Consider the following 56,291-nt stretch of genomic DNA (forward strand, 5'->3'; position numbering starts at 1 on the left):
CTGGTTCGGCGTCCAGGAGATCCCCGCGATCCTCGGCTGACCGACGCCCACGCCGGGCCCGACACCGGGCCCGTACCCTCGTCGGCGGTCGGTCGCCACCCCGGCGGCCCGCTCCGGGTCGGCGTCCGCGAGGACCAGCGCCCCGACCCGAGGATGCCGCGCCAGCGCCGCGGCGTGGAAGGCGCCGATCCGTCCCGTTCCGATCAGTCCGATCCGCATGGCCCCAAGGTGGTGTGGATCACCCCGGGTGTCAAGGAAATGCCCGGGCATATGACAGGACAGCGGGTCGAAGGGGGTGAATCGCTCCTCCGGTCGCCCGCTCCCGGCCCGCTCCCGGCCGTCCCGTGCGCCCCCATACCGCCCGTCATGTCCGACACCCGTCCGGTCCGGGACCGGGGTCCGCGGGGCCCGCGTCTTCCCGTACTCCGCCCCCGGGGCTAACCTTCCCGACCGTGTCCCCGCCAGGCCCGTATCCGCCGCCCGGGCCGCCCGGTCCGTCCGAGGACCCCGGCGGCCCGCTCTCGTGGCGACTCCCGGGGACCGCCGGGTTCGCCGTTCGCCGTGGCGCGTGTCACACCGGGCCCGGTGTCCCCGTCCGTCGTATCCGGGCGGCCGGCGTGTCACCCGTACGTGCTGTGCCCGCCGTCCCCTGGGGTACGTCCCCGGTTTTCCCCCGGCATTCCCGGCGGCGTCCCCGCGAACGGCTCGCCATGGGCGACCCTGGATGAGCGCCGCCCCGGCACGGCCGAAGGGGGTCGCCCGGGACACCCGCAGGGCCCCGCTGAAGATCAGCGCGACCCCCATGACCGATACTTCAATGCACGCAGAAGGACACAAAGGAGGGCACGGCTTCGTGACCAGGGTTCGTACAGGAGGGGTACGCGCGGCCGTCGGCGCCGTGCTCGCGGTGGCGCTGACCGCCGCGCTCGCAGGCTGCAGCAGCACCGGCGGCAAGCGAGCGGAGGACGCCCGCAAGGCGGCCGCGGCCCAGGGGCGGGCGGCCGTGAACACCCCCCGGTGGACCTTCGCCATGGTCACCCACTCGGGCGATGGCGACACCTTCTGGGACATCGTCCAGAACGGCTCCAAGCAGGCCGCCGTCAAGGACAACATCAACTTCCTCTACGCGCATAGCGACGAGGCCCAGCAGCAGGCCCAGCTCATCGACTCGTATGTGGCCAAGAAGGTCGACGGCCTCATCGTCACCCTCGCCAAGCCCGACGCGATGAAGACCGCCGTGGAGAAGGCCGTCAAGGCCGGCATCCCGGTGATCACGGTGAACTCCGGAGCCGAGGCGTCCAAGGCGTTCGGCGCGCTCACCCACATCGGCCAGGACGAGACCGTGGCCGGCGAGGCCGTCGGCGAGGAGCTGGACAAGCGGGGCCGCAAGAAGGCCCTGTGCGTCCTGCACGAGCAGGGCAACGTCGGCCACGAGCAGCGCTGCGCCGGTGCCGCGAAGACCTTCGACGGCCGGATGCAGAACCTGTACGTCGACGGCACCAACATGCCCGACGTCCAGGCGTCCATCCTCGCCAAGCTCCAGTCCGACCCGTCCATCGACGCCGTCGTGACGCTCGGCGCGCCGTTCGCCGACGCCGCCGTCCAGGCGAAGAGGACCGCCGGCAGCAAGGCCGAGATCGACACCTTCGACCTCAACGCCAAGGTCGCCGCCGCCCTCGAAGCCGGCACCCTCGGCTTCGCCGTCGACCAGCAGCCCTACCTCCAGGGCTACGAGGCCGTCGACCTGCTGTGGCTGTACAAGTACAACGCCAACGTTCTCGGCGGCGGCAAGCCGGTCCTCACCGGCCCGCAGATCATCACCAAGGAGCAGGCCCCGGCGCTCATGGACTACACCCAGCGGGGTACCCGATGAACGCCGCCGCGCCACCCGAGCCCGCCGGAGCCGACCACGTCGACGAGCGGCTGCTGCGCACCTCGCCCCTGAAGAAGCTGCTGGCCCGCCCCGAGCTGGGCTCCGTCGTCGGCGCGATCGCCGTCTTCGTCTTCTTCTCGGTGGTCGCCGACAGCTTCCTGCGCGCCACCAGCCTCGGCACCGTGCTGTACGCGGCGTCCACCATCGGCATCATGGCCGTCCCGGTGGCGCTGCTGATGATCGGCGGCGAGTTCGACCTGTCGGCCGGTGTCCTCGTGACCACCTCGGCGCTGGTCTCCTCGATGTTCAGCTACCAGATGACCGCGAACGTCTGGGTGGGCATCGGCGTCTCGCTGCTCGTCACCCTCGCCATCGGCGCGTTCAACGGCTTCATGCTGACCCGTACGAAGCTGCCGAGCTTCATCATCACGCTCGGCACCTTCCTCATGCTGACCGGACTGAACCTCGGTCTCACCAAGCTGATCAGCGGCACCGTCTCCACCAAGTCGATCTCCGACATGGAGGGCTTCTCCTCCGCGAGCAAGGTCTTCGCCTCCCACATCACGGTCGGCGGCGTCGAGCTGCGCGTCACCATCCTGTGGTGGTTCGTCCTGGTCGCGCTCGCCACCTGGATCCTGCTGCGCACCCGCTTCGGCAACTGGATCTTCGCGGTCGGCGGCGGCGCCGACGCCGCCCGCGCGGTCGGCGTCCCGGTCTTCAAGACCAAGATCGGCCTCTACATGGGCGTGGCCTTCTGCGCCTGGATCTCCGGCCAGCACCTGCTGATGTCGTTCGACGTCGTCCAGTCCGGCGAGGGCGTCGGAAACGAGCTGATCTACATCATCGCGGCCGTCATCGGCGGCTGTCTGATCACCGGCGGCTACGGCTCCGCGATCGGCTCCGCCGTCGGCGCGTTCATCTTCGGCATGACCAGCAAGGGCATCGTGTACGCGGAGTGGAACCCGGACTGGTTCAAGTTCTTCCTCGGCGCCATGCTGCTGCTCGCGACCCTGCTCAATGCCTGGATCCGCAAGCGCGTGGAGGCCACCAAGTGACGACGACCCCGACTCCCGAGGCACCCGGCGGAGCCGGGGCCACCGGCGCCCCGCTCGTCGAGCTCGACTCGGTCAGCAAGTACTACGGCAACATCCGCGCCCTCGAAGGGGTGTCCCTGGAGGTGAACGCGGGGGAGATCTCCTGCGTGCTCGGCGACAACGGCGCCGGCAAGTCCACCCTCATCAAGATCGTCGCCGGGCTGCACCGGCACGACGCCGGGACCTTCCGCATCGAGGGCGAGGAGGTCACCCTCGTCAACCCGCGCGACGCCCTCGACCGGGGGATCGCCACGGTCTACCAGGACCTCGCCGTCGTCCCGCTGATGCCGGTCTGGCGCAACTTCTTCCTCGGCTCCGAGCCCACCCGGGGCACGGGCCCCTTCAAGCGCCTCGACGTGGCGCTGATGCGCGAGACCACCCGTACCGCCCTGCTGCGCATGGGCATCGACCTGCGGGACGTCGACCAGCCCATCGGCACCCTCTCCGGCGGCGAACGCCAGTGCGTGGCCATCGCCCGGGCCGTCCACTTCGGCGCCAAGGTCCTCGTCCTCGACGAGCCGACCGCCGCGCTCGGTGTGAAGCAGTCCGGCGTGGTCCTGAAGTATGTGGCCGCCGCACGTGACCAGGGTCTCGGCGTGGTCCTGATCACCCACAACCCGCACCACGCCTACCTCGTCGGCGACCGGTTCGTGCTGCTCAAGCGCGGCGCCATGGCGGGCAGCCACACCAAGGGCTCCATCACCCTGGACGAGTTGACCCGCCAGATGGCGGGCGGCACCGAGCTGGAGGACCTGCGGCACGAACTGGAACGGCCGTCCGGCCCTTCCGGATCCTGACGCGACCCCTCCACCCCACCTGGCAGAATCGACCCGATGAGTACCTACCGCGACCTCACCCACCGGGGCACCGCCCGCGGCACCGTCCTGCGGACCGTGGGCACCCGGGAACGGCGCTCTCATCTGACGGCGCCCCGGGTGCCGACCGTCGGCATCGACATCGGCGGTACGAAGGTGATGGCCGGCGTCGTCGACGCGGACGGCAACATCCTGGAGAAGCTCCGCACCGAGACGCCGGACAAGTCCAAGAGCCCCAAGGTCGTCGAGGACACCATCGTCGAGCTGGTCCTGGACCTCTCCGACCGGCACGACGTGCACGCCGTCGGCATCGGCGCGGCCGGCTGGGTCGACGCCGAGCGCTCCACGGTGCTGTTCGCCCCGCACCTCGCCTGGCGCAACGAGCCGCTGCGCGACGCCCTCCAGGACCGGCTCGCCGTCCCCGTCATGGTGGACAACGACGCCAACACCGCCGCCTGGGCCGAGTGGCGCTTCGGCGCCGGGCGCGGCGAGGACCACCTCGTCATGATCACGCTCGGCACCGGCATCGGCGGCGCGATCCTGGAGGACGGCCAGGTCAAGCGCGGCAAGTACGGGGTCGCCGGCGAATTCGGGCATATGCAGGTCGTCCCCGGCGGCCACCGCTGCCCCTGCGGCAACCGGGGCTGCTGGGAGCAGTACAGCTCCGGCAACGCCCTGGTCCGCGAGGCCCGCGAGCTCGCCGCCGCCGACTCCCCGGTCGCGCACGAGATCATCGAACGGGTCAAGGGCCACGTCCCCGACATCACCGGCCCGCTCATCACCGAGCTGGCCCGCGAGGGCGACGCCATGTGCGTCGAACTGCTCCAGGACATCGGCCAGTGGCTCGGCGTCGGCCTCGCCAACCTTGCCGCCGCCCTCGACCCGTCCTGCTTCGTGATCGGCGGCGGTGTCTCGGCCGCCGACGACCTGCTCATCGTCCCGGCCCGGGACGCCTTCCGCCGCCATCTCACCGGCCGCGGCTACCGCCCCGAGGCCCGGATCGCCCGCGCCCAGCTCGGCCCCGAGGCGGGCATGGTCGGCGCCGCCGACCTCGCCCGGCTGGTCGCCCGCCGCTTCCGCCGCGCCAACCGGCGCCGGGTGGAGCGCTACGAGCGGTACGGGCGCTACACCCAGGCCCTGCGCGGCGGCCCGGCCGCCGACCGCGCCACCACCGAGGACCCGCGTTCATGACCGCCCCCGGGCAGTCCCCGGGGTCCCGGCAGCGGACCACCGTGCCCCACCAGGCGTCGTCCTCGTCGCCGCCCCGGACCCCGGCCACCGCGTCGGCGGTCCAGCCCCCGGCGGACGGACGCCTTCCGGTCGAGGGGCGGCTTCCGGAGGAGCGGCGGCATATGCTCCGCCGCCGCTTCCTCACCCTGCTCACGATCGTCCTGCTCATCGGCATCCCGGCCGGTTATCTGGTGATCTCGGCGAACCAGAGCCGTGACAGCGGCATCGACAAGGAGCGCGAGTCCTCGCCGGTCGGCCTCCAGGACAACTGGCCCTCCCAGATGAAGCGCCGTGTCTTCGAGGTCCCGATCCCGGCGGAGGCATGGAGCGTCGCCTACTACGAGACCAGCAACTGGAAGACCAGCCGGCTGTACGTCGAGTTCACGACCACGGCGGGCGGTCTGGACACCTATCTGGCCGACAGCGGCGGCAGCCGTGCGGGGCTCAAGCCCGGCCGGGTCAGCGTGAGCGGACGGGACTCGGACATCGTCGGCTGGAACTTCGTGCCGACCCAGCGCTGGGCCGGTGCCTCGGTCGCCAACGAGGAGCCCCGCCCCACCCGCGACATCACGGTGGACCTCACGGACCCGGCGTTCCCGCGCGTCTACGTGGTCTCGACGACTTCGCCCTGACCGGCGGGGCGGCGCTCGCGGGGCGAGCGTCGGCGGATCAGCCGGACTCCGAAGTCTCCGAAGTGCCCGAAGCCTTCGGAGCCTCCTGAGGGGTGGACGCCGGTGCGGCGGGCGCCCGCGGGGCGTCGACGGGGTCCGGGGAGCCGAGGAGCAGCGCCGCCACCTGGTCGAAGTAGGGCGTGATGTCCTCGACGCAGGACCGGGACAGCGCCGGGGTGTGGGCGATGGACCGGCTCACGTTGATCCCCACCAGCAGTGCGGTCAGCAGCTCGGCGCGCAGTTCGCGGTCGGGCGCGTCGACCAGCTGTTCCAGATGGCGCGCGTACGTCTCGCTCAGCTGCTCGTTGAGCCGCTCCCGGCACTCCGGGCGGCCCGAGGAGACCAGCAGGGTGGTGAGTGGGTGACCGGCGCCCGCGCCCGGCTCGGCCTGCCGCATGGCGGCGTGCAACAGCCGGGTCGGTACGTCCTTCGGGGCGGGCCCGGCCCCGGCGTCGGGCGTCCCGGTCTCCAGGCGCGAGGCTTCCTCGAAGAGCCGTTCCTTGGAGCCGAAGTAGCGGAAGATCAGCGTCGCGTCGACGCCCGCGTCGCGCGCGATGTCCCGCACGCTCGTGGCGTCGTAACCCGCGAGGGCGAACCTGGCACGGGCGGCCGCGAGCAGGGCGGCGCGCGTGGCGGCCCGGTCGCGCTTGCGCGGCTGGACGGGCTGAGTCACCGTCACCTCCGAGTTGTCATCGATCGTTGACATCCTAGCCCGGGGACTCCTAGCGTGAGGCATGTCATCAACCGATGACTTGCCGTGGGCGCGGTGGACGCGATGGACGCACGCGTGCGCCCCTGGCTTTCCCGGCTTCCCCTGCTCGCAAGGGAAGCCGGACGAGGACGAGAGCGAGGAGCAGGGCCATGACCAAGATCGTGGTGATCACGGGCGGCACCGACGGAATCGGACGAGGGCTCGCCCTCGACCGGCTGGAGCGCGGAGACCGGGTGGTCGTGCTCGGCCGCGGCGAGGAGAAGGGGCGCGCGTTACTCCGGGAGGCCGCCGACCGCGGCGCCGGCGACCGGGCCCGCTTCCTCCGCGCCGATCTCGGCCTGGTCTCCGAGAACCGCAGGGTGATCGAGGAGATCACCGCCGCGCACCCCGCCGTCGACGCGCTCGTGCTGTGCGCCCGCTACTTCCGCTCGGAGCGCCACGAGACGGCCGAGGGGTACGAGAACACCTTCGCGCTCGAATATCTGAGCCGCTATCTGCTCGGCCACGGGCTGAGCGACGCCCTGGAGAAGGCCGAGGCGCCCGTCATCGTCAACGTGGCCGGGCCCGGCGTCCAGAAGCCCGGCATCGCCTGGCACGACCTGCACGCCCGCCGGGACTACAGCGGGATCACCGTCCAGATGCGGGCCGGGACCGCCAACGACCTGCTCGCCGTCGACTACGCCGCCCGCCGCGGCGCCACCGGCCGGACCCGCTACGTCCTGGTCAATCCCGGTCTCACCGCCACCGGCTTCGCCGGCGCCTACGACCCGGCCACCCGGCGGCAGGTCGAGGCCATGAAGCGGGCGGCCAAGCCGGTCGCCCGGGCCGTCGCCCCGATCAGTGCCCTGCTCGACGCGCCGCCCGCCGAGGCACTCAGCGCCTTCGTCGAGGGTGGCCGTATCCCGGTCGATCATCCCGTCCTCTTCAACAGGGCGGACGCGACCCGGCTCGCGCGGGTCACCGAGGAACTGCTCGGCGCCTGAGCCGCCCGGCGACGGGCGACGGGCGGACGGTCTCGCCTCGCCGGTCCGGACGGCAGCCGGACCGCCCGCCCCGTCGGTCACCCGGCGGCAGGACCGCCCGCCCCGTCGGTCACCCGGCGGCAGGACCGCCCGGCACCACGCCGACGGCGACGGTGTTGCCCTCGCTGACGTATCCGCGCGGATCGAGCAGCGGATGCCCCGGGGCCTCCGGGTCGAGCAGCGGGGACCAGTCGCCGTCCATGCCGAGTTCGACCGCCTGCCCGGCGAGCCGGGCGCAGGCATCCCCGTAGAAGCGGCGGACCGCGGGTGACATCGGCGCGCGGTGCTCGATCAGGATCGTCCGGTCGCGTACGTCGGTCAGACCGGCGTCGGCCAGCCGGCCGGGGAGGTCGCGGGCGCGCAGCAACTGGCGGGCGTACCCGGGGGAGAGCGCCGCCCGCCGGAAGAAGTCCGTGAGCAGGAACGGATCGCCGGGGCGTACGGAGGTCAGGGAGGCGTCCAGATCCTTGACCGCCACCAGGCCGCCCGGCCGGACCACCCGCCGCAACTCCGCGAGAGCCGCGTCCAGTTGCCCGTCGTCCAGGTACTGGGTGGTGTTGGAACACCAGACGGCGTCGAACGAGTCGTCAGGATAGGGGAGTTCGAGAAGGTCGCCCTGGCGTACGTCGACCAGGGCGGCCGTCTCCGACTCCGCCACGCGCCGCCGCGACACCTCTACGTTCTCCGCCGCCAGATCGATCGCCGAGACCCGCCCCCGGTCGCCGACGAGTTCGGCGAGCCAGGGCAAAAACGCGCCGGTGCCGCACCCCGCGTCCAGCACCCGCCACCCCGGCCGCACACCGACTTCCTCCAGGGCCCGGCGGTAATGCGGGGCGCAGGCGGCGAAGTGGGCGTCGACGATCTCCTCGTGGGTGAAGCCGAGTCCCGTGGACGTGGTGTACCCCCACGCCTGGTGCTGCTCCTTCAGCATGCCCGCGCCCTTTCCTCGGACCGGCCCCGCGAGGCGGTCCGGTCGGATTCCGTGATGTCCTCGTGCGTCTGGTGCGCCCCGGCCGTGCCCGGTCCGGGGGTCGGCGCCGTCCCGTCGACGCGGTCGATCAGTGCGGCGATCAACTCCGCTGCCGCCTCCGGTCGTTCCATTGGCAGCAGATGTCCCGCGTCCGCCACCACCACCGGATCCCCGGCGCCGAGGGCCGCCGCGGTCTCCCGCGATTCCGCGAGGCCGACCAGACCGTCCTCCGCGCCCGCGACGACCACCGCCGGCACTCCGACCGGGGTCGCCGGCCGCTCGTCGGGCCGCGCCGCGATCGCGCGCTGCGCCCACGCCACGGCGGCCGGGTCCGCCCCTCGGACCGTGTCGAGGAGCGAGGCCACGAGCCCGGGGCGGGAGGCTCGCGTGGTCGTGCCCACCAACAGGGGGGTGGTGGCGGCGATCAGGCTCTCGCGCAGGTCCGCACGGACGATCCGCTCGGCGAACGCGAGCCGGCCCGCGGCGGTCTCCGGTGTGTCGGCGGCCGCGCGCGTGTTGAACAGGGCCAGGGCGCTCACCCGGTGCGGGTGACGGCGCAGCACCGCCAGTGCCACATACCCGCCCATCGAGCAACCGGCCAGCACGGCCCGGTCGATGCCCTCGCGGTCCAGGGTGCGCACGACGTCGTCCGCCACGGTGTCGAGGGAGGGCGGGTCCTCGCCCAAGGGGGTTCCGCCGAAGCCGCGCTGGTCGAACGGGAGGACCCGTCGGCCGCGCGCGGTGAGCGCGGCGGCGGTCTCCCGCCACATGCCGGAGTCGAGCGCCAGCGCGTGCAGCAGGACCACGGCCGTGCCGTCGGGGCGGCTCATACGGCGACCTCCCGCTCCACCCGGTCGAGGAACTTCCGCAGAGCAGGGGCCTGTTCCGCCCGGCGCAGCCAGGCGAGGCGGACCGGGGCGGGTGCCAGGTCGTGCACCGGGACGACCTCGATCCCGGGCAGCCCGGCCGCCGCGAGGGATCGGAACGAGAGATGGACGGCGTCGCCGCCGCGCAGGATCCCGGCCATCTCCTCCGGCGTCGTCATCGGGTGCACCCGCCGGATCGGCCGTCCGGCGGGAGTCGTCCGGGGCACGACCTCGTCCCATACGGAGGCGGGGAACGCGCCGGGGCGTGCGAAGCCGTCGTACGCGGCGACCTCCTCGACCGACACCGATTCCCGTCCTGCGAGCGGATGGCCCGAGCGGACGATCACCGCGCGCCCGTCCTCGGCCACCGGAGCGCTGAACACCAGGTCGTCGGGCTCGCTGGGGACGTACTTCACCAGCATCACGTCGATCTCGCCGGCGCGCAGTCCGGTGAACGGCTCGCGCACGTCGTACGGGACGAAGACGGTGGCGGCGGGATCCAGCCGGGCGGCGGCGAGCAGTTCCGCGGCGAGCTGGTAGGAGCCGTGCACGCCGAAGCGCAGCGGCGCCGCCACGGGAGCGGAAGCAGAAGGGGGAGCGGGAGCGGGGGAAGGGGGCATGGAGGTCAGCACTCCTCGGTGAGTCCGGCGAACGCCTGAAGCTCGTCCGGCCGGTGGACATCGGTGTCGACGCGCAACGCCGCGAAGCGCTCGCGCAGCCCCGACAGGCGGGGCACAGGACGCAGGGTGAGCCGGTCGCCGGGCCCGATCAGCCCGTCGAGGACGGCCTCGGCGACCAGGTGGTGGAGCTGGACGACGGCGGCCTGGAGGGTGACGCCGGCGGTCGCGAGGTACAGGTCCCGGTGGACCGGGCGGCGCGCCGCGTGCCCGTCGCCCGGGACCGTGACGCTCGCCCCGCAGGCGGCGGCGGGCGGGCGGGAGCCCTCGAAGCCGCGCAACAGCAGCCGCAGACCCGTGAGTTCGGACGTGGGCGCGGGACCGAGCCACGCGGTGGACCCGTCGGCCGCCGCGTGGTCGAAGCGGAACCGCCCGGCCAGGTTGGCCGGACTGCCGGCCAGATGGAGGGTGCGGGTGAACGTCCGGCGCCAGGCGTCCCGGCGTTCGTCGTCCACCGTCAGCGCGAAGGCACATGTCTCCCGCAGCCAGTCGGGAAGGGAGAAGCGGTGGATCACGCAGACGGCGACCACCGGGTCCGGGTCCTCGTGGGCGGTCAGCAGCTTCCGGGCCCGGACCAGTCCGGCGGGCGAGGTCAGATCGGCGCGCGCGGCGAGGTCCGGCCGGAACGCCGCGAACCGGTGGGCCGCCGACTCCAGCAGCAGCTCCGGCGACAGCACGTCCGCCGGCCGCCGGCCGGTCACAGGTACACCGCCGTGAGCAGTTCCGGATCGGGAGCCGGCCGGCCGCGCCCCAGCAGCGAGGAGGTCAGCCGGTACGGATCCACGTAGAGGTGGTCGCGCCGGTGCCGGCGGACGGCCTCCGCCAGCGGCCCGGCGGAGCCGCCGTCCCGCGCCGCCGCCCCGTCCAGGAGACGCTCGGCGCGCCCCATGGCGTGGTGCAACAGGTCCTTGCGGAAGGACTGTTTCTCGCCGGGGCCGAGACCGGCGATGAAGTAGAGCCGCATCCCGAGCCGCAGCGCGGACGGCGAGTGACCGGGCTCGGCGGCGTCGAGCAGCGCGCCGGCGGTGTGTCCCTGCCAGCCGCCGTGGCGCGCGGAGAGGATCCGGCCGTCCACCGGCACACGGCCGATCGGGACCCGTCGCACCGCCGTCCCGCAGGCCGTGAACACCCGTTCCAGGAGTTGGTAGTCGGGATCCAGCTCACGGTCGTACAACAACACCACCTCATCGAAGTCCGGTGCCAGCGGCAGCAGTTCACGCAGCGCGCAGGCCAGGTAGTTGGGCCGTCCGTCGGAGGTGACGATCCGGCGCAGCGGCAGCCCGTACCGGGTCGCGTCCAGATAGACCGGACCTCCGGCGCTCCGCTGGTCGATGCCGAGTCCGGCGGCGCACAGCCGTTCCACCATCTCGTCGAGTCCGAACCGGGGAGGCTGATGGCGCTCCAGCCCCGGATCGCGCAGACCCAGCCGCGCGTACTCCTCGGCCCACAGGGCGAGCACCCGGGCGGAGGAGGGATGGACCCAGCCCTGCTCGACCGCGTCCGCGTACGGACGCAGGGCCTCGGCCGAGGGCCGCTCGCCGGCCGCGCGGTAGCGGACGTACAGCTCCCCGACCTGTTCGGCCGACAACTCGGCGTAGTCCGTGTCGCCTTGGGTGCGGTCCACGAACTCCCAGAAGCCGAGTGTCTGTTCCGTGCGGTGGTAGGACGTCGGGCTGTAGCGGAAGGTGACGTCGGCCACCGCGGCGGTGGCCCGGGACATCGCGTCCGCCCACAGCAGGCCCTTGAGATGACTGGGGGTCAGCGGCTTGGACGGAGTGACGGTGACGGGTGCCACCAGGACCCGCCGGCGTCCCGTCGCGCTCTGCTCCGGATCGAGTGCCACGGCCTAGACCACCTTCGTCTCGGACACGGCCGCCAGCAGCCGGGCGCGGCTCGGCGGGGCCGGCGCCACCGGCGGAGCGGACGGCGGGGGAGCGGTACGGACCCGGTCGCGGAGGTCCGGGGTGTCGAACAGGACGTCGGGAGTGTCCAGGCCCATCAGCATCCGCTGGAGCCCGCGCCACACCTCCCCGTCCACCAGCGCGGCGGCCGCCACCTGTTCGATCGAGGGCCGGCCCGCGGGCGTGGCCCGGACCGCAGCGGTGCCGGTGGGCGCGGTGCGGGCAGACGTGGCCCGGACGGGCGCGGACCGCTGCCCGCCGGAGGTGTCCGACACGGCGGCCCGCCAGTGGGCGATCCGGGCCGGCGCGTCGGCGGCGGCGTACTCGTACCAGGGCCGCAGCAGCCGGTCCGCCAGGGCCCGGGCCGCGCCGCTCCCCGCCTCGCCCGGCCGGGGCCCGGCGTCGAGGAGGTCGGCGAGGGCGAAGGCGTGGGCGAGCGCCAGCGACAGCCCCCGGCCGAAGATCGGGTCCGTGACACAGGCCGCGTCGCCCACCGGGAACAGGCCGGCCGGGCCGGAGCCCGGGGTGCCGTCCGGCAGTCCGCGCAGGATGTTCGGGGGATGGGCCATCGTGCGGACCGGGCCGAGCGGGGTGGCCACGCCGGGCTCCATCCAGGGCCCCAGATACGGCGAGATCCGCGCCGCCGCCGCGAAGCCTCGGCCGTGCCGCAGGCCCGCCGTCGGCCGGTCGCCGGTGGGCACGCCGAGCGAGACGGAGAAGATCCCGCCGTCGGCCGGATGCAGGACGGCCGCGTAGTGCGGCCAGATGCCGCCCGCCGCGTTGCCCCGGTTCAGGAAGCCGGGGAGCCCGGACACATCGGTGGGCGCGGGGCCGCGCAGCCGGAAGAAGCGGCTGAACACCCGTATCCCGCTGGGCTCGACGAGATCGGGGGCGAGCGGGAACCCGGCCGCCGCGAGCCAGTTCCGGTGGGCGGCACGGCGGCCCGTGGCGTCCACGACGGTCTCGGCGGTGATCCGCTCCCCGTCGGCCGTCACCACCCCGGCCACCGCCCGTCCGCCGGGGGCGAGGACGAGCTCCTGGACCTTGACCCCGTACCGCAGGCGGACGTGCGGCAGGGCGCGTACGGCACGTTGAAGGACGAGTTCGAGAGTGGTGCGGCGCACCCCGAGCGCGCGCAGCTCCGGGTCCGCCGCCGCCCCGGCCGAGCGCACCAGCGTCGGGGGAGCCGCGGCGGCCAGCCGCAGCGGCAGCGCGCCCTCGGCCCGGACCTCGTCGAGGAGCCGGGGGGCCCGCCGGGCCAGCACCCGCACGCCGAGCGAGTTGAGGATGTGGGGCTGGCGGAGCTGGGGGACGAGTGGCTGCCGCCAGTCGTCGGCGGCCTTGCCGGGCGGCCCCTCGGGCGGCGGCGGGCCCGGCTCCAGGACGATCACCCGGTGGCCTCGCTCGCCCAGCGCGAGGGCGGCGGCGAGACCGGCGAACCCGCCTCCCGCGATGACGGCCGTGGTCATGACCGGCCGGCCCCGGTGGCGCGGCGGCCCGTCACGAAGAAGACCCGGCGCACGTCCTTGATCTCGCGGTCCGGAACGGCATCGGGCCACCGCCCGAAGTCCGCCTCCGGCTCGCCCGGTTGTACGGCGCGGACGTCGAAGCCGTGCCCGGCGAAGAGCTGCTCCGGCTCGTCGTCGCCGTACACCCAGGGGCAGCCCCAGCCCTCGAACACATCGAGTAGGCCGCGCATGTGAGGAAGCGTCAGGGCAGCCGAGTTGACGATGTCGGCGGCGATCCGGCTGCCGGGCGCCATCAGGGCCGCCACCCGGTCCAGCATGCGGTGGGTGTCCGCCCCGGGTATGTAGTAGAGGAGTCCCTCAAGGAGCCAGGTGGAGGGCAGCGAGGGGTCGTACCCCGCCGCGATCAGACGCTGCTCCCAGTCCGCGGCGGTGAGGTCGACGGCGACCGTACGGTGGTCCACCCGGGGGCTCACCCCGTCCAGCCGTTCGGACTTGAAGGCGAGGACGGCGGGCCGGTCCACCTCGAAGTAGCGGATGTGCTCCGGCCACGGCAGACGGTACGCGCGGGAGTCCATGCCCGCGGGCGCGAGGACGATCTGGGTCATCTGCCGGTCGGCGGCGGCCCGTTGCAGGTAGTCGTCGAAGAACCGGGTGCGGATCGCGTTGTAGTCGGGGGTGCTCGGCAGGCTGCGCGGCCGGTCCGCCGGGAAGGTGGCCGCGCGGACCTCGGCGAGCAGCTTCGGGCCGATGTCGCCGACCAGGCGCTCGGCGTACGGGTCGGAGTAGAGCCGGTCCTCGCGCAGGGTCTCGGCGGACCGGAGCGCGGCGGTGAGCAGGGCCGTACGTTCCACCGGGTTCAACGAGGTGGTGGTCATCGGGGGTTCTCCTGTTCGGGGGAGGAGTGGGGCAGGGCTGCCGATCCGGTGGCCGGGCCGGGCGGAGTGGCCGGTACGCCCGGGTCAGCCGGCCGGTCCGGTCAGCCGGCGCCAGAGCGCCTCGTCCTGCCGGAAGAGCCGGTCCTTCACCTGGGTCGGCCGGATGCCCGAGGCCACCGCGGTGTGCCAGTCCCGGTCGAACGCGCCGGGGTCGAGCAGTTGGGTGACGAGCGGGCCGAGGCGACGCTCGGCGCGAGCCGACCGGTAGCCCGCGGACTCCCGGGTCAGGGCCTCGTCGAGCCGCGCGGAGAACCGGGCCGACTCGCCGGGCAGCCAGGCGGCGCGGGGAGCGAGGGCGAAGCGGTAGCGGAGCGTCCCTTCCGGGTCCTCCTCGACGCGGCAGGCCGCGTTGCGCAGCGCGAGACCGCCGGCGGTCAGCGCCGTTTCGAGGGCGCGGATCACCTGTGCGTCGCGCAGCCGCTCGCCGGCCGCGTCCGAGCGGGTGCCCCGGCCCGCGTAGGCGACCCGGGGGACCCCGCCGACCGAGTCGACCACCCGCACCACGTCGCCGACGGTGTACCGGTAGAAGCCGCCGACGTGGCTGAAGACGACGTGGTAGTCCGCTCCCGCCTCCAACTCCTCGGGCAGCAGGGTGCGTACGTCCGGGGTCAGGTCCTCGTCGGCCGGGACGAACTCGTACACCGAAGCCGTCGGCACCAGGCTGCCCGCCGAGCCGTGCCGGTCCAGGGCCACGGCGACCGGCCCCTCGGAGGCGGCGACCGGAGCCGGAAGGGCCTGTACGCCCACCCCGAACTCCTCGCGCAGGCCCGGCAGATAGAGCCGCGCCATGCCGGTCGTCCAGGCGAACAGCGCCTCGATCCGGGGCCACACATGGGCCGGCCGGACGGTCCCGAAGTAGTCGGCGATCCGCTCCAGTTCGGCCGCCCGCGCCGGATCGGGCGAACCGAACCGCCGCCCGCCGACCGTACCGTCCCGGATCTCCTTGACGAGCCGAGGCCACCAGAGGCCGAGCTGGTGCGGAACCGCCGCGACCATCGCCGGGTTGATGCCGACCAGCGCGCGCAGATCGCTCTGCACGGCCATGCGCAGCCGCAGGTACATCTTCTCGGTGTGATCGCCGGGCGCCACCTCGACCGGCAGCGTCGCCCAGGGGGCGCCACTGCCCACCTCCGCCGCCAGCGGCTCGCCGAACCGGGTGCCGAAGTCGACCTGGCTCGCCCCCACATGGGGGCTTCCGTCGGCGGTCAGCGGCGGCGCGGACAGCGGATCGTGCTTGAGGTTGAGTACGGCGTCGGGCCGCCGCAGCACCTCCGGCACCTGCTCGACCAGACCGGCCCACGCGGCGAAGTAGAAGGGCAGGAAGGTGGTCCGCATGAAGCGGGCCGTCACCGGGATCTTCTTGTGGTCCCCGGTGCTGCCGCTGCTGGTGAAGTAGACGAGGGGCGCGTCGGCGGTGAGCAGGTTCGGCTCGCCCGCGGCGGTCCGCTCGATCAGCGGCCGGTGGGCCGCGTAATCCTGGACGGGCACCGCGGACCGGAAGTCGGCGAGGGTGCGGATCCGCCCGAAGCCGTGCTCGCGGCCGAAGACGGTGCCGGAGTTGAATTCGAGCAGGTCGGCGAGGACCCGGTCCTGGTGCTGGCGGAAGCCCGCCAGTGAAGCGGTCAGCCGGGCGTGCTCGGCCAGCACCCGGGCGCGGTAGCGCGCTCCGTGCCCGGGGTCGGCCCAGCCGCCGGGCGAGGGCGCGGACTTGGGCGTGGACTCGGGCGCGGCCGTGGGCGTGGGCGAGACCGTGGGTGCGGACGCTGTCGCGGCCGGTGCGGGGGTCATCGGGACACCGCCCGCAGGACGGCGGCCGCCGCCCGGTCGGGCGAGGAGGGCTGGTCGATCAGGGTCACCGGCACGTGACGCACCTCTTCGAGGAGTAGTTTCCGCAGGTTGTGGTGGTAGCTCTCGAAGGAGAACCACTCGGGCTCGTCGCCCGGGTACTCGAACGGGTTGAGCAGCCGTCCGCCGCGACTGCGCCGCCACGCCGTCGCGGGCGCGACGTCGAGGAAGACCACTCCGGCGGGCTGGGGGAAGGAACGCCACCACGCGAACAGGGGGTGGTCGTCGTCCCCGAAGATCCGGCACTTGGCCAGGGTCTTGTAGTAGTAGGAGTCGACCAGGACCGGAACTCCCGGCGGCTGCGCGGCGATCAGGTCCCGCAAGTGCACCACGGCCGTCTGGAGCACGCTGGTCAGGAAGTCGCGCGAGTACGCCCCGGCGCCGAGCCCCGGAAGCACCTCGCGCACCACGCCCCGGCGCAACTCCGAGACGAAGGCGTGCTCCGCGCCGGTGAACCGGCTGTCCGCGGACAACAGGCGCCAGTCGGGCCTCAGTTCGGCGATCCGCTTCATGGCGGTGGACTTGCCCGCCCCGTCGGGGCCGAGCAGGACGTGGAACTTCGGCCCGGGCGCGCCCGTCATGACGCACCGCCCGGTGTCGCCGACGCCTCTCCCGCACCAGGGGAGGGGGCGGGAGCGGACGGCACGGGTACGGGGTGGGCCCCGAGACCGTACCGGCGCCGGCCGCCGAGCCGGCGCGCGGCCGGCTTCACCACGGCGCGGTGGAGGAGCCAGGCCAGGCCGAGCACCGAACCCGGGTGGCGGGTGTCGGAGTCGAGCCGAGGATCGCGCAGCGCCGCGAGGACGTCGGTCGGCCGGACGGCCGCCCGGAGGCGGTCGGCGCCCTGCGGGGCCATACGGACGACGGGCCCGACCGGTGGCCGTGACCCCGCAGTGGGCGGCGGCGGTCCCGGGGGCCGGGAAGCCGCGGATAAGGGGGGAACAGGAGCTTCTGATTCGGTGGCTGACATCAGGATGGACCTCCGGACGTAGGACCTGATCCCAAAGACAGGCCCCAGCGGCACACACGACCGTTCGCGATCTGCTGTGTCACGAACGGTTCGTGACGCTAACCGGGAGTCACCGACCGGGGCGAGCGAAGTTGACGCTGCTTGGTCGACTTCGCCAACTTTCGACAGTTCGTTTTCTTTACGTGGCGCAATCCGTTTCGAACGGTTCGCTGGGCGGTACGCGGAGGCTGAGTGGAGGCGGAGCGGAGGCGGGGATGCGCGCGCTTCCCCAAGTGCGCGACCCGGGCGCCCTGTAGGCGAGAGGTGAAGCCGCTGCGCGGATCCTTCACGAACTCGCCACAACTTCGGACGGCTCGCACAGGGCTCCCCCTGGGACATGTGGGAAACCGCGAGATGTGAGACCGTGCAGGGCGTGAGCGAGACAGCGACGAACACCCTGCAATACCGCGTCGACGGGCGAGAGGACGCACCGGTCCTGGTCCTGGGGCCCTCCCTGGGCACCACCTGGCACATGTGGGACCGCCAGATCCCGGAACTCACCCGCGACTGGCGGGTCGTCCGGTTCGACCTGCCCGGCCACGGCGGCGCACCCGCCCAGCCCGCGAGCTCCGTCGCGGAACTCGGCGACCGGCTCCTCGCGACCCTCGACGAACTGGGCGTCCAGCGCTTCGGCTACGCCGGCTGCTCGCTCGGCGGCGCCATCGGCATCGACCTCGCGCTGCGCGCCCCGCACCGGGTCGCCTCCCTCGCGCTGGTCGCGGCCTCGCCCCGGTTCGGCAGCGCCGACGAGTTCCGCCAGCGCGCCGTGATGGTCCGGGCCAACGGACTGGAGCCGATGGCCCGTACCGCGCCCGAGCAGTGGTTCACCCCGGCCTTCGCCGCCGGACAGCCCGCCATCGTCGACTGGGCCGTGCAGATGGTCCGTACCACCGACCCCGGCTGCTACATCGCCGCCTGCGAGGCGCTCGCCGTCTTCGACGTCCGCGACGCCCTGGGCCGGATCGGGATTCCCGCCCTCGTCCTGGTCGGCTCCGAGGACGCGATCACCGGCCCCGCCGAGGCCCGCACCCTCGTCGCCGGCATACAGGACGCCCGGCTCGCCGTGGTCCCCGGCGCGTCCCACCTGGCCCCCGTCGAGCAGCCCTCCGCCGTCACCGAACTGCTCACCGGCCACTTCGCCCCGCTCGGCGGCCAGGACGCGCTCGGCGGCCCGGCCGCGGCGCCCGGCCCGCTCGCCGCCCAGGGCCCGCAGGACCCGCAGGGCCCGCAGAACCCGCCGGTCCCGCAGATGCCGCAGACGTCCGCGCCCGTCGTACCGGTCGGCGAGATCGCCCCGCCGGTCCTGGCCGAGGGCGACACGGCGGCCCGCCCCGACGCCTACGAGCGCGGGCTCAAACTGCGCCGCGAGGTGCTCGGCGACGCCCATGTCGACGAGGCCCTCGCCGACCCCTTCGCCGCCGACTTCCAGACCCTGGCGACCCGCTACGCCTGGGGCGAGGTGTGGAGCCGCGACGGGCTCGACCGCCGTACCCGCAGCGCCGTGACCCTCGCCGCGCTGATCGCCGGCGGGCACCACGACTCCCTCGCCGACCACACCCGGGCCGCCCTGCGCAGCGGGCTGACGGCCGGTGAGCTGCGCGAGATCCTGCTCCAGACCGCCGTCTACTGCGGGCTGCCCGCCGCCGAGAGCGCGCTGCGTGTCGTCGGCCGGGTGATCGAGGAGGACACCACACCGCACGCGTAGGCTGCGGCCGTGAAACTGACGAAGAACACGCACGCCTGCGTCCGCCTGGAGAAGGACGGGCGGGCGCTCGTCATCGACCCGGGGATGTTCACCGAGGAGGACGCCGCGCTCGGCGCCGACGCCCTCCTCGTCACCCACGAGCACCCGGACCACTTCGACGAGGGGCGGCTGCGGGCGGCCCTGGAGGCCAATCCGGCCGCCGAGGTGTGGACGCTGCGCAGCGTCGCGGAGCAGCTCACGGCCGCCTTCCCCGGCCGGGTGCACACCGTCGGCCACGGCGACGCGTTCACGGTCGCCGGCTTCGACGTCCAGGTGCACGGCGAACTGCATGCCGTGATCCATCCGGACCTCCCCCGGGTCACGAACGTCGGCTTCCTCGTCGACGGCTCCGTCTTCCACCCCGGCGACGCGCTCACGGTGCCGGACCGGCCGGTGGAGACCCTGTTCCTGCCGGTCATGGCCCCGTGGAACAAGATCTCCGAGGTGATCGACTACGTCCGGGAGGTACGGCCCACGCGCGCGTACGACGTCCACGACGCGCTGCTGACGGACCTGGCCCGCCCGATCTACGACCACCAGATCGGCCTCCTCGGCGGCACCGACCACCAGCGCCTCGCCCCGGGCGAGTCGGCGCGGATCTGAGCCCTGAGCCCTGGGCCCGGGGAGAGCGCACACCAGAGGACACGGCTCGGGGACACGGTCCGGGGCCGCGAGGCACCGGACTGTCGGACCCCCGAAGTAGGGTGGCGGACATGCGCATCGCCACCTGGAACGTCAACTCGATCACCGCGCGGCTGCCCCGGCTGCTGGCCTGGCTGGAGAGCAGCGGCACCGACGTGCTGTGCATCCAGGAGACCAAGTGCACCGCCGAGCAGTTCCCCGCCGAGGAGCTGCGGCAGCTGGGCTACGAGTCCGTGGTCAACGCCACCGGCCGGTGGAACGGGGTCGCCCTGGTCTCCCGGGTCGGCCTCGCGGACGTGGTCACCGGTCTGCCCGGCGGTCCCGACTACGACGGCGTGCAGGAGCCCCGGGCCATCTCCGCGACCTGCGGTCCGGTCCGGCTGTGGTCGGTGTACGTGCCGAACGGCCGCGAAGTGGCGCACGAGCACTACGCCTACAAGCTGCGGTGGCTCCAGGCCCTGAAGGACGCCGTCGCGGACGACGCCGCCGGGGAGCGCCCCTTCGCCGTGCTCGGCGACTACAACATCGCGCCGGCCGACGACGACGTCTGGGACCTCGCCGCCTTCGAGGGTGCCACCCATGTCACGGAGCCCGAGCGGGCCGCGCTCGCCGCGCTGCGCGAGACCGGTCTGGGCGACGTGGTGCCGCGCCCGCTGAAGTACGACCACCCGTACACGTACTGGGACTACCGCCAGCTGTGCTTCCCGAAGAACAAGGGCATGCGCATCGACCTGGTCTACGGCAACAAGCCGTTCGCGGACGCCGTCAAGGACAGCTACGTCGACCGCGAGGAGCGCAAGGGCAAGGGCGCCTCGGACCACGCCCCGGTGGTCGTCGACCTCGACGTGTGACGGGTCCGGCCGCGCCCGGTCGCGGCCGGGCGGTTCCCGCGGCGCTCGCACGGGGCCGATGAGCGGTGGGCGGCGTACGCACCCGGCGCCCGGCCCCGTCCCCCTGGTGCCTGCCCTCCGGCCCCGGTCGCGTGCCAGGAGCTCGCGCGCGCCGGGTGGTGCCCGGCCGGACACGGTGGGACGCTGCGCGGATGAACATCCCCTTCCTGGACAAGTGGCGCGCCCGTCACCAGACCGAACGGTCCCCGCTCGGCACGTTCTTCGACCGGGACCCGAAGGGGGCGGCCGAGCTGCTGGCCGAGTGCGAGCTGCTGCGCGCCCGCGCGGAGACGGCCGGGGTACGGCTCGACGACACGCCCCGCTCGCTGGGCGCGCTCGACCAGCTTCCGCCGCGCTGGCGCGACGACCCCGAGGAGCTGCCCTGGATCGGCAACGACGCGGGCCTCTACCTCGGCACCGTCCTCGTCCGCACCGTCCCCGGCGCGGTATGGCGGCTGCGCCCGGACGGCCAGCCGGTGGTCCGGCTCGCCTCGGGCCGGGAGTTCGACGTGGTCGCGGCCGGGCTCGACTGGGCCACGACCGGAACCCCGGAGCTGTCCCAGGTGTACGCCGAGGCCGCCGAGCGCTGAGGCGCCGGCGCCCGGCCCGGGTCGCCCCGGCCTCCGACCCACGCCGGACGGCCCCACCCGCCCTGCGGCCCGGTCCCGCCCGGAACTCCGCCGAGGGCACCGCCCCGAGTGCGCCCCGCCCCGGCCCGCCCCGAGCCCGAGCCGCCCCCGCCCCACGCCTGCCTCGGCTCCGCGCTGATGCGGCCCGGCCTGGCCCTCGACAGTAAGCCCCAGCACCCTTTTGGGTAAATACGGCTTATGGACCTTTCGTGCGTGTCGCCTGTGAAGTCCCATTTCGTCCCGGATAGCTTGCGCTGACTCGAGAGCAGCTGGAACTCACAGGGGCAGGGCACCACATGGCCGTCGTCGATCCGCTGATCGAACTGCGGGGCGTCAACAAACACTTCGGTACGTTGCACGTTCTCCAGGACATCAATCTCACCGTCGGCCGGGGCGAGGTGGTCGTCGTCATCGGCCCCTCGGGTTCCGGCAAATCGACGCTCTGCCGGGCGATGAACCGCCTGGAGTCCGTGGAATCGGGCGAGATCCTCATCGACGGAGAGCCGCTCCCCGAGGAAGGCAGGGAACTCGCCCGGCTGCGCGCCGAGGTCGGCATGGTCTTCCAGTCGTTCAACCTCTTCGCGCACAAGACCGTCCTCGCCAATGTCTCCCTCGCGCAGACCAAGGTCCGGGGGCGCAAGAAGGACGAGGCCGACCGGCGTTCCCGGGAGCTTCTCGAACGGGTCGGGCTCGCCGCCCACGCCGAGAAGTACCCGGCCCAGCTGTCCGGCGGCCAGCAGCAGCGCGTGGCCATCGCCCGCGCCCTCGCGATGGACCCCAAGGCGCTCCTCTTCGACGAGCCGACCTCCGCCCTCGACCCCGAGATGATCAACGAGGTCCTGGAGGTCATGCGGCAGCTGGCCCGCGACGGCATGACCATGGTCGTCGTCACGCACGAGATGGGCTTCGCCCGTTCCGCCGCCAACCGGGTCGTCTTCATGGCCGACGGCCGGATCATCGAGGACCGCACGCCCGAGGAGTTCTTCACCGCGCCCAACAGCGAGCGGGCCCGGGACTTCCTCTCCAAGATCCTCAAGCACTGACCGGAGCGGGAGCCATGCTGCGTACGACACGAAGTACGACACGAACCCTGGCCGCGCTCGCCTTCCTGCTGGCCGCCGCGCTCGCCGCCGGCGGCTGCGGCCGGGAGGGCAGCCCACCCGTCAAGGGCCCCGCGCCCGGGCAGCTGCCCGTCTACCACGTGCAGACGAACTTCAGCCTGCCCGACTCGCCGACCTGGAACCGGGCCAAGCGCCGCGGCCACCTGATCGTCGGCGCCAAGGAGGACCAGCCCTACCTGGGCGAGAAGGACCCGGCGACGGGGGTCTACTCCGGCTTCGACATCGAGATCGCCCGGATGATGTCCGCCTCCCTCGGCTTCGACCCGGCCGGCATCGACTTCCGCACCATCGCCTCCGCCAACCGGGAGACGGCCCTGCAGAACGGTCAGATCGACTACTACGTCGGCACCTACACGATCAACGCCAACCGCAAGAAGCTCGTCGGCTTCGCCGGGCCCTACTTCATGGCCGGCCAGTCACTGCTCGTACGCACCGACGAGAACGACATCCACGGCCCGCAGGACCTCGCCGGCCGCCGCGTCTGCTCGGCCACCGGATCCACCCCGTACCAGCGGATCAAGGCCGACTACCCGAAGGCCCAACTCGTGGGCTACGACACGTACTCCATCTGTGTCGACAACCTGCTGACCTACCAGGTTGCCGTCGTCACCACCGACGACGCCATCCTCATGGGCTTCGCCGCCAAGGCGCCCGACGAACTCAAGCTCGTCGGCAAGCCGTTCTCCAAGGAGCCGTACGGCATCGGCGTCCCGCGCCCGGACAACGCGCTGCGGTTCGCCCTCGACGACGCCATCGTCGCCCACCAGAAGAACGGCGACTGGAAGAAGGCGTTCGAGGCGACCCTGGGGCTGTCCGGGGTGCCCGCACCGACGCCGCCGCCCGTCGACCGCTACCCGGCGACCTGAGGAAGGAGCACCCCCTCCCATGGACGTCCTGACAAACAACTTCTCGACCTTCGCCGAAGGGTTCCTCGGAACGGTCGAACTCACCGTCTACGCCGGTCTGCTGGCCCTGGTCCTCGGCTTCCTCATGGCGGGATTCCGGGTCGCCCCGGTCGGCGCCCTGCGGACCTTCGGCACCGTCTGGGTCAACGTGCTGCGCAACACCCCGCTCACCCTGCTCTTCTTCGCGGTGGTGCTCGGCCTGCCCCGCTTCGGAGTCGTGCTGCCCTTCACCCTGTTCGCGGTCCTCGCGCTCGGCTGCTACACCTCCGCGTTCATCTGCGAGGCGCTGCGCTCCGGCATCAACACCGTGCCGCTCGGCCAGGGCGAGGCCGCCCGCAGCCTCGGCATGACCTTCACCCAGACCCTCGGCACCGTCGTGCTGCCGCAGGCGTTCCGCAGCGTCATCCCGCCGATCGGATCCAACCTGATCGCCCTCGCCAAGAACTCCGCCATCGCCGGGGCGTTCAGCGTCACCGAACTCCTCGGCACCTACAAGACCCTGAGCGAGCTGGGCTACAACATCGTCTGGACCTTCGTCTGGATCGCCGTCGGCTACCTCATCATCACCCTCGCCATCAGCGCGCTCTTCCACTTCCTGGAGAAGCGCTATGGAGTCGCCCGATGACCACCGCCTCCTCCGCGCTCTACGACATCCCGGGGCCGCGCACCCGCCGCAGGCACCGCGCCATCGGGGTGATCGCTACCGTCGTGATCCTCGCCCTGATCGGCTGGATCATCTATCTGCTGTTCGACACCGGGCAGTTCACCGCCACCAAGTGGAGTCCCTTCATCTACAAGGGAATTCAGGAACTGCTGCTGCGGGGACTCGGGAACACGCTGAAGGCGTTCGCGTACGCCTCGGTGCTCTCGCTCCTGCTCGGCGGCATCCTCGGCGTCGGGCGGCTGTCCGAGCACCGGGCCTTCAGATGGATCAGCACCCTGTTCGTCGAGTTCTTCCGGGCCATGCCCGTCCTCGTGATGATCTTCTTCATCTTCGTGGCGCTCAAGGTCCAGCCGCTGCCCGCCCTCGTCGCCGGACTGACCCTCTACAACGGGTCCGTGCTCGCCGAGGTGTTCCGCACCGGCATCGGCGCGGTGGCCCGCGGCCAGGGAGAGGCGGCGTACGCGCTCGGCATGCGCAAGACGCAGGTGATGACCCACGTCCTGGCGCCGCAGGCGATCCGGGCCATGATGCCCGCCATCATCAGCCAGTTGGTGGTGGCGCTCAAGGACACCTCGCTCGGATTCCTCATCACCTACGAGGAGTTCCTGCACGCGGGCAAGCTGATCGCCTCCAACCTCGACTACGACCTGCCGTTCATCCCCGTCGTGATGGTGATCGCGCCGATCTACATCGGCATGTGCATGCTGCTGTCCTGGCTCGCCACCTGGGTGGCCAAGCGGGAACGCCGCAGCCCCCGGACCCGGGCCGCCGATGTCGCCCCCGCGGCCCCACCCCTGCTGATCGAACAGCGCGACTAGCGCGACTAGCGCGACCAGCCCGACCGGCCGACCGGCCCGACCCGTGCGACCGGCCCGCCCGGTCGCACCGGTGCGGCCGGCTCGGCAGGCGCGTCCCGGCACGCGAATCCGGTACGCGATTCCTCCGGGAGTCCGTACGGCCGCGCGAAGCCCCGCACGGGCCCTGCCCGCCCGGCAGCAGCCGATGACCACTCCGCCCCGGCGGTCCGATACCAGCCGGTCGGCCGCCGGAAAGGAGAAGGTCAGCTGCGCACCGGTCGGGTTGTGCCCGCCTCACGGCGGGTCGGCGGGTGGCCAGCCACTCGCCGACCCGCCGTGAGGCCCATACGCCCCGGACGGAAAACCCGGTTGCGCGGCCGGTGGCGAGCGGCCTAGAACGGGGCGACCGCCCACGACGAATCGCGGGGTGCTCCGCCTGGTCGGCTCGCCCGGTCCGGCGAGGCGCCTCGGGGAAGACCACGAATGACGATCGCGCTCTCGCTGCCCCTCGGCACCGAACGGCTCCAGCTGCGCCGCTTCACCCCGGACGACTTCGACGACCTGTACGCCTACCAGTCGCTCCCCGACGGCGCCCGCTTCCTCTACCGGCCACCGCTCACCCCCGAGCAGTGCGTGAGCGGCCTGGCGCGGCGCGTGGCCGGATCGGCGTGGACCGAGGACGGCGACGACCTCGTGTTCGCCGTCTGTCCGTCCGGCGGGACGAAGGTCGTCGGGGAGATCGTCCTGAAGCTCGCGAGCGCTCGATCGCGCCAGGTGGAGATCGGCTGGATGATGCACCCGGAATACGGCGGCCGGGGGTACGCCACCGAGGCGGCCCGTACGGTCGCCGGCCTGGCCTTCGCCGAGCTGGGCGCCCACCGGCTCTTCGCCCGCCTCGACGCGCTCAACACCGCTTCGGTCCGGGTGTGCGAGCGCCTCGGCATGCGCCGGGAGGCGCACCTGGTCGAGAACGACTTGGACGGCGAGCGCTGGGGGAGCGAGTACGTGTACGCGATGCTCGCCCGCGAGTGGAAGCCGCAGGCGTAGGCGTCCTTACAACGCCGGGCCGGGCCGGACAGGTGCGGCTGCGGATCGGTACGGCTGGGGGTCGGTGCGGCGCGGGGTCAGTGCGGCGGCGGCGCCGGGTGCAGGGCGTTGTGGGCCGAGCAGCCGCCCTCGCCGTACATCCGCTGGATACGGGCCGGTACCCACACCGTGGTGGTGCCGGGAGCGACCCGGGCGAGCACGCACTCCTGCGGGTCGTAGTGGTTGCCGTCGACCGACAAGTCGACGCCGACCCGGCCGTTCTCCTCCGCCACTTCGGTGTGGATCGCCGGATCCAGGTGCAGGGTGGCGAGCGCGCGGCGCACCTCGGCCTCGTCGGCCCGGCCGTCCTCCGGTACGCGGGGGAGTGCGGCCTGGAGCTCCCGGTAATCCGGCAGCCGGGGCGGCGCGGGGGACGGGGCGAAGGCCAGGGGAGGGCCGTCCGGGCAGTCGACGCCGCGCGGAACCTCGCCCCACTCCGCCTTCGGCGACACCCGCACCGCGAAACAGCGTTGCAGGGTCACCTCCTGGGGCTGGCTCCACTCGTCGTTCGCGGTGCCGGAGGTACGCAGGATCACCTCGACGCCGTCCGCGTCCCGTGTCGAGGTGCCCGACACCCGGAGCACCTCCACCCCGTCGATGCCGGAAGCGGAGCGTCCGACCTCCTCCGCCGTGCGCGGACGCGGGCCGTAGAGCTTCTTGCCCGCCGCCACGGCCACGTCCCGCGCCGCGTCCGCCGCCTTGTCCTCGGCGGACGGGAACACGGCCCCGCAGCCGACGGTGAGCAGCAGGAGCGGCGCGCACACGAGGAGTCGGCGCATGGGTCCATCCTTCCGAAACCGGGCAGGCGGGCGGGCGGGTGCTCGCCTTCCCGAACCGGGGTGGTGATCCTACTCAGCCGCTGCCGACGGGCACCCGGGGGCATCCGGTGCGGCCGCCGGCGGCGGGCGGACGTCCTGGTCCGGATGATCATCGGGGGGTCATGGGCGGGTCAAGATCGACGGGTTACGCACGGGTAGTGATTGCCTCTCGGGAGTCCGGGTACCAGCCTGTCTTCCGTGGAGCACACCGCCGACCGGCATCGCAGCACCGGACCCAGCCGCATTCCCACCGCCCCGGACACCCCCGGATTCCCCGGGGTTCCCGATGTCTTCGACCCGCGGATCTACGCCGGGGGAATCCCGCACGACCGCTTCCGCGCCCTGCGCGACCACTACCCGGTCGCCCGGCAGAGCGAGCACGAGGTCCTCGGCTGGCCCGCCGGGCCGGGCTTCTGGGCCGTGACCCGGCACGCCGACGTCGTCCGGGTCCTCAGGGACGCGGCCGACTTCTCCTCGTACCTCGGCGCGACCCAGATCCGTGACCCCGATCCGGCCGATCTGCCGTTCATCCGCCGGATGATGCTCAACCAGGACCCGCCGCACCACGGCCGGCTCCGCAGGCTCGTCAGCCGCGCCTTCACCCCCGCCCGGATCGACCGCTTCGCGGTGACCGCGCGGCAGCGCGCCCGCGAACTCCTGCTCCAGGCAAGGGAGTCGGGAGGGGATCTGGGCCGCGAGTTCGATGTCGTCCGCGCCGTCACCGACGACTACGCGCTGCTCAACCTCACCGATCTGCTCGGCGTGCCCGCGAGCGACCGGGGCCTGCTCCTCGCCTGGACCGAGCGGGTCATCGCCTACCAGGACCCCGACGAGCCGCCCGTGCTCGACGCCGAAGGCCGGCCGGTCAACCCGAGGTCGCCCGCCATGCTCGCCGAGATGTTCGGCTACGCGCGCGAACTCGCCGCCCACAAGCGGGCCCACCCCGCCGACGACATCATCAGCGTCCTCGCCGCCTCCGAACTGCGCGACGCCGAACTGGAGATGTTCTTCTTCCTGCTCACCGTCGCCGGAAACGACACCGTCCGCAGCGCCGCCCCCGGCGGACTGCTGGCCCTCGCCGGGCACCCTGCCGAGGCCCGCGCCTGGTGGGCAGGGGAGATCGCACCGGACCCGGCCGTCGACGAACTGCTGCGCTACCACCCGCCCGTGCTGTCCTTCCGGCGGACCGCCACCCGGGACACCGAGCTGTCCGGGGTGCCGATCTCCGCCGGGGACAAGGTCGTCGTCTTCCACGCCTCCGCCAACTACGACGAGCGGGCCTTCCGCGATCCCCACCGGCTCGACCTCACCCGCACCCCCAATCCGCACGTCTCCTTCGGCGACGGCCCGCATGTGTGCCTCGGCGCCCACTTCGCGCGGCTCCAACTCAGGCTGCTGCACGAGGAGATGCTGCGGTCGTGGAGCGGCCTGGAGCTCGCCGGACCGCCCCGGCGTCTGGTGTCCAACTTCATCAGCGGGGTGAAGTCCCTGCCGGTGCGGGTGGCGTGGCGGGAGTGACGGCGTGCCGCGGGGGTGGGGCCGGCGGGGCGTAGGCACTGCCGGGCCGTTCGTGGGGTGGCGAGCTCGACGGCGCCGGGTTCGTGCTTCCCGGTTCGCCGGTGCTCCGATGGCCCGGTGGTCCGGTGGTCCGGTGGCTGGGCATGCGGCAGCGGTGGGGATGTGCTGCGTACGCTCTCGGAGTCCTCACCCCGGTCCGTATCTCCCACGCGAAGGAACGACCCCATGGTTTCCGCAGACCTCTCGCCGCACACCGTGCTCCTCGACTTCGACGGCGTGCTCAGCATGAACGCCTCCGGGCTGTTGCTGCGCGCCCTGCACGCGGGGATCAACCGCCACACGGAACTCCCGGTCGAGGCGACCGCCCTGCAGTTCAAGGCCATCAGTGCCTTTCCCCAGCACGACAGTCTGCGCGCGCTGTTCATGGGGCTCGGCATCGAGCGGCATCTCGACGAGGAGATCGGGATACTCAGATCCAGCCTCACGGTCGACGGCGTCGGAATGACGCTGAGCGAGGGCGTGGAGGAGTTCTGCGCCGGGCAACGGGCGCGGGGGGTACGGCTGCGCGTCTTCTCGACGATGGACGAGCGGACCGCGCGCCGAAGCCTTCTGGACGGGCTGTTCGACCCCCGGGACTTCGTCTCCCTCGGGCATGCCTCCAAGGCCGCCCCGGGCACCTACACGGCCCTGCTGGCCGCCGAGGACGAGAGCCAGCCGCACCGGTGGACGCTCGTGGACGACTCGCCGCTGGCGCTGCGCGCCGCCAAGATCGCCGGCCTGCGGACGGTCCTGATGCGCGGCGACGTCTTCACCGACGACGACGTGCGCCCGTTCACCTCGTACATCGACGAAGAGGTTGCATCCTTCGGTGAGTTGGGTGCCCTGCTGGGTACGGGGAAGGTGTCGGGCGACCTCGTTCCGGCGGCGGGCGCCTGACCGCCGTCCCGCGCTCGCCACCCGGCCCCCGTTTGTCGGCCCCGACAACGTCACGTCCCCGCGGGTGCGGTCGACGTGCCGGACGCTGCGGGGGAGCCGGGCGCGGGAGGCGTGAGCGCCTGCCGGGTCACGTCCGCGACCAGCTCGACCACATCGGGCCCGTACGCCTGCGAGTTGACCACCTTCAGCAGCAGCACGAAGCTGCCGTCGCGGTGCCGGCGGGTCAACCGCTGGTGATGCCGGGCCAGATAACGGGTGGCGGCCTGGTTGTCGATGGCCCGCTGCCCGCAGAACAGGAAGACCGGACGGGCGCCCTCTCCCGCCCGGATCCGGGCCAGCAGCACGTACTCGGTGACGCCCCGCTCCATCCGGTAGAGATCCGTTCCGACGCGTATCTCACCCCGCCTGTCCACGGGTTCGGCGGCCGTACGCATCGTCAGGCCCGGCAGCAGCGAGCCGAGATGCGCGGCCATCCGGCGGTTGGAGCCGGGACCTCCGACGCAGAACTCCGTGCGGTCGCCGAAGCCCATCTGGGCCAGATCATGCTGCACGATCCGCGCGTGTGCCCCGCATTCCTTGACGAGCGCGGCGAGTTCGAGCAGCGCCGACACGTCGTACCGGTGCACCGCCCCCTCGCTGCCCGCCTCCCGGTTGACCACGAGAAGACACTCGGAATGGTTCGGCAGCCCGAAGAAGGCCTGTTTGCGGCCCAGTCGGCGACGCTGGAGAAACATCCGGGCGAGCCAGCCGATCGAGCCGCTGACACCGGTGGCCAGAACTCCGAGCACGACATTGCGCAGGTCTTCGTTCATGGCCGGCATGCTAGGCCCTGTCCGCAAAGTCCTGCCTGGCCCGCAACGCCTGGCACGCACGCTCGCTGCGTTGTCGGAATCACCCAAGTACGCCCAGTACGAGGGCGATCCTCCGCCTTGCGATCGTACGCACCAGACGCCGCGGGCCCTGCCCTCCGGGCAGACGGCACTACTTTGCGGACCGGACCTGGGCCGTGTCGCACGGGTGCGGCCAGGCGGGTGACGCACGAGACCGGGCGGCGGCGGTCCTGACGGCGGGCCGGAACGGAAGTACGCTGCGCGGACGGTCGTCGACTGGAGGTACACACGATGTCCCGGAAGCGCCGATCCACCGCCCGTTCCGTATCGCTCCTCGCCGTCGCCGCGACGGTTCTCTCCGTTGCGGCAGCCGCCCCGTCCGCCCTGGTCGCACCGGCCACGGCGGCGCCCCCGTCCGCCCCGGCGCCCGCCGGCCCACCCGCCAAGGTCCCCGTCGCCACCGGCTGGGGCGGAGCCGTCGCCAGCGTCGACGCGGACGCCTCCGCCGCCGGCGTCGAGGTGCTGCGCAAAGGCGGCAACGCCGTCGACGCCGCCGTCGCCGTGGCCGCCGCCCTCGGTGTGACCGAGCCGTACTCGGCCGGTATCGGCGGCGGTGGCTACTTCGTCTACTACGACGCCAAGTCCCGTACGGTGCACACCATCGACGGCCGCGAGACCGCACCCGCCTCCGCCGACGCGAACCTCTTCGTGGAGAACGGCAAGGCCATCCCCTTCGACGAGGGAATGACCAGCGGGCGCAGCGTCGGCACCCCCGGCACCCCGGCCACCTGGCGGACGGCGCTGGATAGTTGGGGCAGCAAGCCGCTGCGCAAGCTCCTCGAACCGGCCGAGCGGCTCGCCCGCGACGGCTTCACCGTCGACGACACCTTCCGCTCCCAGACCGCCGGCAACGAGGAACGCTTCCGCGACTTCCCGGCCACCGCCGAACTCTTCCTGCCCGGCGGGAAGTTGCCGGTCGTGGGCAGCACCTTCAAGAACCCGGACCTGGCCCGTACGTACGAGAAGCTCGGCCGCGAAGGTGTCGGCGCGCTCTACAAGGGCCCGCTCGCCCGCGACATCGTGAACACCGTCCAGCACCCGCCCGTCCGCCCTGGCGCCACCCGGGTCGTCCGCTCCGGCGACCTGACCGAGAAGGACCTCGCCGGATACGGGACGATCCGCCGGAAGCCCACCAAGGTCTCCTACCGGGGCCTCGACGTCTACGGCATGGCCCCGTCCTCCTCCGGCGGAACCAGCGTCGGCGAAGCTCTCAACATCCTGGGGACGACCGACCTTTCACGCGCCTCGGACGCCCGGTACCTGCACCGCTTCATCGAGGCCAGCCGGATCGCCTTCGCCGACCGGGGCCGCTGGGTCGGCGACCCGGCCTTCGAGGACGTACCCGTCCAGGGCCTGCTGTCACGGCGGTTCGCCGACACGCGCGCCTGCCTGATCCGCGACGACGCCGTGCTCACCAGCCCGCTCGCCCCCGGCGACCCGCGCCACCCGGCCCCCTGCGCCACCGGCGGGAAGGCCGCGCCCACCACGTACGAGGGTGAGAACACCACCCACCTCACGGTCGCCGACAAGTGGGGCGATGTCGTCTCCTACACCCTCACCATCGAGTCCACCGGCGGCAGCGCCCTCACCGTCCCCGGGCGCGGCTTCCTGCTCAACAACGAGCTGACCGACTTCTCCTTCACCCCGGCCGACCCCGCCGTCCACGACCCCAACCTGCCCGGCCCCGGCAAGCGCCCGCGCTCCTCGATCTCCCCGACGATCGTGCTCGACAAGAGCGGACGGCCGGTGCTCGCGCTCGGTTCCCCGGGCGGCGCCACCATCATCACCACCGTCCTGCAGACCCTCACCGGAGTCCTCGACCGGGGTCTTCCGCTCGTCGACGCCATCGCCGCACCGCGTGCCAGCCAGCGCAACCAGACCACCACGGAACTCGAACCGGCCCTGTGGAACAGCCCGTTGCGTGCCGAACTCGAAGCGCTCGGGCACGGCTTCCGGCAGAACCCGGAGATCGGCGCCGCGACCGGCGTCCAGCGGCTGCCCGACGGACGCTGGCTGGCCGCGGCCGAGACGGTGCGGCGGGGCGGCGGCTCGGCGATGGTCGTCCGCCCGGCGCCCTGACGGGATCCCCGCGAGGTGCCCCGAAGAGCGATCGGAAGAACGATCCGAAGAGCGACCCGAGGAGCGATCCGAACGGCGTGATCAGAGCGCGGTGAGGATGCGCGGGCCGTCGTCCGTGATCGCCACCGTGTGTTCGACGTGCGCCGCGCGCGAACCGTCGATCGTCCGGATGGTCCAGCCGTCGCGCCCCGTGTAGTGGTGGTCGTGGCCGCCGCCGGTCAGCATCGGCTCGATCGCGATCACCATTCCGTGCCGCAGCGGCACGCCCCGGCCCGGACGTCCCTCGTTGGGGACGGCCGGGTCCTCGTGCATCGTGTGGCCCACTCCGTGGCCGCCGAGCCCGTCCGGCAGGCCGTAACCGGCCCGCCGGCAGACCCGGCCGACCGCGTGCCCGATGTCGCCGATCCGGTTGCCGACCACGGCCGCCGCGATACCGGCCTCCAGCGCCTCGTACGCCGTGTCGATCAGCCGGGTGTCCTCGGCCCGGGCCCGGCCGACGGTGAAGCTCACCGCCGCGTCCCCGACCCAGCCCCCCAGCGACGCGCCGCAGTCCACGCTCAGCAGATCGCCGTCGGCGAGCCGGGTGCCGTCCGGCACGCCGTGCACGATCGCGTCGTTCACCGACAGGCAGGCAGCGGCGGGGTAGGGCACCGGTGCCCAGGCCGGCCGGTAGTTCAAGAACGGCGAGGTCGCCCCCGCCTCGGTCAGTATCCGCCGTACCACGCCGTCGAGTTCGGTGAGCGGAACGCCGGGCGCCGCCTCGGCCCGTACGGCCTCCAGGGCGCGGGCGACCACCCGGCCGGCCTCGCGCATCGCCTTCAGATTCGCGTCGGTCTTGATCTCCATCATGCCAATTACTATACCGGTATTAGAATGGGCGGCATGGTGCGCACCCCCCTGACCCCCGAAGAGCGCGAACGCGGCGAGCGGCTCGGCCTGCTGCTGCGCGTGGCGCGCGGCCGTCGCTCGATGGCCGAGATCGCCGCCGCGGCGGGACTCTCCGCCGAGACCCTCCGCAAGATCGAGACCGGCCGGGCCCCGACCCCGGCCTTCTTCACCGTCGCGGCCCTCGCCGGCGTCCTCGATCTGTCCCTGGACGTGCTGGTGGAGCACTGCGTCCTCCCGGCGGAGGGTGCGGAGGGGCCGGAGGCCGCCGCGGCCTGACGGCGGCGGGGAGACGGGTCGGCCGGGCGGCCGGGCGGTGACGGGCGGGCAGCCGTCTCGGGCCGCCACCGCCTCGACCCACCCGCCAACCGGGCCAGGCTTCCGGACGGTCCGGCATGGCGCCGGTCCGGCGGTGCGGCGTGCCCGGATGCTGGGAGCCGGACCAGGCAGGAGGCACCGTGGACGACCGCCGCAGTCAGCGAACCCCGGCACCGGCACCCGCCCCCGCGAGCGCCCAGGCGGTGGCCGGTCAGCCCGGAGTCATCGGGATCGCCCTCGCCGCCGTGCTCTCGGCCTCGCTCGCGCAGGGCTCCTGGCAGTGGTTCGCCCTGTACATCGGGGTGACGCTGCTCGCGATCGTCGTCGCCTTCTTCCGGCTGCCGGTCTGGACGCCCGGCCTGCGCTCCGGGTACGTCGTGGACCTGGTGGCGTTCTCGCTGGTCGTCGGCCTGTGCGTGGCGCTCGTCCTCGCGCCCATGATGCAGCGCTGGGCCTGGCTGTTCCCGATGCCCGGCACCCGTGACCGGTGCGAGGCGGTCGGCGCCTACGCGCGGCTGGAGGCCGAGGCGGCGCTGGGAAGCCTGGCGCACGGCGCCGGTGGCGCCCTGGCCTACGCCCAGGAGACCCAGGCGCACGCGGCCGTCGCGGACTGTCTGTCCGCCACGACGACCCTGTGGCTGCCGGTGTACGCGGCCGGGGCCGCCCTCCTGGTGGGACTGACCCTGTGGGCCCTGGGGCGGGCCCGGTCCCGCAGCCGAGGGGTCACGAACCCTCGTCCGAGCTGAGACCCCTTTGCTTTGGCGTCGGCTCGCTCCGAGACCGGCGTCCGCTCAAAATCGGCACCAGCGCCGGCACCGCCCCGGCCTCAGTCCCGCGACGCCACCGCCAACTGCACCCGGTGGTGACGCGCTCCGACGGCCTCGTCCACGATCGCGCGGGCCAGATCGGCGTGCGCGATGCGCCCCGCGCCGTCGAGGACCGTGCCCACCGCCGACCGGTAGCCGCCCGTCACCGGCGCCTCGGGGTTCAGATCCATCGGCGGCACCACCATCAGCCAGTCCAGCTCCGGCCCGGCCTCGGCCGCCAGCAGCTCGAACTCCGCCACGTGCCCCTGCGAGAACGCCCGGTACTCCTCCGGGAATTCGGGCGCGTCCATCACCCGTACCCCCGGCGCGGTCTCCAGCGTGGTGGCGATGCCCACGACCACCAGCCGGCCGACCCCGCCCTTCGGCAGGCCCGCGACCAGCGCCCGCGCCGCCGCCGTGTAGTGCCCGACCGAGGAGACGTCGAGCCGGACGGTCGCGTTCACCGCCGCCGTGTGACCCGGGGCGAGGGTCGCCACCGTGTCGGGATCGGTCACGTCGCCCTGGACCAGCCGGACCGAATCCCCTTCCAGATCACGGTACTTCGCCGGGTCGCGGACCACCGCTGTCACCCCGAGGCCGCGGGCCGTCGCCTCCGCGACCACGGCCCGCCCGACCCGTCCGCCGGCGCCGAAGACAAGAAGGGAACCGGTCGTGTCGTTCTTCGTGTTCGTCGTCATGCCGGGACAGTAGGACGGAGGGGCACGGTTACTTCAACGATACCGAGCCAGGCCCTACGCTCGAAGGCGTGACCGAGTCCGACATCCGCGGCGCGAGCCCGCTGCCGAGCGATCTGTTCCACGACCCCGCCTGCTCAGGGTCCGCCCGTCCGGTCGTGATCGGGGGCAAGTGGACCGCCGTCGTGCTGCGTTGCCTTGAGGACGGCCGGTCGCGCCGCTTCACCGAGCTGCGCGTCCCGCTGCACTGGATCACCCCGAAGGTCCTCACGGAGACCCTGCGTGCCATGGAGCGCGACGGATTCGTCTCCCGGACCGTCCATGACGAGCACCCGCCCCGGGTCGAGTACGCCCTCACCGGACTCGGCCGCTCCCTGCTCGACCCCCTCGACGCCGCCTGCTCCTGGGCCCGCGCGCACGGGAACGCGATCACCGAGGCGCGCGACAGCTACGACACGGCGGCCGACGCCTCCTGAGCGCTGTCCGGCGGATCTCGGCCGGGGCCGTGACGCCCGGCACGGCACCTGGCCGCGCTGCCGAAATGCCCGAATGGCTCCGCTGTGAAGGCACTCCGGCGTCTTGCCGTCCGTCGTGGCGGCGGTCCGGCTCCGGCTTCGCCGGCGAGCCGTCGGACGATGCCTGATCGAACTCGAAATCGAAGATCGAAAACCCATTGCCGAGAAGACCCCCATCTGGTTTTCTTGGTGGCTACCTGGCCTCCCGCTGGGGAGGTTTCAGTAACTCACTGTCAAGAAGAAAGGATTCTTCATGTCCACGCTTCTTCTGGAGATGACCCCGCGCGTTGCCGGTTCCGCCGAGGTGGAGCCCGCCGTCGAGTTCGAGAGCCGCTGGGAGAGCGACTCGGCCGAGTGCCCGGTGACGACCAACCTGAGCTACTCCTTCACCTGCTGATTCCCCAGGTCGGCGCAGCATAGGCGGACCGCGGTTCACTCGGATCTGGATAGGCGGGAATGGAAAAGTCAGGTTCCTCGGACTGGGTGAATCGGGTCGTCAGGCAGTATGTCGACGCCGACTGTTCGGTAACACAGGGCTCCGTCTGGCTGGCTGTCCGGCCGGACGGAGTCGTGTTGCCGGAGCAGGGATGGAAGCTGCACGTGTCCTCCCGCGCGGCCGACTTTCCCGAGCTGGTGGAAAGGCTGATTCCGCTTTTGGCGGCCGAAGGCTGTTCATTCAAGCTGGCGTCCTCGCAACGGGCGCTCCACGCATTGAACGATGGCCACACGGCCCCGGCGAGTGTGGGGAAAGCTTTTACCATCTACCCCGATCCGCGACGCGTCCGTGAGTTCGGGTTGCGACTCGCCGAGGAACTGCGGGGCCATCAAGGGCCACGAATCCTCAGCGATCGAAGAGTGCTGGCGAAGGCCCCGGTCTATTACCGATACGGGTCTTTCATCGCCCGGCGCGGTTCCCACGCGTCCGGCGCCCCGGCAACGAAGATAATCGGACCCGCCGGCGAGGAGTTCGACACGCTCGCCGGGCTCAGCTACCAACAGCCGTCGTGGGTCGAGGACCCGTTCTCCGATGTCGGCACGGACACCGATCGCGACAGGGACGGCACCCTGCTCGACGGGCGCTACCGTCTGGTCGTCGGGATTCGCGAGGCCGCCCAGGGCAACACCTACCGCGCGATCGACGAACGCCAGGACGGCCGGCGTGTGGTCGTCAAACAGGCGCGCGCCCTGGTCGCCGAGGCCGCCGGTCACAACGACAGCCGCGTACGGTTGCGCAACGAGCGTCGCGTCCTGGGGGTTCTCGGCGGAGTCGCCGGTGTGCCGCAGTTCATCGACCACTTCCAGTACGGTGACGACGAGTTCCTCATCACCAGCGACTGCGGCCCGCTCACCCTTGCCGAAGACGTACGGCGCAACGGCCCGTACGTGCCGGGCACGGGCGAACAAGGGCGCAGCCTTGACCGGTTGGCGAAGGAACTGGCTCGTATCCTCATCGCGGTGCACGAACGCGGTGTCGTCATGCGGGATCTCTCCTCCACCAACGTCCTGATCGGCGACGAGGGCGGCGACGGCGACCGTGGCGGCGCCAGCATCATCGACTTCGGTCTTTCCTTCCATGACGGACTGCACCTGCCCGGATGGACGCCGGGGTACGCGCCCGCGCGACAGCGGCGTGACGAGCCGCCGCGCGACACCGACGATCTCTTCGCCCTCGGCATGACCTTGCTGTTCGCGGCGAGCAATCTGCAGCCGATCAGTGTGGGTGATGATCCGGAGCTGCCGCGCATGCGCGCGCTCCAGACGATTTCCCGGTACCACGCGCCGTCCGGGACCATGTCCGCCATCGCGGACCTGCTCGGCGACGAGGAGCAGGCCCGCGCAGCGGTACGGCGGCTCGCCTCGGGGGGCAACGACCGGCCGGCACTCCTTTCGCTGCCGCCGGCCCCCGTGGTCACCGCGGAACTGGCCGCCGAGGTGACGGACAACCTGGTGGGCGATCTGCTCGGCCAGCTGGGCAAGGTGCTGGAAGCCGCGAAGGACACGCAGGCCGCCCATGACGTGAGCGTCTACACCGGCAGCGCGGGCATCGGCCTGGAGCTGCTGCACCACCGGGAACGGCCGGCCGTCGAGTCGACGGTACGCGAGCTGGCGGCCTTCACCGCGCGCGTCGCGTCGCGGATGAGCCTGCGCCCCGCCCTGTTCTCCGGCGTGACCGGAGTGGACATGTTTCTCACCGAAGCGGTCGAGAGCGGCATGAGCATCGCGGGGTGGCATGGCCGGAGTCTGCCGCCGCCGGAGTGGAGCGGTGAGACGTTCGACCTGAACGACGGGACCGTGGGTGTCGGCCTGGGACATCTGTACTTCCACCGCGTCCACGGGGATCCGGCGGATCTGGAGGTGGCGCGGAGCTGCGCGCGGGCGGTTCTGTCGGAACAGCCGCTCGGCCCCCTCCCGCTGCCGGGCGAAGCCGATGTCACGGCCGGACGCGCGCACGGTCTGGCCGGGGTGGTGGAGCTGCTGGTGAGCCTCGCCGGGGAGACCGGCGACGCATGGGCCCGTGAAGCCGCCGCGGACCGGGTGCGCGTTCTCGCGGACCGCACCCGCAACCTCGTCGATCAGGCGAAGGATCCGTCGGCCGAACCGCTGATCGTGTCCTGGTGCCGAGGCCTGCCCGGACTCGGGCAGACACTGCTGCACGCGGGCACGGTGCTGGACGACGAGTCCCTTGTCGACCTCGCCCGTGAGGCGGCCGACGCCTGCGTCGCCCGCATCCCGCTGCTGAGCTCGCTCGGCCAATGCTGCGGCGCCGCCGGTGTCGGCGACTACCTGCTGAACCTGGCCGCCGTGGACCAGTCCGAGCGCTATCGGGACGCGGCCTTCGACCTGGCCGCGCATGTCCTGCTGCGGAGCGGCGGACCACTGTCGCACCCTCGTTGGTTCGCCGCCACCGACACCCCCGACCGCTCGCTTTCCTGGGCGAAGGGACTCGCCGGCATCCTGACGTTCTTCCGCAGGCTGTCGGACGGTGGCCCAGAGTGCCTCCCGGTCTTCAGACATTGACCGGTGTCCGGGGCGTGTCCGCAGGCGTCCTGGATCAAGGAGAAGCTCCCCTTGGGACCTGATCCGCCGGACAGGTCCCGGGGGCCCGGTAGGGGCCGCCCCGGGCGGCGCCCCCGTACGCCGTACCGGGTGGCCTAGTGCCCCTCCCGGCAAGCTTCGCCCTGTCGCGCCGCCCGGCACGCACCCTCGCGGCGTTGGCCAAAAGCCCTGGTAGCTCCGCTACAAGGACTTCCGGCCGCCTTGCGATGGCACGCACCGTACGACGCTCCTTCACGGGCGAACACTGCCGGTCGCGGCACTGACAGCGGATGCGGGGCCGGGGGCCCGGCGCCACCGTGGACGGGTGAAACCTCGTCGGAAGAACCACCGGCCGTCCCGGGCCGCCCGCCGGATCGCGGCTCTCGCCGCCGTGCTGCTGTCCGCCGCCGTCGCGGGCGGCTGCGGTTCCGGTGCCGGGACACCGCGGGGCGACGCCCCGCCCGGAACGGCCCCCCAGCACTTCCGGCACCCGGGCGTGGTGGTCGGCGGGGCCCAGCTGGCCGCCGTACGGAAGCACGTCGCCGCCGGTCAGGAGCCGTGGAAGTCGGCGTACGAGAAGATGAGCGCCAGCAAGTACGCGGCGCGCGACTACACCCCGCACCCCGCGAAGGTCGTCGCCTGCGCCTCCAACGCCGGCACCGACGCCTGCGTCGCCGAACGCGAGGACGCCATCGCCGCGTACACCCAGGCCCTCATGTGGTCGGTCTCCGGCGACACCGCGTACGCGCGCGGAGCCGTCGCCATCATGGACGCCTGGTCGGAGCAGGTGAAGGAGCACACACGCGACGACGCCGACCTCCAGACCGCCTGGTCGGGCTCCACCTGGGCGCGCGCCGCCGAGATCGTGCACGCCGGCTACCCGGCGTGGCCGGGACCCCTGGTGCAGCGCTTCAAGTGGATGCTGCGCAAGGCATATCTGCCCGAGGTCACCGCCAAGGTCCCCGACTACAACGGCAATTGGGAACTGGCGATGACCGACGCCACCATGAGCATGGCCGTGTTCCTGGAGGACCGAACGCTCTACGAGGACGCGGTACGGCGCTACCGCGCCCGGGTGCCCGCGTACTTCTACCTGGCCTCCGACGGGGCGCTGCCCAAGCCGCCGCCCGGCGGGAGCGTCAAATCGGCCGACCAGCTGGCCACGTACTGGTTCGGGCAGCGCACCTACCGGGACGGGCTCGGGCAGGAGACCTGCCGCAACTTCATGCACATCGGCTACTCGCTGGCCGCCACCGCCCACATCGCCGAGACCGCCTGGCACCAGGGGCTCGACCTCTACCGGGAGGAGGCCGACCGGCTGACGGCCGCCCTGGAGTTCCACGCCCGCTACCAGCTCGGGGCCGCCGCCCCGCGCTGGCTGTGCGGGGGCGCGGTCAAGCGCACCATGGGTCCGGACGTCGAGGTCGCCCTCAATCACTTCCGGGGGCGGATGCACCGCTCCCTGCCGGAGACCGAGAAGCTGGCGGAGCGGCTGCGGCCGGGCGGCACCGACGATCTCTTCGTGGCCTGGGAGACCCTGACGCACGCGGACAACCCGACCCCGGCGTAGCCCCGAGTCCCGAGCCCCGAGCCCCGAGCCCCGAGTCCCATGGGCCAGGGGCCGGGGTTCGGGGTTCGCGAGCCGAGGGGGCGGCGCGGTGGGAGGGGGTGGCGGACGGGCGGGCCGAGCATGATCGGGATACACCGGACGTGTCGTTACGTGTCCGGCGTGGACCACTCGGGTATGAAACATGATCGACTCCGCTGCTTCCCGGTGGTGGTCTTGCTCCGGGCTGTGACGGGGCTTACGTTCTCCTCCTACGCATCGCGTCTACGTGCGTAGAGGCTCTCTGACGCCGTGCCGAAGGAGCAGCTCATGACCGACGTCGTACGCGCCGCGCTCGTCCAGGCGACCTGGACCGGCGACACCGAATCCATGATCGCCAAGCATGAGGAACACGCCCGCGAGGCGGCCCGGCAGGGGGCGAAGGTCATCGGGTTCCAGGAGGTGTTCAACGCCCCGTACTTCTGCCAGGTGCAGGAACCCGAGCACTACCGCTGGGCCGAGCCCGTGCCCGACGGCCCCACGGTGCGCCGGATGCGCGACCTCGCCCGGGAGACCGGGATGGTGATCGTCGTCCCCGTCTTCGAGATCGAGGACTCCGGCTTCTACTACAACACCGCCGCCGTCATCGACGCCGACGGCAGCTACCTCGGCAAGTACCGCAAGCACCACATCCCGCAGGTCAGGGGATTCTGGGAGAAGTACTACTTCCGCCCCGGAAACGCCGGCTGGCCCGTCTTCGACACCGCCGTCGGCAAGGTCGGCGTCTACATCTGCTACGACCGGCACTTCCCGGAGGGCTGGCGTCAACTCGGCCTGCAAGGAGCCAAGTTGGTCTACAACCCGTCCGCCACCTCGCGCGGTCTGTCCAGCTACCTCTGGCAGCTCGAACAGCCCGCCGCCGCCGTCGCCAACGAGTACTTCGTCGCCGCCATCAACCGGGTCGGCCAGGAGGAGTACGGCGACAACGACTTCTACGGCAGCAGCTACTTCGTCGACCCCCGAGGCCAGTTCGTCGGCGACGTCGCCTCCGACAAGGAGGAGGAACTCGTCGTCCGCGACCTCGACTTCGGTCTCATCGACCAGGTCCGGCAGCAGTGGGCCTTCTACCGGGACCGCCGCCCCGACGCGTACGACGGGCTGGTGAAGCCGTGAGCAGTCTGTACGACCGGCACCGCGCCGTCCTGCCCGAGTGGCTCGCCCTCTACTACCGCGAGCCCATCGAGATCACCCACGGCGAGGGCCGCCACGTCTGGGACGCCGACGGCAACCGCTACCTCGACTTCTTCGGCGGCATCCTCACCACCATGACCGCCCACGCCCTCCCCGAGGTCACCAAGGCCGTCGCCGAACAGGCCGGGCGGATCATCCACTCCTCCACCCTCTACCTCAACCGCCCCATGGTGGAGCTGGCCGAGCGGATCGCCACCCTCTCCGGCATCCCCGACGCCCGGGTCTTCTTCACCACCTCCGGCACCGAGGCCAACGACACCGCCCTGCTCCTGGCCACCGCGTACCGGGGCTCCAGCCAGCTCCTGGCGATGCGCAACAGCTACCACGGCCGCTCCTTCTCCACCGTGGGCATCACCGGCAACCGCTCCTGGTCGCCCACCGGCCTCTCCCCGCTGCACACCCTGTACGTGCACGGGGGTGTCCGCACCCGGGGCCCGTACGCCCAGTACAGCGACGAGCGGTTCATCGAGGCGTGCGTCGCCGACCTGGAGGACCTGCTCGGCCACACCCGCGACGTCGCCGCGCTCATCGCCGAACCCATCCAGGGCGTCGGCGGGTTCACCTCCCCGCCCGACGGCCTGTACGCCGCCTTCCGCCAAGTCCTGGACCGGCACGGCATCCTGTGGATCTCCGACGAGGTGCAGACCGGCTGGGGCCGCACCGGTGAGAACTTCTGGGGCTGGCAGGCCCACGGCCAGGCCGGGCCGCCCGACATGCTCACCTTCGCCAAGGGCATCGGCAACGGCATGTCCATCGGCGGCGTCGTCGCCCGCGAAGAGATCATGAACTCTCTCGACGCCAATTCCATCTCCACCTTCGGCGGTTCGCCCGTCACCATGGCCGCCGGCCTCGCCAACCTCGGCTACCTCCTCGACCACGACCTCCAGGGCAACGCCCGCCGCGTCGGCGGTCTGCTCATCGAACGCGTCCGGGCCGCGGCGGCGGGCGTCGAGGCCGTACGGGAAGTACGCGGACGCGGGCTGATGATCGGCATCGAACTCACCCGGCCGGGCACCGATCTCGCCCACCCCGAGGCCGCCTCCGCCGTCCTGGAAGCCGCCCGCGAGAGCGGGCTCCTCCTCGGCAAGGGTGGCGGTCACAACACCAGCACCCTGCGCATCGCGCCGCCGCTCTCGCTCACCGTCGCCGAAGCGGAGGAGGGCGCCGCCATCCTCGAACAGGCCCTGCGCGCACTCTAGTTCGCCGAGAAGAGAGGGTCAGGGCCCGGAGCGGCCCTGATCCGCTCGCGGCAACGCCCGCCCGCACCCCGGTCCGAGTCCGCGCCCGGGTCCGGGTCCGCGCCCACGGCAGGTCCGTACCCGCACGCGAAGGCGGGGCGCCGGCGCCGCCGCTCCATGAACGACAACCCGTATCCGACGCGAACGGAGTCATGTTGTGGCACGCACCCTGATCACCGGCGGCCTGGTCGTCACCGCCACCGACGAAATGCATGTCGACGTCCTGATCGACCAGGGCAAGGTCGTCGCGCTCGCCACTCCTGACAGCCACGGATGGACCGCCGACAGGGTCCTGGACGCCACGGGCAGGTATGTGATCCCGGGCGGCGTGGACGCGCACACCCACATGGAGATGCCGTTCGGAGGCACGACGGCCTCCGACTCGTTCGAGACGGGCACCAGGGCCGCGGCGTGGGGCGGAACGACGACCATCATCGACTTCGCCATTCAGCCCAGGGGCGGGTCGCTGCGCGAAGGATTCGACAGCTGGCTACACAAGGCCGACGGACAGTGTGCCGTCGACTACGCCTTCCACATGATCATGTCCGATGTGAACGAGTCCTCGCTCAAGGAGATGGACGCCCTCATCGAGGGCGGTGTGAGCTCGTTCAAGCTCTTCACCGCCTATCCGGGAGTCTTTCTCTCCGACGACGGTCAGATCCTCCGGGCCATGCAACGCGCCGCCGACAACGGCGGCTTGATCATGACCCACGCCGAGAACGGCCTGGCCATCGATGTCCTGGTGGAGCAGGCACTGGCGCGTGGCGAGCGGGATCCCCGCTATCACGGCGAAGTGCGCAAGGCGCTTCTGGAAGCCGAAGCCACCCACCGGGTCATCCGGCTGAGCCAGGTCGCCGGCGCCCCGGTCTATGTCGTCCACGTCTCCGCCCAGGAGGCGGTCGCCGAACTGGCGCGTGCACGGGACGAGGGCCTCCCGGTCTTCGGTGAGACATGCCCGCAGTACCTGTTCCTGTCGACCGACAATCTGGCGGAGCCGGACTTCGAGGGGGCCAAGTACGTCTGCTCGACGCCGTTGCGTCCGAAGGAGCACCAAGCGGCCTTGTGGAGAGGGCTGCGGACGAACGACCTCCAGGTGGTGTCCACGGACCATTGCCCGTTCTGCTTCAAGGGGCAAAAAGAGATGGGGATCGGCGACTTCTCCAGGATTCCCAATGGAATGCCCGGCGTGGAGAACCGCATGGACCTCCTCCACCAGGCGGTGGTCGACGGACACATCTCCCGGACCCGCTGGATCGACATCGCCTGCGCGGCTCCGGCGAAGATGTTCGGCCTGTATCCGCAGAAGGGGACCATCGCACCGGGCGCGGACGCGGACATCGTGATCTACGACCCGGAGGCGGAGCAGGTGATGTCCGCGGAGACCCACCATATGAACGTCGACTACTCGGCGTACGAAGGAAAGTCGGTGAAGGGCAAGGTCCGGACCGTCCTCTCGCGGGGAGTCCCGGTGATCGAGGCCGGCCGGTACGTGGGTCACGCGGGGCACGGGACGTATCTCCCGCGAGGGCTCTCGCAGTTCCTGTGACCGGCCGGCGGCGCGGTCGCCGGGTCGGTCGGCCTCGGGGACGTCATTTCGCGCACGTGTGCGTGCGGTTGTCCGATAGGGTCACGGCGCACGTGCACGGGTGGCCCCAGGGTGGAGATGGCGGATGACCGACGACGGAATGCAGTGGATCCCGGACGTGTTCGAGACGTACTGCCTGGCGCTCGTACGGGATCTCACGGTCCCCGAGCTGGTGCGGCGGCTGGGCGCGGACCCCGCTGCCGTGAAGCCCGGCGTGACGGGCCAGGAGGCCTTCTCGCTGGCGATGAACGAGGGGCCGGTCTCCCTCCTCGGCGCGAGTCGGGGATGGGTCTTCTCCCTGGAGCACTGGAGCGACCAGGGGGCCGAAGCCGGTGTGCTGGCCGAGGTGTCCAGGGGCACCGAGGCGGTCGTGCTGGTCAACAGCGGTATCGGGATGACGCGTTTCCTGCATGCCGTGGACGGTCTGGTGGTGGCCGACTTCGAGCCGGGTGTGCCGGCCACGGACGTGGATTTCTCCAGGGCCGAGCGGCTGGCACCCTTCGCGGTCGACGCGGACTTCTTCGAGGCGGACGGCTCGCCCGTCCTGGGGGAGGCGGGTGAAGAGCTGTGGATGCTCCGGTTCGCGGAGCGCGCCTTCGGACTGTCCCTGCCCCGGGCGGAGTTGGAGCACGGCGCGCTCGCCGCTGTGCTCCTCCCGTGACGGCCGGCCGTGCAGGGAAGCGGGGTGGAGCAGTCGATCCGCTCCACCCCGCCTTCTTCAGTCCCGGGCCGTACTAACTACGGGTACGCACCCAGCAGATCTTGGTGAGATCCGTGCACTCTTCGAACCCGGGCGTGCTGACGAAGAACTTGTCCTTGTCGAGCATGCGGTTCTTGGGGACGAAGAACAGTCCGATGCGGTTGGCCGCTCCGGAGTTCTCGTCGCCGGGAATGCTGGCCCGGCCGCAGATCTCGTTCCAGGTGTTGACCCGGCTGTAGGTGGTGTCCTCCAGCAGGGTCCAGCCGCCCCCGGTGAGCGGTGCGGCGTAGAGCTGCGTGCACTGCTTGCCGTTGTCCACCGCCTGCGGGGGCATGCCGCCGCTCTGGTAGGTCGCGGCGAAGGGGTACTCGTCGCAGCTCGACGTCGTCCCGGGCGGGGCCGAAACAGGGTTGCCGACCCATCGGTCGGGGCCGGACTTCGGACAGATGACGCCTCGGTTGGCGGTCTGTCGCGCCGCGCTCGCGAGGTAGTTCAGCGGAGCGTCGTGGGCCCGGCTCCCCGGGTGGGACGGCAGCCTCTGCATGAGCGTCCAGTAGAAGGCGGCGGCGGACGGGTTCGCTTCCGAGTTCACGACATAGGTGGGCGTGTACTCGGGGAAGACGCAGCCGGGGGCCGTTCGCGTGCCCTTGGCCTCACGGTCGCACCGTACGGCCATCTCGTTGGACGAGTAGCTGGCTGTCGACGTCGACTTGCCCTCGATCTTCCCCGAGAGCGTCCAGTCGAGCTTCATCCGGTCGTTGCCGGACGTTCCGGTCCAGGTCTGTTCCACGGTGGCCGTCGCCGTGTGGGTGTCGGCTGCGGTGGCCCACAGATTGGGCGACGACCAACCGACCGCTCCGGTGGTGCAGTTGGGGCTGCAGGAGGGGGTGATGTCGACACTGACGGCCAGCATCTTCGGATCGGTGACGTACGGAGTGAGCGAGATGGTCTGGGTGAACTTCTCACTGTCCACATTCAGATCGATCTCATGCCGGTACAGGAACGTCCACGTGGCGAAGAGCTGACCATTGACGAACTGCTGAACATCGACGGGGCTCTGCATGCACCCCGTGGTCCGGGTGAAGAAGCGGTTGGCGGAGCTGGAGGAGCAGAACGCGGTCGCGGCCGCGGCGGCCCCGGCCCGAGACTGGGCGAGGGCTCCCTTGGGGGGAGAGGCGGCGGGACCGATGCAGATCTCGGTGTTCTTCTTCCCCTTGACCGGGGTGCAGCTCTTCGCGATTCCGGCCGCGGGCGCGGCCGACTTCCCCTGGGGTGCCAAGGGCGCCAGTTGACCGAACGGTCCACCGGGCAGGGTGGTGATCGGCTCCTCGTCGGCGGGCTCCGGAGCATTGGGGTTCGCCTCGGGCAGGCGGATGTCGGGCACCGCTCCGGGCACGTCGTAGGTGCCGGGGATGAAGGCCACGGCGTCGAACGCGATGTCCTCGTCGCCGGTCCCGTCGTCGGTGATGGACGACAGCCGGACCTCGGGCGAGCTGCCCAGGCGGAACACCCCGAGTGACACCCAGCGGTTGCTGTTCCCGGCCTGCGAGATGACGCGCGTCTCGGTGCCGCGCACCGTGTCGATCTCGTAGCGGGCCTGCGTGGTCTGGGCTCCGTGATCCGGCAGATGGACCATGATCTTGGCCTGGCCCCCGAGGGCCACGTCGGGCTTCCACTTGCCGACGACCTTCAGGCGTTGGCCCTTGGCGTCGTTCTGGCGGGTGTGGGTGAAGTAGAAGTGGCCGCCGAACCCGGCGCCCAGCTGGTGCGTGTCCACCTTGCCCGGGTACACGGTCTCGGTGCCGTTGTTCGAGTAGTTGAGCGTGAACGTTCCCGCGCTGTCCCAGTACTTGGGGCAGTCGGGACGGATGGACGGAACGTTCGTGGGGACGTCGTCCACGATCACCGCATTGGCGGGCAGACCGCTGTTGCCGCAGGCCGGCGGATAGGCGGTGCCGTCGGGCTCCTCACCCATGCTGGTGGAGAACCGCAGGAACTCGTAGCCGCACGTGTCCACGCAGTCGGTCTTCCAGGTGACGGGCTCGTGCCACCAGCACATCAAGTCCTCGCGCCCGCAGGGACCCGTGGAGCCGTTGTCGTTGGTGGCGTCGTCGGAGATCCGCCCCGGGAAGCAGTCGTTGGAGGTGGGTTCGCAGAACGCGTCCTCGGGTGCTTTGAGGCGCGATCGGTTGTAGCGGGCGCTGCCCTTCGTGGACACGCTGTCGTTCGTACCGTTCCACGTGGCGGGCCGGAAGGCGGGCACCATCACGCCGGGCGACTCGACGAAGGACGGCGGGTGCGCGGCGAAGCCCAGGACCTTCTCCTGGTAGGGCCAGTTCTGCGGGCGGGCGGCGGCGCTCGCGTCCTCGTCGCCGGCGGCGTTCTCCATGAACGGCAGCCGCCCGGCGTCCCATTCGGGGTTGGCCGGGTTGTTGGCCCAGCCCAGCCCCCAGGGGGAACCGTCGCCCTGGTCGGGATGGAAGCCCGAGTTGTACGCCCACACGGCGAAGTACCAGTTCTCGGGCCGGCCGGTGGTGCCGTGGTTGGCGATCATGCCGGCGGCGCGTGTCTCGTTCCACTTGGAGACCAGGATCTGCAGTCCGGCGGCGATGTTGGCGGTGTAGTCGAGGGCTACGGCCCGCTGCTTCTGGTAGTCCCAGGCGGGGCCGCCGTGCCCGTCCTCGCGGCCGGCCAGGCGCATGTGGTCGGTGGCCTGGGTGATGCCGTAACCGCAGTCGGCCTTGGCGAAGTCGATGTCCCAGTCGTTGGACGTGTCGGCGTCGTAGAGGTTGATGCCGTAGAAGTTGCCGATGAGCGGGTTGGCCGTGACGCCCGGCACGGCCATCCGGCCGGCCTGCCACATGTTCGACTCCTGGGTGGCCACGCCGAGCATGACCTGGGCCATGGCCCGGCCGCCGCCCTCCAGGGCGGGATTCAAGAAGAGGCTCTGCGGCGAGTAGGCCGGCATGCCGAGGTTCTTCCAGTTGGCGGGCCGGGAGATGTGGGTGTTGAGATATCCCTGGACCGCCTGGTCGACGGCCCACTCCACTTGCCGAGGCTTGGGCTGCATCGCCTGGTTGCCCGGGTCGTTGCGCGGCACCGAGCAGGTTCGTTCGTCCTCGACCGGATTGGTCGGAGAGCTCGAGAACGCGGTCGCCGAAGCCCTCTTGCCGTCGGCCTTGGGCGCGGCCTTGGGCGCGGAGCCGACCAGGCCGGGGGAGGGGTCGCGTCCCTGGGCCGCGTGCGGGGAGGACACCGTCGCGGTGACGGCCCGCAGCGTGGCGCGCCGACCGGAGGCGCGCACGGTGAGATCGAGGTCGACGGGCCGAGCCGTACCGGACTCTCCCGGCTGCAGCAAAGTGCCCTTGCCGTCGGCCCACCGCGGAGGGGAGACGAGCGTCATGCCGAGGGTCGATGCCTGGGCGTCCTTGCCGACGGCCGGGAGACGGCCCACGCCGGCCGGGATGGCACCGCCCGATGCCTTGCTCGGGCCGGTCACGTACACGCCGGTGTTGCTACGGGTGACTCCGAGACCGGTCAGCGGCCCCGTCGCGATGGTGGCCGGCCGGGCTTTCGCCGCGTCAGGGCGGGTCAGCGCATCGGTGCCGAGGTGGCGGGCGGTGGCGTTCCGACCGTGATGGTCGAGCCAGAGCAGACCGCCGTGCGTGTCCGGGGCGAGCCGGAAGGGGACGCCATCGGTGCGCGCCACCGTGGTGGAGTGGCCCTTCGCGTCCAGGGAGACGATCTGGGCACCGCGGGCGGCCAGGGTGGTCTCGGCCGGTCCGGGCACAGCGGAGGTGACCTGCCCCTCGACGAGGACAGGAGCCTGGGTGCGGCCGGTGCGAGCGTCCAGGCGTAACAGGCGGGTGCCGGGACGCTCGTCGGTGCCGGACTGGGTGAGCGCGGCGGTGTCACCGGCGCCGCAGCCCGGGTTGTAGTACGACAGCGACGTGAGGACGGGCAGTTTGCGGACGGAGCCGGAGGCCAGATCGACCACGGCGGTGAAGCCGCCGCGCGCCATCAGCTCGGCCTTGTTGGTGAACGTGCGGGGCGCGTAGACGACGACCGCGTACCGGCCGGTGCCGGTCACACACGCGTTGCCGATCCAGGAGTCGGCCTCGATGCCGGGCTCGGCGAGGGTGGCCAGGTTCTTCCACGCGTATCCGGCCGAACCGGCCGCTGTCAACAGGTGAAAGCCATCCGCGTCGCCGCTGGTCGTCCAGGCGGTGTCCTGAGAGGACTGCCACCCCTTGCCCAGCAGCGCGGGCCGTTCGGCCTCGGGTATGGAAGCAGGGTGACGAGAGGCGGCCGGCGCGGGGGAACTCGTGGCCTGGGGCGATTTCGGTGGTGCGGCTCCGGCGGGAGCGGTCGACAAGACTCCGCTCAGCATCGCGGCGGCTGCGAGAGCCGACCATGACGCCCGGGGTCTGGACAGGCGATGGCGCATCGATGTCCCTTTCGGTGGAATTCTCCGGACAGCCGAAAGCTCCCTCTGTTCGTCAGAGGGAGCTCCGAAATTCTCTCCGGATGCTTGGTATCGCAGCCGGATGACTTAATTTCATACGGCACATGAAGTTTTGCGGCGATCACTCTGCCCACGGGGTCGTGGCGAGTCAAGGTTTCATTTTTCGCAAGCCCTCAAATTTGCCAAATTCCTGCGCGGCCCTCGCGGGGCTGGTCCCGGCTGCGGGGGAAGCGCGCGGAGGGCGGGAGCGGGTCCGGGTCCGCGCCGTGCCCTTCGCCCCCTTGGCATCGGCGGTCGGTGCCGGTGCGCCTCAGTCGGCGTGCCGGCGGGGGTTTCGCCGGACCGGGGGGTCCTGGCCGCTCCGGGCTCGTACGCGACGCGACGGCGTTTCCGCGGAGGGGAAGCGAGACCTTCTCGGCTTTTCTCGACCTTTTCAGATTTTTTGGTTTTCTCGGTATCGAGGGTCGAGTCACGAGCGCGGCGCCGGGTTCTGGGCGGAGTGCCGGGTGCCCGTTCGAGACCTGGTTCGAGAGGAGTGGACGGCTCGCTGCCCTGCCCCTCACCGGCACGCAAGGGAAGAAGATCGAGGCGCTCTTCCCAATCCCGAAGAAGAAGTCCAGGATTGTGCCCCCGCGACTCGCGTTCGAGGCGTCGTTGTACGAGGTTCGGCATGGCCGCATGTGGAAAGCTCTACTCGGCGTACGAGGGGAAGACGGTCACCGGCCGGGTGGAGACCGTCCTCTCGCGCGGCGAACCCGTCATCGAGCGGCGGACTTACCTGGGCCGGCCCGGCCACGGCGGTTTCGTCCCCCGCTCCACCTGCCAGTACCTCGACTAGGAGCCGCCCCGTGGACTTCGGACTCGTCCTGCAGACCGACCCGCCCGCCTCGCAGGTCGTCGGCCTGATGCGCCGCGCGGAACGCAACGGCTTCCGCTACGGCTGGACCTTCGACTCCGCCGTGCTGTGGCAGGAACCGTTCGTCATCTACAGCCGGATCCTGGAGCACACCACCAAGCTCCACGTGGGCCCCATGGTGACCAACCCGGGCACCCGTACCTGGGAGGTCACCGCCTCCACCTTCGCCACGCTCAACGACATGTTCGGCAACCGGACCGTCTGCGGCATCGGCCGCGGCGACTCCGCGATGCGCGTAGCCGGCCGCAAGCCGAACACCCTGGCGCGGCTCGGCGAGGCCATGGACGTCATCCGCGACCTCGCCGAGGGGCGGGAGGCGGAGGTGGACGGCAACCCGATCCGCCTGCCGTGGGTCAAGGACGGCAAGCTGCCGATGTGGATGGCGGCGTACGGGCCGAAGGCGCTCGCGCTTGCCGGACAGAAGGCCGACGGGTTCATCCTCCAGCTCGCCGACCCGTTCCTGACCGAGTGGATGGTCAAGGCGGTCCGGCAGGCCGCCGCCGACGCCGGCCGCGACCCGGCCTCGGTCGCCATCTGCGTGGCCGCCCCGGCGTACGTCACCGCCGACGACTCGCCCGAGGCCCTGGCCCACGCCCGCGAGCAGTGCCGCTGGTTCGGCGGCATGGTCGGCAACCACGTCGCCGACCTGGTCGCCCGGTACGGCGAGCACTCCGGCATGGTCCCGGACGAGCTGACCGAGTACATCAAGAACCGCCACGGCTACGACTACAGCCACCACGGCCGCACCGGGAACCCCGACACCGAGTTCGTCCCGGACGAGATCGTCGACCGCTTCTGCCTCCTCGGCCCGGCGGGCGCACACGTCGAGAAGCTGCGGCGACTGCGCGAGCTCGGCGTGGACCAGTTCGCCCTCTACGCCATGCACGACGACCGCGAGGGCACGATCGACGCCTACGGGACGGAGGTCATCCCGGCCTTCCGCTGACGACTGGTGAAGGCCGGGACTCCGGGGCGCCGTCTTCGTATGACGGAGCGCCCCGGCGAACTCACATAGGCACCGCGTGTACGTCACCTTGGGAGTCGGTGGCGTACAAGACGCCACTGCTGAACGCGGGTGAGCCTTGCGGATCCCGACTCACAAGAAGATCTTGAGACCGGACCCTTCGGCCTGTCCGGAGATCCCATCTGACCAACTTCGCGGCACGGTCGGCCGTGAAGACGGCGTCGTCAACGACGAGTGGTTTGAGAAGAAGGCGGCCCTCGGTCTTCTTCTCCTTGCTCCACAGAGGGACTCCGGTCCTCGCGTCGAGGGCCACGAGCCGTCTGTCCGTGTAGCCGAAGACCAGTGCCCCACTTGCTGCGACCGGAGCCGAAGCAAGGGGCTTTTCGGCATCGAACGTCCAAATAGTTTGTCCGTTCTCAGGATTAACCGCCACGATTCTCGGAGGTTCGGATGGTCCATCCTGCTGCACGACCGCGTATACGCCCTGGTCCGTGACCTCCCAGTCCAGGGAAAAAGAAGCCTCTGTCTTGTAAGACCAGGCCTCGCGTCCCTCGGAGAGTGCCACAATGCGATTCGCGCCAGTACCTGCCGTATCGCCTGGACGCTGAGATTCCCTGGCCATGAACAGTACGTATCCGGCGGCTGCCCGGGGAGCGGAGGCAGCGGCGAGCCCATGGGCGGGAAGTGACCAGAGGGGCCTGAGAGTCGACAGGTCGAGGGCGTGCAAGCTGCCGTCCTGAGTGGGTGCGTACAGCGCATCCTTCGAGATGCCCAGCAGTCCGTCGCGGACCAGAGCTGGATGGGATGTAAGGGGCTTTCCGGTTCGTAGGTCGACTGCTTGAAGTGGGCCGCCTTTGCCAGGGAAGTAGGCGGTGCCCCCGTGAAGGGCGGGCTTTCCGGGGTACCACATCTGGGTCAGGGGAAACCGCTGTCGACCCTCGAGGTCGATTACGTGCAGCCTGTACGCCTCCTGAACCATCAGCAAGCCATCGGACAGAATGGGCTGTCGAGCGGGGCCGGAGGCAGCACGGATCTGCCAGGGCTCGGGCTTGTCCCGTGCTCGAGGTCCAGCGGTTTTACGACCCTGGATGTCCGCACGGTCTTTACGTGGAGATCGCTGCTTCCGCTTCTTCCGCACCTTGGCGATGGCGATGTCGTACTGCATCTCGCCACCCATACGAGGGGTTTGTGTGGCCCCCTCCTGGTGAAGGCGCTCGGAGGCGTACCGGAAGAGCTCCTGGAGGGTGATGAAGCCGTCGCCGTTGAGATCCGCTGCACCGCTGGACGCGCCTTCGATGAGCATCCCTGTGAAGAGGGATGGCGCGGGCGTCTCCGCATCGGGGTGGTGACCTTCCCAGGCTCTTTGCCACCTGGTACCGGCAGTGATGACGACGCGGCCGTGACCGGCCAACGCCTCCGCGAATTCGGCCGATCCGTCACCTTTCGCTCCTGGGAGGAAGGAGCCGCTGTAGCAGCAGTCGAGGATCACGATGATGCTTCGAGCGAGGCATTCCTCCATGACTTCGTGGATGAATGCCGCAGAGATTGCCGTATAAGAAGGTCGCTCGGGATCCGTTTGGCGGAGGGCGAAGTGGAGCTTGTCTCTCCGGCTCAACACGCCGTGGCAGGAGAGATACAGGAGGCGAACGTCGTCACCCGAAGCAGTGAGGAAGAACTCGCCAATCGCCCGCTCCAGCGTGGAGCGGTCGGCATTGATGAGTGTCTGGACCTCGAATCCTCCGATCTCGGGGTCGCGCAGGAGCGTGTCCAGGCCAGTGCAGTCCACCTCAGGTGAACGGAGCGCCGGCAGCTCAGGATGGTCGTATATCCCCGTCCCGATGAGCAGGGCTCCGCGATTTCCTTTGCTGAAAGATTGGATCGCCATATAGTCAGGCCAGATCTGTGGAGCGGTCTTCAGGAGGCTGATCGGCCGGGGTCTCGCGGTGAGCGAGGAACGCATCGATCAAACGTTCTCGCTCAGTAACCGAGGCGTTGCCCAACTCGATCACCCGGCCTTCCAGCTCCACCTTGATGCCGTGCACAGGGCGGTTCTTCAGCCAAGTGTCGGTGACGAGGAGAGCCTGGCGCAGGACAAAGGACGCGGCCGTGACGACAACTGACCCGACAGCGATCGTCTCGCCACTCTTGGCTCCGCTCGCACATTCTCCCGCCGAACGCCCCGATCGTACGTCTGCTACGTCCAGATCCTCGAGAGCCCGGCGCAATTGGCCACCAAGGCGCAGCAGTTCGTCATGATCTGGTTCGGCAAGGCCCAGAAGTTCCAGCCGTATGGTCTTGTGCATAGCCCCACTCCATTTTCTGTACTGTGCGCACGACATATTACGGAGAAATATGGCTGGGCTGAGCAGACTGTTAGGCACTGAGGCGACAACCGGGATTGAGGCGTCGCGGGCGCACCGTCCCGGGAGGGTCAGGGGCGTCCGAAGGTCAGCAGGCGGAACGCGTCGCGTGCGCCGGTGAGCTGTACACGATCGCGGGTGAAGTAGAGCTTGTTGGTGAGGAGTACGGCCCAGCGCTGCTGCCTTGGGCTGATCCACATGGCGGTGCCAGTGAAGCCGTAGTGGACCCAGACTTCCTCCCTGAGGTCAGTGTCCGGGGCCGGGTGCCAGAAGAGGCCGCGGGCGGGGGTGAGTTCGCCGGTGCGGATGCGGAGGGAGTCGGCGATCCAGGACCGGCCGAAGGTCGGCTCTGTGGGGGCGAGCATGTGGCGGAGGAAGCGAGCGAGGTCCGGCAGGGTGGAGAAGGCGCCGGCGATGCCGCAGGTGCCGCCGAGGAGGCGGGCGGAGAAGTCGTGGGCGGTGCCCTTGAGATGGGTACTGGTTTCCTTGTCGAGTTCGGTGGGGGCGCAGCGGGCGGCCATGTCCGCGGGCAAGAGGCCAAAGCGGGTCTCCGCCATGCCCAGCGGCTCCCAGATGCGGCTGGTCGCCAGGGTGTCGAGGGGCCGGCCGGTGAGGTGTTCGGCGAGGTAGCCGAGGATGAGGGCGGCGCGGTCGGTGTACTCGACGGCCTCGCTCGGGGCGCGGTGGAGAGCCTCGCACAGGACGCCGTCGCGGATGTCCTGGGGGTCGGTGCCGTAGAGGCCCTTGAGGTTGGCGCGGAGAGGCAGGCCGGCTGTGTGGGTCAGGAGCTCGCGGGCGGTGACCTGAGCGAGCGGGTGGCCGGTGACCTCGGGCCAGAAGGCGCCCAGCGGGGTGTGCAGTTGGAGTTTGCCCTCTTCGATGAGGGTGCCGATGACGGCCCACACGGCGACGATCTTGGTGAGACTGGCGATGTCGAAGAGGGTGTCGAGCCGCATCGGCTCGCCGGGGACGGTCGGGTCGAGAAGGCCGACGGTTCCGCTCGCGGCCGTGCCGTCTGCGTTGCCCACGGCCCAGACGGCCCCCGGGTACACCCGGTCGCGGACGCCGTCCTGGAGGAGCTGTTCAATGCGCGGGATGTCGAGCGTCATGGTGCTCCGATCGTAGTGAGATGGCACGGGCCTGGACAGGTACGCCACGGGTGATCACGCCAGTCGCCTGCCCAGCTCGGCGAGCGTTGTGGCGGTGGCGCTCAGCGGGAATCGGGCCGCGTTGGCGAGGCCGGCCGCACGGAGGGAACGGAGGAGCGCGGGGCTCGTGCGGAGACGTTCCAGGTCGGAGGCGACGACACGAGGGTCGGTGAAGTCGGTGGCCAGACCGGTTCCTCCGAGGGCTTCGCTGAGGCCGGGAACGGGTTGGTGGAGGACGGGCAGACCGCATGCCTGGGCTTCGAGGGCGACGAGGCCCATGGCCTCCAGCGTCGTGGAGGGCATGACGAGGACATCGTGGTCGGCGAACGTCTTCCATAACTGCGGGCGCCGCAGCCAGCCCAGGTAGCGCACGTGCGCTCCGAGCTGATGGAGACGTGGGCGGAGCGCGTGGAACTCGGCCCGGGGTGTCGCGATGGAGAGTTCGGCGGACCGGGTGAAGGGGAGGGCTGCCAGCAGGTTCTCGAATCCCTTCTCGGGGGTGAGACGGCCCGCGTACAGGATCCGGAGATGGCTCGAAGACCGGCTCGGGGAGCGAGGCAGCGGGGCGGAGAGGAGGTGGTCCGGTATGCCCCAGGGGATCTTCTCGATCTTGCGGCGCCTCGTGTCGGGAGCGAGCCGGAGCAGCCGGTCGGCCATGGCGCCCGTGGGCACCACGATGGTGTCCGCCGCCCGGGCCGCTTGGCGCAGAACGGTGAGCTGCTGCGGGTGGGCCTCCGCGAACAGCAGATCGGTTCCATGGACGAGCGCGATGCGCGGGCGGTTCGGGAACGCGCGGATCAGGGCCGGCGTGGCGCCGAAGGCGAGGTGCTGAAGATGGAGCACTCCGGCATCGCTCGGGTCGACGGCTTCGGTGAGGGCGCGCCGCAGCAGGGTGACGTAGCGGTGGTACGCGTATCCGGTCAGGGACTTGCCGGGGGCGCACAACAGCTGCAGCCCCGCCGGCGTGAGCGGAGGCAGTCCGGTCGAGTCCGGGGCGAGCATAAAGGCCCGGGCAGGCAGTCGGGGGTGCTGTCCGGTGTACAGATCGAGGAAGAGTTCGACGCTGCCGCCGGGGCTGGGGAAGGGCAGGTCCAAGGCGGTGATGACAGTGGGGTTCACGTGCGGCCCCCTGGGTTCTCCTCGTGTAGACGGGAGGTCTCGATGCCCTCGCTGAAGCGGTACTTCAGACCGTGCTGCTGGTAGCTGGCCGTTGCACCGAGCGTCTGGAGGAAGACCAGCTTGCCGAAGGTCATCCGCGGGTACACGCGGACCGGTCGGCTCGTCCGGATCTCCAGCGTCCAGCGGATGGCGTGCCCTTGATGTCCCAGCGGCGCGGAGACATGGACCCAGATGCCCAACGCGCCGATCGTCCTGTCGCCGTTGAGGAGCTGGGCGTACGTCTCCGAACCGGTCCGCTCGTATGTCGTACCGAGGTAGAGGATGTCGGGAAGCAGCATGTACCCGGCTTCGGGTATGACCACCTCGCTGAACTCGGTCGGGGTGGCCGCGTCAAGGGAACCGTCGTGGAGGCGCAGGCTGTCGCCCAGCCGCCAGTCGTAGGCGTTGGGCGAGACCCTGTTCGGCTCGTACGGCTCGATGGCGATCTCGCCGGCTGCGCGGGCGGCTGCGATGGCCGGACCGGTGAGGATCACGAGGCCACCGCACCGAAGGGTCCGTGGGTGGCGATGTCGCGCCAGTAGGCGGAGGGCTGCGGGCCGGCCGAGGACTGGTACTTGCCCGAGTAAAGGGTCACGGGACCGACCGAGACGAAGAACATGATCTGGCCGATTCGCATGCCGGAGTAGACACGGAGCGGGCGGATAGGCGAGAGCATCAGGGTCCACTGACCGTGGAAGCCCAGGTCTCCGATAGGCGCGGTGATCTCGACGAAGAGGCCGAGGCGGCCGACCGACGAGCGGCCGAAGAGGAGCGGGACGAAGGTGTCGGAGCCGATTTCCTCGATGGTGTGCCCGAGGTAGAGCTGTCCCGGTTGGAGCTTGAAGCCGTCGGGTCCGATCCCGATCGCCTCGGTGGGGTTCGGTCGGTGGGCGTCCA

General features: G+C 71.3%; 51 protein-coding genes and 2 pseudogenes (1 of these 53 running past the window's edge). 30 read left to right on the forward strand and 23 right to left on the reverse strand.

Annotated features, from left to right (window positions below; genetic code table 11):
- A pseudogene (locus ABZ990_RS24950) lies at positions 1–219 on the reverse strand (hypothetical protein); the annotation flags it as partial.
- Between the two features lie 634 nt (positions 220–853).
- Here ABZ990_RS24950 and ABZ990_RS24955 point away from each other — a divergent pair.
- The 5 genes from ABZ990_RS24955 to ABZ990_RS24975 all read left to right on the forward strand — a co-directional run bounded on the left by ABZ990_RS24955 (position 854) and on the right by ABZ990_RS24975 (position 5,644).
- On the forward strand, positions 854–1,873 hold the full coding sequence (locus tag ABZ990_RS24955) for a sugar ABC transporter substrate-binding protein (protein WP_361235659.1): 1,020 nt from the start codon (positions 854–856) through the stop codon (positions 1,871–1,873).
- Positions 1,870–2,928, forward strand: coding sequence for an ABC transporter permease (locus ABZ990_RS24960; protein ID WP_361235662.1), 1,059 nt, complete (start codon positions 1,870–1,872; stop codon positions 2,926–2,928). The genes ABZ990_RS24955 and ABZ990_RS24960 overlap by 4 nt, the downstream gene beginning before the upstream one ends.
- Positions 2,925–3,764, forward strand: a complete 840-nt coding sequence (locus tag ABZ990_RS24965; RefSeq protein WP_361235664.1) for an ATP-binding cassette domain-containing protein — start codon at positions 2,925–2,927, stop codon at positions 3,762–3,764. Before ABZ990_RS24960 ends, ABZ990_RS24965 begins: the two co-directional genes overlap by 4 nt.
- Before the next feature lie 36 nt (positions 3,765–3,800).
- The gene (locus ABZ990_RS24970; RefSeq protein ID WP_361235668.1) at positions 3,801–4,973 is read left to right on the forward strand and encodes an ROK family glucokinase; all 1,173 of its coding nucleotides are present in this window, start codon (positions 3,801–3,803) and stop codon (positions 4,971–4,973) included.
- A gap of 161 nt (positions 4,974–5,134) precedes the next feature.
- On the forward strand, positions 5,135–5,644 hold the full coding sequence (locus tag ABZ990_RS24975) for a hypothetical protein (RefSeq protein WP_361235816.1): 510 nt from the start codon (positions 5,135–5,137) through the stop codon (positions 5,642–5,644).
- Between the two features lie 37 nt (positions 5,645–5,681).
- Here the strand turns inward: ABZ990_RS24975 and ABZ990_RS24980 are convergent, their stop codons facing one another.
- Positions 5,682–6,389, reverse strand: coding sequence for a TetR family transcriptional regulator (locus tag ABZ990_RS24980; RefSeq protein ID WP_361235671.1), 708 nt, complete (start codon positions 6,387–6,389; stop codon positions 5,682–5,684).
- Positions 6,390–6,544: 155 nt separating this feature from the next.
- Between ABZ990_RS24980 and ABZ990_RS24985 the strand changes: the two genes are divergently transcribed.
- Positions 6,545–7,378, forward strand: coding sequence for an SDR family NAD(P)-dependent oxidoreductase (locus ABZ990_RS24985; protein ID WP_361235673.1), 834 nt, complete (start codon positions 6,545–6,547; stop codon positions 7,376–7,378).
- A 109-nt stretch (positions 7,379–7,487) separates the two neighbouring features.
- Here ABZ990_RS24985 and ABZ990_RS24990 read toward each other — a convergent pair whose 3' ends face one another.
- The 10 genes from ABZ990_RS24990 to ABZ990_RS25035 form a co-directional block, all read right to left on the reverse strand.
- Complete coding sequence (locus tag ABZ990_RS24990; protein ID WP_361235676.1) at positions 7,488–8,348, reverse strand: class I SAM-dependent methyltransferase; 861 nt, start codon at positions 8,346–8,348, stop codon at positions 7,488–7,490.
- Positions 8,342–9,217 carry an alpha/beta hydrolase gene (locus ABZ990_RS24995; RefSeq protein WP_361235679.1) on the reverse strand — a complete coding sequence of 292 codons (876 nt, stop codon included), beginning with the start codon at positions 9,215–9,217 and terminating at the stop codon, positions 8,342–8,344. Before ABZ990_RS24995 ends, ABZ990_RS24990 begins: the two co-directional genes overlap by 7 nt.
- On the reverse strand, positions 9,214–9,873 hold the full coding sequence (locus tag ABZ990_RS25000) for a LysR substrate-binding domain-containing protein (protein WP_361235682.1): 660 nt from the start codon (positions 9,871–9,873) through the stop codon (positions 9,214–9,216). Before ABZ990_RS25000 ends, ABZ990_RS24995 begins: the two co-directional genes overlap by 4 nt.
- 5 nt (positions 9,874–9,878) lie before the next feature.
- A complete protein-coding gene (locus ABZ990_RS25005; protein ID WP_361235685.1) occupies positions 9,879–10,631 on the reverse strand; it encodes a DUF6182 family protein in 753 nt (250 codons plus the stop codon).
- Positions 10,628–11,773 (reverse strand): hypothetical protein, encoded by a 1,146-nt coding sequence (locus ABZ990_RS25010; protein WP_361235688.1) that lies wholly within the window; start codon positions 11,771–11,773, stop codon positions 10,628–10,630. Before ABZ990_RS25010 ends, ABZ990_RS25005 begins: the two co-directional genes overlap by 4 nt.
- Positions 11,774–11,776: 3 nt before the next feature.
- A complete protein-coding gene (locus tag ABZ990_RS25015; protein ID WP_361235691.1) occupies positions 11,777–13,300 on the reverse strand; it encodes an FAD-dependent oxidoreductase in 1,524 nt (507 codons plus the stop codon).
- Positions 13,297–14,175: an SAM-dependent methyltransferase gene (locus ABZ990_RS25020; RefSeq protein WP_361235694.1), complete on the reverse strand. Its 879-nt coding sequence runs from the start codon at positions 14,173–14,175 to the stop codon at positions 13,297–13,299. The genes ABZ990_RS25015 and ABZ990_RS25020 overlap by 4 nt, the downstream gene beginning before the upstream one ends.
- A gap of 84 nt (positions 14,176–14,259) precedes the next feature.
- Positions 14,260–16,023: a GH3 auxin-responsive promoter family protein gene (locus ABZ990_RS25025; protein ID WP_361235697.1), complete on the reverse strand. Its 1,764-nt coding sequence runs from the start codon at positions 16,021–16,023 to the stop codon at positions 14,260–14,262.
- On the reverse strand, positions 16,020–16,661 hold the full coding sequence (locus ABZ990_RS25030; RefSeq protein ID WP_361235699.1) for a hypothetical protein: 642 nt from the start codon (positions 16,659–16,661) through the stop codon (positions 16,020–16,022). Before ABZ990_RS25030 ends, ABZ990_RS25025 begins: the two co-directional genes overlap by 4 nt.
- Positions 16,658–16,936, reverse strand: a complete 279-nt coding sequence (locus tag ABZ990_RS25035; RefSeq protein ID WP_361235702.1) for a hypothetical protein — start codon at positions 16,934–16,936, stop codon at positions 16,658–16,660. The genes ABZ990_RS25030 and ABZ990_RS25035 overlap by 4 nt, the downstream gene beginning before the upstream one ends.
- Before the next feature lie 490 nt (positions 16,937–17,426).
- Between ABZ990_RS25035 and ABZ990_RS25040 the strand changes: the two genes are divergently transcribed.
- From ABZ990_RS25040 to ABZ990_RS25080, 9 genes are all read left to right on the forward strand, one after another.
- Positions 17,427–18,794, forward strand: coding sequence for an alpha/beta fold hydrolase (locus ABZ990_RS25040; RefSeq protein ID WP_361235705.1), 1,368 nt, complete (start codon positions 17,427–17,429; stop codon positions 18,792–18,794).
- Positions 18,795–18,803: 9 nt separating this feature from the next.
- Entirely contained in the window at positions 18,804–19,436 is a 633-nt protein-coding gene (locus tag ABZ990_RS25045) for an MBL fold metallo-hydrolase (protein ID WP_361235708.1), read from the forward strand.
- A 110-nt stretch (positions 19,437–19,546) separates the two neighbouring features.
- Complete coding sequence (locus tag ABZ990_RS25050; protein ID WP_361235711.1) at positions 19,547–20,326, forward strand: exodeoxyribonuclease III; 780 nt, start codon at positions 19,547–19,549, stop codon at positions 20,324–20,326.
- Between the two features lie 191 nt (positions 20,327–20,517).
- Positions 20,518–20,955 (forward strand): DUF6278 family protein, encoded by a 438-nt coding sequence (locus ABZ990_RS25055; RefSeq protein ID WP_361235714.1) that lies wholly within the window; start codon positions 20,518–20,520, stop codon positions 20,953–20,955.
- 335 nt (positions 20,956–21,290) lie between these two features.
- Positions 21,291–22,037 carry an amino acid ABC transporter ATP-binding protein gene (locus ABZ990_RS25060; RefSeq protein ID WP_361235717.1) on the forward strand — a complete coding sequence of 249 codons (747 nt, stop codon included), beginning with the start codon at positions 21,291–21,293 and terminating at the stop codon, positions 22,035–22,037.
- A gap of 14 nt (positions 22,038–22,051) precedes the next feature.
- On the forward strand, positions 22,052–22,981 hold the full coding sequence (locus tag ABZ990_RS25065) for a glutamate ABC transporter substrate-binding protein (protein WP_361235720.1): 930 nt from the start codon (positions 22,052–22,054) through the stop codon (positions 22,979–22,981).
- A gap of 19 nt (positions 22,982–23,000) precedes the next feature.
- The gene (locus tag ABZ990_RS25070) at positions 23,001–23,645 is read left to right on the forward strand and encodes an amino acid ABC transporter permease (RefSeq protein WP_361235723.1); all 645 of its coding nucleotides are present in this window, start codon (positions 23,001–23,003) and stop codon (positions 23,643–23,645) included.
- Entirely contained in the window at positions 23,642–24,502 is an 861-nt protein-coding gene (locus ABZ990_RS25075; RefSeq protein ID WP_361235726.1) for an amino acid ABC transporter permease, read from the forward strand. The genes ABZ990_RS25070 and ABZ990_RS25075 overlap by 4 nt, the downstream gene beginning before the upstream one ends.
- A gap of 462 nt (positions 24,503–24,964) precedes the next feature.
- Positions 24,965–25,528, forward strand: coding sequence for a GNAT family N-acetyltransferase (locus ABZ990_RS25080; RefSeq protein ID WP_361235729.1), 564 nt, complete (start codon positions 24,965–24,967; stop codon positions 25,526–25,528).
- Between the two features lie 77 nt (positions 25,529–25,605).
- Here ABZ990_RS25080 and ABZ990_RS25085 read toward each other — a convergent pair whose 3' ends face one another.
- Positions 25,606–26,346: a translation initiation factor IF-2 gene (locus ABZ990_RS25085; protein ID WP_361235732.1), complete on the reverse strand. Its 741-nt coding sequence runs from the start codon at positions 26,344–26,346 to the stop codon at positions 25,606–25,608.
- 282 nt (positions 26,347–26,628) lie between these two features.
- Here ABZ990_RS25085 and ABZ990_RS25090 point away from each other — a divergent pair, with 282 nt between their 5' ends.
- Together ABZ990_RS25090 and ABZ990_RS25095 are read left to right on the forward strand one after the other, a co-directional pair.
- Positions 26,629–27,903 (forward strand): cytochrome P450, encoded by a 1,275-nt coding sequence (locus tag ABZ990_RS25090; RefSeq protein WP_361235819.1) that lies wholly within the window; start codon positions 26,629–26,631, stop codon positions 27,901–27,903.
- A 225-nt stretch (positions 27,904–28,128) separates the two neighbouring features.
- Complete coding sequence (locus ABZ990_RS25095) at positions 28,129–28,839, forward strand: HAD family hydrolase (protein WP_361235735.1); 711 nt, start codon at positions 28,129–28,131, stop codon at positions 28,837–28,839.
- 50 nt (positions 28,840–28,889) lie between these two features.
- Here ABZ990_RS25095 and ABZ990_RS25100 read toward each other — a convergent pair whose 3' ends face one another.
- Positions 28,890–29,651, reverse strand: a complete 762-nt coding sequence (locus tag ABZ990_RS25100; RefSeq protein WP_361235738.1) for a hypothetical protein — start codon at positions 29,649–29,651, stop codon at positions 28,890–28,892.
- 309 nt (positions 29,652–29,960) lie between these two features.
- On the opposite strand from ABZ990_RS25100, the gene ggt reads away from it, so the two are divergent.
- On the forward strand, positions 29,961–31,808 hold the full coding sequence (gene ggt / locus ABZ990_RS25105) for a gamma-glutamyltransferase (RefSeq protein WP_361235741.1): 1,848 nt from the start codon (positions 29,961–29,963) through the stop codon (positions 31,806–31,808).
- 81 nt (positions 31,809–31,889) lie between these two features.
- Here ggt and map read toward each other — a convergent pair whose 3' ends face one another.
- Entirely contained in the window at positions 31,890–32,657 is a 768-nt protein-coding gene (gene map, locus ABZ990_RS25110) for a type I methionyl aminopeptidase (protein WP_361235744.1), read from the reverse strand.
- 33 nt (positions 32,658–32,690) lie between these two features.
- Here map and ABZ990_RS25115 point away from each other — a divergent pair, with 33 nt between their 5' ends.
- Positions 32,691–32,972 carry a helix-turn-helix transcriptional regulator gene (locus ABZ990_RS25115; RefSeq protein WP_361235747.1) on the forward strand — a complete coding sequence of 94 codons (282 nt, stop codon included), beginning with the start codon at positions 32,691–32,693 and terminating at the stop codon, positions 32,970–32,972.
- A gap of 179 nt (positions 32,973–33,151) precedes the next feature.
- The gene (locus tag ABZ990_RS25120) at positions 33,152–33,757 is read left to right on the forward strand and encodes a hypothetical protein (RefSeq protein WP_361235750.1); all 606 of its coding nucleotides are present in this window, start codon (positions 33,152–33,154) and stop codon (positions 33,755–33,757) included.
- 80 nt (positions 33,758–33,837) lie between these two features.
- Here ABZ990_RS25120 and ABZ990_RS25125 read toward each other — a convergent pair whose 3' ends face one another.
- Positions 33,838–34,515: an NAD(P)H-binding protein gene (locus tag ABZ990_RS25125; RefSeq protein WP_361235753.1), complete on the reverse strand. Its 678-nt coding sequence runs from the start codon at positions 34,513–34,515 to the stop codon at positions 33,838–33,840.
- A 68-nt stretch (positions 34,516–34,583) separates the two neighbouring features.
- On the opposite strand from ABZ990_RS25125, the gene ABZ990_RS25130 reads away from it, so the two are divergent.
- The 8 genes from ABZ990_RS25130 to ABZ990_RS25165 all read left to right on the forward strand — a co-directional run bounded on the left by ABZ990_RS25130 (position 34,584) and on the right by ABZ990_RS25165 (position 44,344).
- On the forward strand, positions 34,584–34,988 hold the full coding sequence (locus tag ABZ990_RS25130) for a helix-turn-helix domain-containing protein (protein WP_361235756.1): 405 nt from the start codon (positions 34,584–34,586) through the stop codon (positions 34,986–34,988).
- A gap of 292 nt (positions 34,989–35,280) precedes the next feature.
- Positions 35,281–35,424, forward strand: a complete 144-nt coding sequence (locus ABZ990_RS25135; RefSeq protein WP_361235759.1) for a hypothetical protein — start codon at positions 35,281–35,283, stop codon at positions 35,422–35,424.
- A 173-nt stretch (positions 35,425–35,597) separates the two neighbouring features.
- The gene (locus ABZ990_RS25140) at positions 35,598–38,045 is read left to right on the forward strand and encodes a lanthionine synthetase LanC family protein (RefSeq protein WP_361235762.1); all 2,448 of its coding nucleotides are present in this window, start codon (positions 35,598–35,600) and stop codon (positions 38,043–38,045) included.
- A gap of 343 nt (positions 38,046–38,388) precedes the next feature.
- On the forward strand, positions 38,389–39,633 hold the full coding sequence (locus tag ABZ990_RS25145) for an alginate lyase family protein (protein ID WP_361235765.1): 1,245 nt from the start codon (positions 38,389–38,391) through the stop codon (positions 39,631–39,633).
- 306 nt (positions 39,634–39,939) lie between these two features.
- Positions 39,940–40,782, forward strand: coding sequence for a nitrilase-related carbon-nitrogen hydrolase (locus tag ABZ990_RS25150; protein WP_361235768.1), 843 nt, complete (start codon positions 39,940–39,942; stop codon positions 40,780–40,782).
- On the forward strand, positions 40,779–42,059 hold the full coding sequence (locus ABZ990_RS25155; RefSeq protein ID WP_361235771.1) for an aspartate aminotransferase family protein: 1,281 nt from the start codon (positions 40,779–40,781) through the stop codon (positions 42,057–42,059). Before ABZ990_RS25150 ends, ABZ990_RS25155 begins: the two co-directional genes overlap by 4 nt.
- Positions 42,060–42,255: 196 nt before the next feature.
- A complete protein-coding gene (gene hydA / locus ABZ990_RS25160) occupies positions 42,256–43,644 on the forward strand; it encodes a dihydropyrimidinase (RefSeq protein ID WP_361235774.1) in 1,389 nt (462 codons plus the stop codon).
- 124 nt (positions 43,645–43,768) lie between these two features.
- Complete coding sequence (locus tag ABZ990_RS25165; RefSeq protein ID WP_361235777.1) at positions 43,769–44,344, forward strand: DUF6461 domain-containing protein; 576 nt, start codon at positions 43,769–43,771, stop codon at positions 44,342–44,344.
- A 73-nt stretch (positions 44,345–44,417) separates the two neighbouring features.
- On the opposite strand, the gene ABZ990_RS25170 is transcribed toward ABZ990_RS25165, so the two are convergent.
- Complete coding sequence (locus tag ABZ990_RS25170) at positions 44,418–48,569, reverse strand: hypothetical protein (RefSeq protein ID WP_361235780.1); 4,152 nt, start codon at positions 48,567–48,569, stop codon at positions 44,418–44,420.
- 970 nt (positions 48,570–49,539) lie between these two features.
- Between ABZ990_RS25170 and ABZ990_RS25175 the strand changes: the two are divergent.
- A pseudogene (locus ABZ990_RS25175) lies at positions 49,540–49,686 on the forward strand (dihydropyrimidinase); the annotation flags it as partial.
- A gap of 10 nt (positions 49,687–49,696) precedes the next feature.
- Entirely contained in the window at positions 49,697–50,710 is a 1,014-nt protein-coding gene (locus ABZ990_RS25180) for a TIGR03842 family LLM class F420-dependent oxidoreductase (RefSeq protein WP_361235783.1), read from the forward strand.
- Positions 50,711–50,771: 61 nt separating this feature from the next.
- Here ABZ990_RS25180 and ABZ990_RS25185 read toward each other — a convergent pair whose 3' ends face one another.
- The 6 genes from ABZ990_RS25185 to dcd all read right to left on the reverse strand — a co-directional run.
- Positions 50,772–52,613: a PQQ-binding-like beta-propeller repeat protein gene (locus ABZ990_RS25185; protein WP_361235786.1), complete on the reverse strand. Its 1,842-nt coding sequence runs from the start codon at positions 52,611–52,613 to the stop codon at positions 50,772–50,774.
- Positions 52,614–52,617: 4 nt separating this feature from the next.
- Positions 52,618–53,031 carry a hypothetical protein gene (locus ABZ990_RS25190; protein ID WP_361235789.1) on the reverse strand — a complete coding sequence of 138 codons (414 nt, stop codon included), beginning with the start codon at positions 53,029–53,031 and terminating at the stop codon, positions 52,618–52,620.
- Positions 53,032–53,159: 128 nt separating this feature from the next.
- Entirely contained in the window at positions 53,160–54,197 is a 1,038-nt protein-coding gene (locus tag ABZ990_RS25195) for a serine hydrolase domain-containing protein (RefSeq protein WP_361235792.1), read from the reverse strand.
- Between the two features lie 54 nt (positions 54,198–54,251).
- Complete coding sequence (locus ABZ990_RS25200; protein WP_361235795.1) at positions 54,252–55,355, reverse strand: glycosyltransferase family 4 protein; 1,104 nt, start codon at positions 55,353–55,355, stop codon at positions 54,252–54,254.
- A complete protein-coding gene (locus tag ABZ990_RS25205; RefSeq protein ID WP_361235798.1) occupies positions 55,352–55,888 on the reverse strand; it encodes a deoxycytidine triphosphate deaminase in 537 nt (178 codons plus the stop codon). The genes ABZ990_RS25200 and ABZ990_RS25205 overlap by 4 nt, the downstream gene beginning before the upstream one ends.
- Positions 55,885–56,291, reverse strand: partial view of a dCTP deaminase gene (dcd, locus tag ABZ990_RS25210; protein WP_361235801.1) — the 3' portion only. Its footprint extends 142 nt past the window's final position; the window shows 407 of its 549 coding nt (coding positions 143–549); the start codon falls outside the window, past its right edge; it ends in the stop codon at positions 55,885–55,887. The genes ABZ990_RS25205 and dcd overlap by 4 nt, the downstream gene beginning before the upstream one ends.

It is taken from the genome of Streptomyces sp. NPDC046203 (assembly GCF_040646255.1).
Taxonomy (GTDB): Bacteria; Actinomycetota; Actinomycetes; order Streptomycetales; family Streptomycetaceae; genus Streptomyces.

What these genes read in the sequence shown, in the direction of transcription:
- ABZ990_RS24960 (WP_361235662.1), top strand. Translation starts at nt 1,870, where the DNA reads ATGAACGCCGCCGCGCCACCCGAGCCCGCCGGAGCCGACCACGTCGAC.
- ABZ990_RS25190 (WP_361235789.1), bottom strand. Translation starts at nt 53,031, where the DNA reads ATGCACAAGACCATACGGCTGGAACTTCTGGGCCTTGCCGAACCAGAT.
- ABZ990_RS25050 (WP_361235711.1), top strand. Translation starts at nt 19,547, where the DNA reads ATGCGCATCGCCACCTGGAACGTCAACTCGATCACCGCGCGGCTGCCC.
- ABZ990_RS25035 (WP_361235702.1), bottom strand. Translation starts at nt 16,936, where the DNA reads ATGGCCCCGCAGGGCGCCGACCGCCTCCGGGCGGCCGTCCGGCCGACC.
- ABZ990_RS24990 (WP_361235676.1), bottom strand. Translation starts at nt 8,348, where the DNA reads ATGCTGAAGGAGCAGCACCAGGCGTGGGGGTACACCACGTCCACGGGA.
- map (WP_361235744.1), bottom strand. Translation starts at nt 32,657, where the DNA reads ATGATGGAGATCAAGACCGACGCGAATCTGAAGGCGATGCGCGAGGCC.
- ABZ990_RS25150 (WP_361235768.1), top strand. Translation starts at nt 39,940, where the DNA reads ATGACCGACGTCGTACGCGCCGCGCTCGTCCAGGCGACCTGGACCGGC.
- ABZ990_RS25040 (WP_361235705.1), top strand. Translation starts at nt 17,427, where the DNA reads ATGTGGGAAACCGCGAGATGTGAGACCGTGCAGGGCGTGAGCGAGACA.
- ABZ990_RS25125 (WP_361235753.1), bottom strand. Translation starts at nt 34,515, where the DNA reads ATGACGACGAACACGAAGAACGACACGACCGGTTCCCTTCTTGTCTTC.
- ABZ990_RS25075 (WP_361235726.1), top strand. Translation starts at nt 23,642, where the DNA reads ATGACCACCGCCTCCTCCGCGCTCTACGACATCCCGGGGCCGCGCACC.
- ABZ990_RS25165 (WP_361235777.1), top strand. Translation starts at nt 43,769, where the DNA reads ATGACCGACGACGGAATGCAGTGGATCCCGGACGTGTTCGAGACGTAC.
- ABZ990_RS24980 (WP_361235671.1), bottom strand. Translation starts at nt 6,389, where the DNA reads ATGTCAACGATCGATGACAACTCGGAGGTGACGGTGACTCAGCCCGTC.
- ABZ990_RS24975 (WP_361235816.1), top strand. Translation starts at nt 5,135, where the DNA reads ATGCTCCGCCGCCGCTTCCTCACCCTGCTCACGATCGTCCTGCTCATC.
- ABZ990_RS25065 (WP_361235720.1), top strand. Translation starts at nt 22,052, where the DNA reads ATGCTGCGTACGACACGAAGTACGACACGAACCCTGGCCGCGCTCGCC.
- ABZ990_RS25100 (WP_361235738.1), bottom strand. Translation starts at nt 29,651, where the DNA reads ATGAACGAAGACCTGCGCAATGTCGTGCTCGGAGTTCTGGCCACCGGT.
- ABZ990_RS25085 (WP_361235732.1), bottom strand. Translation starts at nt 26,346, where the DNA reads ATGCGCCGACTCCTCGTGTGCGCGCCGCTCCTGCTGCTCACCGTCGGC.
- ABZ990_RS25185 (WP_361235786.1), bottom strand. Translation starts at nt 52,613, where the DNA reads ATGGCGATCCAATCTTTCAGCAAAGGAAATCGCGGAGCCCTGCTCATC.
- ABZ990_RS24985 (WP_361235673.1), top strand. Translation starts at nt 6,545, where the DNA reads ATGACCAAGATCGTGGTGATCACGGGCGGCACCGACGGAATCGGACGA.
- ABZ990_RS25000 (WP_361235682.1), bottom strand. Translation starts at nt 9,873, where the DNA reads ATGCCCCCTTCCCCCGCTCCCGCTCCCCCTTCTGCTTCCGCTCCCGTG.
- ABZ990_RS25095 (WP_361235735.1), top strand. Translation starts at nt 28,129, where the DNA reads ATGGTTTCCGCAGACCTCTCGCCGCACACCGTGCTCCTCGACTTCGAC.
- ABZ990_RS25195 (WP_361235792.1), bottom strand. Translation starts at nt 54,197, where the DNA reads ATGACGCTCGACATCCCGCGCATTGAACAGCTCCTCCAGGACGGCGTC.
- ABZ990_RS25060 (WP_361235717.1), top strand. Translation starts at nt 21,291, where the DNA reads ATGGCCGTCGTCGATCCGCTGATCGAACTGCGGGGCGTCAACAAACAC.
- ABZ990_RS25030 (WP_361235699.1), bottom strand. Translation starts at nt 16,661, where the DNA reads ATGACGGGCGCGCCCGGGCCGAAGTTCCACGTCCTGCTCGGCCCCGAC.
- ABZ990_RS24970 (WP_361235668.1), top strand. Translation starts at nt 3,801, where the DNA reads ATGAGTACCTACCGCGACCTCACCCACCGGGGCACCGCCCGCGGCACC.
- ABZ990_RS25055 (WP_361235714.1), top strand. Translation starts at nt 20,518, where the DNA reads ATGAACATCCCCTTCCTGGACAAGTGGCGCGCCCGTCACCAGACCGAA.
- ABZ990_RS25070 (WP_361235723.1), top strand. Translation starts at nt 23,001, where the DNA reads ATGGACGTCCTGACAAACAACTTCTCGACCTTCGCCGAAGGGTTCCTC.
- ABZ990_RS25115 (WP_361235747.1), top strand. Translation starts at nt 32,691, where the DNA reads ATGGTGCGCACCCCCCTGACCCCCGAAGAGCGCGAACGCGGCGAGCGG.
- ABZ990_RS25025 (WP_361235697.1), bottom strand. Translation starts at nt 16,023, where the DNA reads ATGACCCCCGCACCGGCCGCGACAGCGTCCGCACCCACGGTCTCGCCC.
- ABZ990_RS25080 (WP_361235729.1), top strand. Translation starts at nt 24,965, where the DNA reads ATGACGATCGCGCTCTCGCTGCCCCTCGGCACCGAACGGCTCCAGCTG.
- ABZ990_RS25015 (WP_361235691.1), bottom strand. Translation starts at nt 13,300, where the DNA reads ATGACCACGGCCGTCATCGCGGGAGGCGGGTTCGCCGGTCTCGCCGCC.
- ggt (WP_361235741.1), top strand. Translation starts at nt 29,961, where the DNA reads ATGTCCCGGAAGCGCCGATCCACCGCCCGTTCCGTATCGCTCCTCGCC.
- ABZ990_RS25135 (WP_361235759.1), top strand. Translation starts at nt 35,281, where the DNA reads ATGTCCACGCTTCTTCTGGAGATGACCCCGCGCGTTGCCGGTTCCGCC.
- ABZ990_RS25020 (WP_361235694.1), bottom strand. Translation starts at nt 14,175, where the DNA reads ATGACCACCACCTCGTTGAACCCGGTGGAACGTACGGCCCTGCTCACC.
- ABZ990_RS24995 (WP_361235679.1), bottom strand. Translation starts at nt 9,217, where the DNA reads ATGAGCCGCCCCGACGGCACGGCCGTGGTCCTGCTGCACGCGCTGGCG.